At 62.6% G+C, this 56286-nt stretch carries 47 protein-coding genes (1 of these 47 cut by a window edge); 27 read left to right on the forward strand and 20 right to left on the reverse strand.

Annotation, left to right across the window (positions count from 1 at the left end):
• Positions 1 to 1175, reverse strand: partial view of a glucose-6-phosphate dehydrogenase gene (gene zwf / locus DQ397_RS19880; protein WP_043210640.1) — the 5' portion only. Its footprint begins 295 nt before the window's first position; 1175 of the gene's 1470 nt are visible here — the first part of the coding sequence; it begins with the start codon at positions 1173 to 1175; the stop codon falls past the left edge of the window.
• 210 nt (positions 1176 to 1385) lie between these two features.
• Here zwf and hexR point away from each other — a divergent pair, with 210 nt between their 5' ends.
• Complete coding sequence (hexR, locus tag DQ397_RS19885) at positions 1386 to 2249, forward strand: DNA-binding transcriptional regulator HexR (protein WP_178113806.1); 864 nt, start codon at positions 1386 to 1388, stop codon at positions 2247 to 2249.
• On the opposite strand, the gene DQ397_RS19890 is transcribed toward hexR, so the two are convergent.
• The 10 genes from DQ397_RS19890 to edd all read right to left on the reverse strand — a co-directional run bounded on the left by DQ397_RS19890 (position 2242) and on the right by edd (position 13980).
• Entirely contained in the window at positions 2242 to 3096 is an 855-nt protein-coding gene (locus DQ397_RS19890; protein ID WP_043210647.1) for a D-hexose-6-phosphate mutarotase, read from the reverse strand. The two genes, hexR and DQ397_RS19890, sit on opposite strands and share 8 nt — an antisense overlap.
• Positions 3097 to 3214: 118 nt before the next feature.
• Positions 3215 to 4558, reverse strand: a complete 1344-nt coding sequence (locus DQ397_RS19895) for a carbohydrate porin (protein WP_043210649.1) — start codon at positions 4556 to 4558, stop codon at positions 3215 to 3217.
• Positions 4559 to 4600: 42 nt separating this feature from the next.
• A complete protein-coding gene (locus DQ397_RS19900; protein WP_043210650.1) occupies positions 4601 to 5749 on the reverse strand; it encodes an ABC transporter ATP-binding protein in 1149 nt (382 codons plus the stop codon).
• Between the two features lie 3 nt (positions 5750 to 5752).
• Complete coding sequence (locus DQ397_RS19905; protein WP_043210652.1) at positions 5753 to 6589, reverse strand: carbohydrate ABC transporter permease; 837 nt, start codon at positions 6587 to 6589, stop codon at positions 5753 to 5755.
• Positions 6582 to 7490, reverse strand: a complete 909-nt coding sequence (locus tag DQ397_RS19910; protein ID WP_043210655.1) for a carbohydrate ABC transporter permease — start codon at positions 7488 to 7490, stop codon at positions 6582 to 6584. The genes DQ397_RS19905 and DQ397_RS19910 overlap by 8 nt, the downstream gene beginning before the upstream one ends.
• A 98-nt stretch (positions 7491 to 7588) precedes the next feature.
• Entirely contained in the window at positions 7589 to 8854 is a 1266-nt protein-coding gene (locus DQ397_RS19915; protein WP_043210657.1) for an ABC transporter substrate-binding protein, read from the reverse strand.
• Positions 8855 to 8987: 133 nt separating this feature from the next.
• Positions 8988 to 10442, reverse strand: coding sequence for an ATP-binding protein (locus DQ397_RS19920; RefSeq protein ID WP_043210659.1), 1455 nt, complete (start codon positions 10440 to 10442; stop codon positions 8988 to 8990).
• The gene (locus tag DQ397_RS19925; protein ID WP_372240778.1) at positions 10423 to 11121 is read right to left on the reverse strand and encodes a response regulator; all 699 of its coding nucleotides are present in this window, start codon (positions 11119 to 11121) and stop codon (positions 10423 to 10425) included. The genes DQ397_RS19920 and DQ397_RS19925 overlap by 20 nt, the downstream gene beginning before the upstream one ends.
• Positions 11122 to 11197: 76 nt before the next feature.
• Complete coding sequence (locus DQ397_RS19930; RefSeq protein ID WP_043210665.1) at positions 11198 to 12157, reverse strand: glucokinase; 960 nt, start codon at positions 12155 to 12157, stop codon at positions 11198 to 11200.
• A complete protein-coding gene (gene edd / locus DQ397_RS19935; RefSeq protein WP_043210667.1) occupies positions 12154 to 13980 on the reverse strand; it encodes a phosphogluconate dehydratase in 1827 nt (608 codons plus the stop codon). Before edd ends, DQ397_RS19930 begins: the two co-directional genes overlap by 4 nt.
• Positions 13981 to 14245: 265 nt before the next feature.
• Between edd and gap the strand changes: the two genes are divergently transcribed.
• The 6 genes from gap (at position 14246) to DQ397_RS19965 (ending at position 20963) form a co-directional block, all read left to right on the forward strand.
• Entirely contained in the window at positions 14246 to 15247 is a 1002-nt protein-coding gene (gene gap, locus DQ397_RS19940; protein WP_043210670.1) for a type I glyceraldehyde-3-phosphate dehydrogenase, read from the forward strand.
• Positions 15248 to 15422: 175 nt separating this feature from the next.
• Positions 15423 to 15935, forward strand: coding sequence for an RNA polymerase sigma factor (locus tag DQ397_RS19945; protein WP_043210672.1), 513 nt, complete (start codon positions 15423 to 15425; stop codon positions 15933 to 15935).
• A 91-nt stretch (positions 15936 to 16026) separates the two neighbouring features.
• Positions 16027 to 16989: a FecR domain-containing protein gene (locus DQ397_RS19950; RefSeq protein ID WP_043210674.1), complete on the forward strand. Its 963-nt coding sequence runs from the start codon at positions 16027 to 16029 to the stop codon at positions 16987 to 16989.
• 126 nt (positions 16990 to 17115) lie between these two features.
• A complete protein-coding gene (locus tag DQ397_RS19955) occupies positions 17116 to 19713 on the forward strand; it encodes a TonB-dependent receptor (protein WP_043210677.1) in 2598 nt (865 codons plus the stop codon).
• 184 nt (positions 19714 to 19897) lie between these two features.
• Positions 19898 to 20491 (forward strand): biliverdin-producing heme oxygenase, encoded by a 594-nt coding sequence (locus DQ397_RS19960; RefSeq protein ID WP_043210679.1) that lies wholly within the window; start codon positions 19898 to 19900, stop codon positions 20489 to 20491.
• Between the two features lie 55 nt (positions 20492 to 20546).
• Positions 20547 to 20963 (forward strand): YbaN family protein, encoded by a 417-nt coding sequence (locus DQ397_RS19965; protein ID WP_043210682.1) that lies wholly within the window; start codon positions 20547 to 20549, stop codon positions 20961 to 20963.
• Here DQ397_RS19965 and arcD (DQ397_RS19970) read toward each other — a convergent pair.
• Positions 20943 to 22370, reverse strand: coding sequence for an arginine-ornithine antiporter (arcD, locus tag DQ397_RS19970; protein ID WP_043210684.1), 1428 nt, complete (start codon positions 22368 to 22370; stop codon positions 20943 to 20945). The two genes, DQ397_RS19965 and arcD (DQ397_RS19970), sit on opposite strands and share 21 nt — an antisense overlap.
• A 435-nt stretch (positions 22371 to 22805) precedes the next feature.
• Between arcD (DQ397_RS19970) and arcD (DQ397_RS19975) the strand changes: the two genes are divergently transcribed.
• From arcD (DQ397_RS19975) to DQ397_RS20010, 8 genes are all read left to right on the forward strand, one after another.
• Entirely contained in the window at positions 22806 to 24233 is a 1428-nt protein-coding gene (gene arcD, locus DQ397_RS19975; protein WP_043210686.1) for an arginine-ornithine antiporter, read from the forward strand.
• Positions 24234 to 24264: 31 nt separating this feature from the next.
• Positions 24265 to 25518, forward strand: a complete 1254-nt coding sequence (arcA, locus tag DQ397_RS19980) for an arginine deiminase (protein ID WP_043210687.1) — start codon at positions 24265 to 24267, stop codon at positions 25516 to 25518.
• A 66-nt stretch (positions 25519 to 25584) separates the two neighbouring features.
• Complete coding sequence (locus DQ397_RS19985) at positions 25585 to 26595, forward strand: ornithine carbamoyltransferase (protein ID WP_043210689.1); 1011 nt, start codon at positions 25585 to 25587, stop codon at positions 26593 to 26595.
• Positions 26596 to 26714: 119 nt separating this feature from the next.
• Positions 26715 to 27644: a carbamate kinase gene (arcC, locus tag DQ397_RS19990; RefSeq protein WP_043210691.1), complete on the forward strand. Its 930-nt coding sequence runs from the start codon at positions 26715 to 26717 to the stop codon at positions 27642 to 27644.
• A 57-nt stretch (positions 27645 to 27701) separates the two neighbouring features.
• The gene (locus DQ397_RS19995) at positions 27702 to 28070 is read left to right on the forward strand and encodes a DUF5064 family protein (protein ID WP_070574787.1); all 369 of its coding nucleotides are present in this window, start codon (positions 27702 to 27704) and stop codon (positions 28068 to 28070) included.
• Positions 28071 to 28171: 101 nt separating this feature from the next.
• The gene (locus DQ397_RS20000; protein WP_043210693.1) at positions 28172 to 29680 is read left to right on the forward strand and encodes a sigma-54-dependent transcriptional regulator; all 1509 of its coding nucleotides are present in this window, start codon (positions 28172 to 28174) and stop codon (positions 29678 to 29680) included.
• Between the two features lie 182 nt (positions 29681 to 29862).
• Complete coding sequence (gene gltS, locus DQ397_RS20005) at positions 29863 to 31068, forward strand: sodium/glutamate symporter (protein ID WP_043210694.1); 1206 nt, start codon at positions 29863 to 29865, stop codon at positions 31066 to 31068.
• Between the two features lie 244 nt (positions 31069 to 31312).
• The gene (locus tag DQ397_RS20010; RefSeq protein ID WP_043210696.1) at positions 31313 to 33214 is read left to right on the forward strand and encodes a potassium transporter Kup; all 1902 of its coding nucleotides are present in this window, start codon (positions 31313 to 31315) and stop codon (positions 33212 to 33214) included.
• Positions 33215 to 33270: 56 nt separating this feature from the next.
• Here the strand turns inward: DQ397_RS20010 and chrA are convergent, their stop codons facing one another.
• Entirely contained in the window at positions 33271 to 34641 is a 1371-nt protein-coding gene (gene chrA, locus DQ397_RS20015) for a chromate efflux transporter (protein ID WP_043210698.1), read from the reverse strand.
• 434 nt (positions 34642 to 35075) lie between these two features.
• Here chrA and gcvH point away from each other — a divergent pair, with 434 nt between their 5' ends.
• The 6 genes from gcvH (at position 35076) to DQ397_RS20045 (ending at position 42131) form a co-directional block, all read left to right on the forward strand.
• Positions 35076 to 35459: a glycine cleavage system protein GcvH gene (gcvH, locus tag DQ397_RS20020; RefSeq protein ID WP_043210701.1), complete on the forward strand. Its 384-nt coding sequence runs from the start codon at positions 35076 to 35078 to the stop codon at positions 35457 to 35459.
• A 9-nt stretch (positions 35460 to 35468) separates the two neighbouring features.
• A complete protein-coding gene (gene gcvP / locus DQ397_RS20025) occupies positions 35469 to 38324 on the forward strand; it encodes an aminomethyl-transferring glycine dehydrogenase (protein ID WP_043210703.1) in 2856 nt (951 codons plus the stop codon).
• Positions 38325 to 38471: 147 nt separating this feature from the next.
• Positions 38472 to 39848 (forward strand): L-serine ammonia-lyase, encoded by a 1377-nt coding sequence (locus DQ397_RS20030; protein WP_043210706.1) that lies wholly within the window; start codon positions 38472 to 38474, stop codon positions 39846 to 39848.
• Between the two features lie 26 nt (positions 39849 to 39874).
• Complete coding sequence (gene gcvT / locus DQ397_RS20035) at positions 39875 to 40996, forward strand: glycine cleavage system aminomethyltransferase GcvT (RefSeq protein ID WP_043210708.1); 1122 nt, start codon at positions 39875 to 39877, stop codon at positions 40994 to 40996.
• Between the two features lie 344 nt (positions 40997 to 41340).
• Complete coding sequence (locus tag DQ397_RS20040) at positions 41341 to 41553, forward strand: cold-shock protein (RefSeq protein ID WP_043210709.1); 213 nt, start codon at positions 41341 to 41343, stop codon at positions 41551 to 41553.
• An 89-nt stretch (positions 41554 to 41642) separates the two neighbouring features.
• Positions 41643 to 42131, forward strand: coding sequence for an RDD family protein (locus DQ397_RS20045; protein ID WP_043210711.1), 489 nt, complete (start codon positions 41643 to 41645; stop codon positions 42129 to 42131).
• 162 nt (positions 42132 to 42293) lie between these two features.
• Here DQ397_RS20045 and lptG read toward each other — a convergent pair whose 3' ends face one another.
• Positions 42294 to 43355 (reverse strand): LPS export ABC transporter permease LptG, encoded by a 1062-nt coding sequence (gene lptG / locus DQ397_RS20050; RefSeq protein WP_043210713.1) that lies wholly within the window; start codon positions 43353 to 43355, stop codon positions 42294 to 42296.
• On the reverse strand, positions 43348 to 44463 hold the full coding sequence (lptF, locus tag DQ397_RS20055) for an LPS export ABC transporter permease LptF (RefSeq protein WP_043210715.1): 1116 nt from the start codon (positions 44461 to 44463) through the stop codon (positions 43348 to 43350). Before lptF ends, lptG begins: the two co-directional genes overlap by 8 nt.
• A gap of 271 nt (positions 44464 to 44734) precedes the next feature.
• Between lptF and DQ397_RS20065 the strand changes: the two genes are divergently transcribed.
• The 5 genes from DQ397_RS20065 to rlmF all read left to right on the forward strand — a co-directional run bounded on the left by DQ397_RS20065 (position 44735) and on the right by rlmF (position 51169).
• The gene (locus DQ397_RS20065) at positions 44735 to 46225 is read left to right on the forward strand and encodes a leucyl aminopeptidase (RefSeq protein WP_043210717.1); all 1491 of its coding nucleotides are present in this window, start codon (positions 44735 to 44737) and stop codon (positions 46223 to 46225) included.
• Positions 46226 to 46273: 48 nt separating this feature from the next.
• Entirely contained in the window at positions 46274 to 46702 is a 429-nt protein-coding gene (locus DQ397_RS20070; protein ID WP_043210720.1) for a DNA polymerase III subunit chi, read from the forward strand.
• 5 nt (positions 46703 to 46707) lie between these two features.
• Positions 46708 to 47076 (forward strand): hypothetical protein, encoded by a 369-nt coding sequence (locus DQ397_RS20075; protein ID WP_043210722.1) that lies wholly within the window; start codon positions 46708 to 46710, stop codon positions 47074 to 47076.
• 200 nt (positions 47077 to 47276) lie between these two features.
• A complete protein-coding gene (locus DQ397_RS20080; RefSeq protein ID WP_043210725.1) occupies positions 47277 to 50123 on the forward strand; it encodes a valine--tRNA ligase in 2847 nt (948 codons plus the stop codon).
• Positions 50124 to 50230: 107 nt separating this feature from the next.
• Entirely contained in the window at positions 50231 to 51169 is a 939-nt protein-coding gene (gene rlmF / locus DQ397_RS20085) for a 23S rRNA (adenine(1618)-N(6))-methyltransferase RlmF (RefSeq protein WP_043210726.1), read from the forward strand.
• A gap of 70 nt (positions 51170 to 51239) precedes the next feature.
• Here rlmF and DQ397_RS20090 read toward each other — a convergent pair whose 3' ends face one another.
• Positions 51240 to 51521 (reverse strand): HU family DNA-binding protein, encoded by a 282-nt coding sequence (locus DQ397_RS20090; RefSeq protein WP_043210728.1) that lies wholly within the window; start codon positions 51519 to 51521, stop codon positions 51240 to 51242.
• A 395-nt stretch (positions 51522 to 51916) separates the two neighbouring features.
• On the opposite strand from DQ397_RS20090, the gene yejK reads away from it, so the two are divergent.
• Positions 51917 to 52924, forward strand: a complete 1008-nt coding sequence (yejK, locus tag DQ397_RS20095; protein WP_043210730.1) for a nucleoid-associated protein YejK — start codon at positions 51917 to 51919, stop codon at positions 52922 to 52924.
• 31 nt (positions 52925 to 52955) lie between these two features.
• On the opposite strand, the gene DQ397_RS20100 is transcribed toward yejK, so the two are convergent.
• The 4 genes from DQ397_RS20100 to DQ397_RS20115 all read right to left on the reverse strand — a co-directional run bounded on the left by DQ397_RS20100 (position 52956) and on the right by DQ397_RS20115 (position 55823).
• Entirely contained in the window at positions 52956 to 53267 is a 312-nt protein-coding gene (locus tag DQ397_RS20100) for a GIY-YIG nuclease family protein (protein WP_052352455.1), read from the reverse strand.
• Positions 53268 to 53321: 54 nt separating this feature from the next.
• Positions 53322 to 53795 carry a nuclear transport factor 2 family protein gene (locus tag DQ397_RS20105; protein WP_043210733.1) on the reverse strand — a complete coding sequence of 158 codons (474 nt, stop codon included), beginning with the start codon at positions 53793 to 53795 and terminating at the stop codon, positions 53322 to 53324.
• Positions 53796 to 53881: 86 nt separating this feature from the next.
• Positions 53882 to 55162: an MFS transporter gene (locus DQ397_RS20110; RefSeq protein ID WP_043210734.1), complete on the reverse strand. Its 1281-nt coding sequence runs from the start codon at positions 55160 to 55162 to the stop codon at positions 53882 to 53884.
• Between the two features lie 13 nt (positions 55163 to 55175).
• Entirely contained in the window at positions 55176 to 55823 is a 648-nt protein-coding gene (locus DQ397_RS20115; protein WP_043210736.1) for a FadR/GntR family transcriptional regulator, read from the reverse strand.
• Positions 55824 to 56286 lie beyond the last annotated feature (463 nt).

Here is a 56286-nt window from a genome sequence, read left to right on the forward strand (position 1 = left end):
TCCAGGCCTTGCTCCTTGGTCATGACCCGCAAAGAAATGCCTTCGTCCGGCTGCAGGCGGATGATCAGCTTGTTACCGATCTGCAAACGCTGCTCGGGGGCGAAGATGTAGTGCGGCGTTTCCTTGAAGTGGATGACGATCTGCGACAGCTTTTGCGGCATACGCTTGCCGGTACGCAGGTAGAACGGCACGCCGGACCAGCGCCAGTTGCGGATGTCGGCACGCAGGGCGACGAAGGTCTCGGTGTCGCTCTGAGCATTGGCGTTGTCTTCTTCCAGGTAGCCCGGCACCGGTGCACCATCGCTGTAGCCGGCAATGTACTGGCCGCGCACCACCCGGGTGCTCAGGGCTTCGCCGGTGATTGGCGCCAGGGCTTTGAGCACCTTCACCTTTTCGTTGCGGATGCTGTCGGCGGACAAATCGCTGGGCGGGTCCATGGCAATCAGGCACAGCAGCTGCAACAGGTGGTTCTGGATCATGTCGCGCAGCTGGCCGGCCTTGTCGAAATAGCCCCAGCGCCCTTCGATCCCCACCTTTTCAGCCACGGTGATTTCCACGTGGGAGATAGAGTTCTGGTTCCACTGGGTTTCGAACAGGCTGTTGGCAAAACGCAGTGCGATGAGGTTCTGCACCGTCTCCTTGCCCAGGTAGTGATCGATACGATAGACCCGACTTTCCGGGAAGAACCGCGCCACGGCATCGTTGACCCGACGGGACGACTCCAAGTCGTGACCGATGGGCTTTTCCAGCACGACCCGAGTACGGGCGGCCAGGCCGGCTTTGTCCAGGTTCTCGCAGATCGCGCCGTACACCGAGGCGGGCGTGGCGAAATAGGCGATCAAAGGCAGGTCTGCGGCCACCTGTTCGGCCAGCGCCTGGTAGCCATCGGCCTGGAGGAAGTCCAGGCGCACGTAGCTCAGGCGGGCGAGGAAACGCCCCAGCGCACCGGGCTCGATGTCCGCCTCCGGCACGAAGCGGCGCAGGTGCGCCTCGATGGTCGCCAGGTGCTGCTCGCCATCGCCGGCTTCACGGGCCAGGGCCAGCAGGCGCGAATCGGCGTGCAGCAAGCCGGCGCGGTCGAGCTGATAAAGCGCAGGAAACAGCTTGCGCAGTGCCAGGTCGCCAAGGGCGCCAAACAGGGCAAAGGTGCAAGGTTCTACACTGATCGCAGCCATGATGTTGGTTCTTTCCTAAAGTTGGCCTAGGAATATCGTTTTCAACCGCGGTTTTCAAGGGGTAATGTAGTAAAAACCACAACATTAGCCTACAACTGTGACAGACAAGTGGTGCGGCAACCTCGCCGACAGTACGATAGACACCGTGCAAAAAGCCCGCTGTTCCATCAGCCGGCTGTCTTCCCGACCCAAGGACACACCATGGACCGCGTGAGAAACCTCCTGGAGCAGATCCAGGGACGCCTCGACGAGCTGAACAAGGCCGAACGCAAAGTCGCCGAAGTCATCCTGCTCAACCCGCAACAAGCCACCCGCTTCAGCATCGCCGCGCTTGCCCAGGCCGCCAAGGTCAGCGAACCGACGGTCAACCGTTTCTGCCGCTCCTTCGGTGTCAGTGGCTACCCCGAACTCAAGCTCCAGCTGGCCCAGAGCCTGGCCAGCGGCGCCGCTTACGTCAGCCGCGCGGTGGAGGCCGACGATGACCCGGCCGCCTACACCCAGAAGATCTTCGGCAGCGCCATCGCATCGCTCGACAGCGCCTGCCAGGCGCTCGACCCGCAACAGGTCAGCCGCGCCGTGGACATGATGATCCAGGCTCGGCAAATCCACTTCTTCGGCCTGGGCGCCTCGGCCCCCGTGGCCCTCGACGCCCAGCACAAGTTCTTCCGCTTCAACCTGGCGGTGTCGGCCCATGCCGACGTGCTCATGCAACGCATGCTGGCCTCGGTCGCGCATACCGGCGATTTGTTCGTGATCATCTCCTACACCGGTCGCACCCGCGAACTGGTGGAGGTGGCCCGCGTGGCGCGTGAAAACGGCGCCTCCGTCCTTGGCCTGACCGCCGCCGGCTCGCCCCTGGCCAAGGCCTGCAGCCTGAGCCTGCACATCCCATTGCCGGAGGACACCGACATCTACATGCCAATGACCTCGCGGATCATCCAACTCACCGTGCTCGATGTGCTGGCCACCGGCATGACCCTGCGCCGCGGCGTGGACTTCCAACCGCACCTGCGCAAGATCAAGGAAAGCCTCAACGCCAGCCGTTACCCGATCGAGGACGACGAGCTCAACTGAGCCGGTGTGCCTGCAGGCTCAGGTGAGCCTGCTGCCCCGGCGCCAGGCTCAAGCCCTCGCCGCTGCCGCTGGCGATCTCGACGCAGACAAACCGCTGACACTCGCGGCCGCTGACACCCACCAGCGGGCGCTTGCCCGGGTGCCAGACCACTGTGTCGTCGGAATCCCCGCTGTCGATGCACAGTTCACGCTCCCACGCAGGGTCCTGCAGCTGCACCCGGGGCGTACCCGGATAAACCTTCTGGCAACCGCCCTTGACCTTGAGCGCACCGTCCTCGCGGCACGCCTGGCGGTTGAGGCGGTCATAGCCTTCGATGTCCTCAAGCCCAGACAGCGCTATCTCAGACACGTCACTGATACGCCAATAAGCCAGCAGCGCATGACTCAACTGGCAAGGTTCGCTGTCCTGGTGCTCGGTGGTCAGGCTCAGTTCCATGCCGCTGCCCAAGCGCGCGTGCAAGTCCACTTGCCAGTCGCACAGCTGCAGGCGCCAGGTAAGGGTCACGCCCTCCTCGTCCTCCTGGCTCTCGACCAGCTTCCAGTCGAGCAGGCGCGCCCAACCATGGGACGGCCACAAATCTTCGCTGGGATGACGTCCATACCAAGGCCAGCAAACCGGCACGCCACCTCGGATCGCCCCGGCCAGCGGCCACTGCTCGGCACACCATAGCCACGGACGTTCGCCGGCAGGCTGAAAATGCACCAGCTGCGCGCCCTGGCGACTGAATACGGCCTGGCAACGGGGGTGATCGATAATCAACACATCGCGCTGCTGGTAACGCTCCCACTCGAACGTCGGCCTGGGCCTCTGCGCGCCAAAGAAGCGATGTAGCGGATGTTCGGGCATGGTTCCAAGCTCTTGTTGTTTGAGATAGCGCTGTCTCGGCGCGGGCTTCATTTCCACCGAGATCCAGTGGAAATGAAGTGGCCGGGAAATGGATGGCGTAAATTTACAACAATTTTTCTCAGAATGACGACTGAATCTTCAATCCTGCGACCAGCGCATTGTCGACCTCATCCACTCCCCCAGGGCTCTTGATGTACTGCAGGTTCGGCCGCACGGTCAGCCAGTTGGTGACGTGAAAGCCATAGTAGAGCTCGGCGTTGTATTCGGTGCGCTGCAGCGGCACGAAGCCCGGATTGTCGTAGTCGTCGATACCACTGCTGGCATTGAGCTGCTCGGCGCGCTTCTTGACGTCATCATTGACATGGATCCGCGCGATGCCAAAGCCAATGTCGTCCTTGGGCCGGGCATCGAAGGGGCCTTTGTAGACCATGCCTATCTGCTGGTAGTTGTCGATGACGTTGGTAGCCTTGTCGTGCACGGTGAAATTGGCGAACAGGCTCAGGCCCCGGTTGACATCACCCTGGTGCGCCGTCACCTGCTGCTGGGCCACGACCCACCAGCCGTGCTTGCTGGAGTGGGATTTGAAGTCATTGCCGGTGATGCCCTGGGGCTGGCCGTTGACGTCCTCATAGACATCGTCAGCCTTGGCGGTGCTGTAGTAGTAGCCCAGGCGGTATTCACCCGGCAGGCCGTTGACCTTGGGCGACCAGACCATCTCCACCGGCAGGATCGCGCCCTTGGTGCCGCTGCCGCTGAGTTTGAAGCCGTTGCCGGTCTCAAGGTTCGACGGATTTTGCTCGAAGGCCCCCACCTGCACGAAGAACTCCGGGTTGATGTTGTACTTGACCCGCAGCGCCCACTGGCTGACCGGCCAGTTGTACCAGATACCGCCCACCCAGTTGCCCACCTGGGAGCCGCAGAAGGCCAAGTTCTGGAAGTCGCAGGGGAAGCTGTTGAAGTCCTCGCCCTCACCGAAGCGCCCGAATTTCACATCCAGGGCCCCATCGAAGTACTTCTGCTTGATCCACATCTGCGTCAGCCGCCAGGTCTGGCCACGGCCCCAGACTTCCTGGACCGAGCTGAACTGCCCAGCGCGCGGGTCACTGATGCGGTCGTTGGACAGGTTGCGACCACTTCGTTCGGTGATTGCCAGCTTGAATTCGGCGTCGTGCCAGCCAAGGATCTTCTGAAGATCCAGGTGCGCGCCCAGGGCGAACTGGTCGCTGTAACGGGCAGTCTTGTCGTCGTTGTAGCCGCCGTGCAGGTTGCCGGCCACCTCGCCGACATAATCGAGGGTGAAGTCGTAGCCTTTTTCCAATAGCTCGGTTCGGGTGCCGCCCCAGTCCCCGGTCATCCATTTCGAATCCGCCGAGAAGGCCTCGGCCGCGTGTGCCCCACCACTGCCGACAAAGGTCAGCACCGCCAGCGAGCCCAGCGTCCTGATGCGTTTGCGATGGTCCATCCCTTGTTCCTCACTTTTCTTGTTATTGATGGTTTAGACGACTCAGCGCCCTTTGAAACGCGCCACATTGCCCCCAGCGACCGGCGCAGGGGCAACCTGCCCCAGGCGCTCCCCGCTGGCAGCATCGAACAGCAGCACCCGCGAAGGATCGAACTGCAGTTGCAGGCTGTCTCCCACACGGCAGGCGACATCCGGCGCCAGCCGGCAGCAAACCTTGACTTGGTTGAGGGTGACGAACACCAGCAGGTCCGGCCCGGTGGGCTCAGTCACCTGCACCTCGGCGCGAATGCCATGCATGCCCTCGCCCGCGCCCACGCCGATCTGCTCGGGGCGAATGCCTAGCACCACTTCGCACCCTTCGAGTTCGTCCGACAGATGCCCGACGGGCAACTCGCAACGGGCCTGCCCGCTGTCGAGCAACGCCACCAGGCGCCCTTGTTGTTTCGTCAGGCGCGCCGGGATGAAGTTCATTGGCGGTGAGCCGATGAAGCTGGCGACGAACTGGTTGGCCGGGTCGTTATAGATCTGCTGCGGGGTGCCGAACTGCTGGATGACGCCGTCCTTCATTACCGCCACCTTGTCACCCAGGGTCATGGCCTCGATCTGGTCATGGGTGACGTACACGGTGGTGGTTTTCAGACGCTGGTGCATCAGCTTGATTTCGGTGCGCATCTCCACCCGCAGCTTGGCGTCGAGGTTCGACAACGGCTCGTCGAACAGGTAGATCTTCGGCCGCCGCGCCAGGGCCCGGCCCATGGCCACCCGCTGCTGCTGGCCGCCGGAAAGCTGGCCTGGCTTGCGCGTGAGCAGGTGTTCGATCTGCAGCAGCTTGGCCACCCGCGCCACCTCGTCGTCGATCGCCGCCTGAGGCATTTTGCGGATCTTCAGCCCGAAGGCGATGTTGTCGCGCACGTTCATGGTCGGGTACAGCGCATAGGACTGGAACACCATGGCGATGTCCCGATCCTTGGGGCTCATGCCGCTGATGTCGGTGCCGTCGACGAGGATTTCGCCGCCACTGATGTCCTCCAACCCGGCGATGCAGTTCATCAAGGTAGACTTTCCGCACCCTGATGGGCCGACCAGAATCAGGAACTCACCGGACTCGATGCCCAGGTCAATGGCCTTGAGGGTATCGGGCAGGCCGCTGCCGTAGCGCTTGTTGACGTTGCGAAGTTCGAGCCGTGCCATGTGTCACCCCTTGACCGCGCCGGCGGTCAGGCCGCGCAGGAAATATTTGCCGGCCAGCACATAGACCAGCAGGGTCGGAAGCCCCGCGATCATTGCCGCCGCCATGTCGACGTTGTATTCCTTGACCCCGGTGCTGGTGTTGACCAGGTTGTTCAGGGCCACGGTGATGGGCTGGGCGTCGCCGCTGGCGAACACCACACCAAAGAGAAAGTCGTTCCAGATCTGAGTGAACTGCCAGATCAGGCAGACCATGATGATCGGCACCGACATCGGCAGCAGGATCCGCCCGAAGATCGTGAAGAACCCCGCGCCATCCAGCCGCGCCGCACGTACCAGGGCCTCGGGCACGCTGCAGTAGTAATTACGAAAGAACAGCGTGGTGAAGGCCAGCCCGTACACGATATGCACCAGCACCAGTCCTGTGGTGGTGCTGGCAAGGCCAAGCTTGCCGAGGGTGAACGAGGCCGGCAGCAAGACGGTCTGGAACGGCAGGAAGCAACCGAACAACAGCAGGCCGAAGAACAGCTGCGAACCCCGGAAGCGCCACATCGATAGTACATAGCCGTTCAAGGCGCCCATCAAGGTGGATATCAGCACGGCTGGCACGGTGATCTTCACCGAGTTCCAGAAGTAGCCTCCGACCGTGTCCCAGGCCTTGATCCAGCCGATCCCAGTGATCACTTCCGGCCAGCTCAGCAGGTTGCCTGCGCGGATGTCTTCCGGCGATTTGAAGCTGGTCAGCAGCATCACCACCAGCGGTATCAGGTACAGCGCACAGGCAGCCAGCAAAGTGGCATGGATGGCCAGGCGGCTGGGGGAGAACCAACGTGGACTAGTCATGGCGCTTGGTCCTCAGTTCCGAATACAGGTAGGGCACCAGGATCGCCAGAATGGCGCCGAGCATGAGGATCGCACTGGCCGAGCCCATGCCCATCTGCCCACGGCTGAAGGTGAAGTTGTACATGAACATCGCCGGCAGGTCGGAGGCGTAGCCCGGGCCGCCAGCAGTCATTGCGGCCACCAGGTCGAAGCTCTTGATGGCGATGTGCGCCAGGATCATCAAGGCACTGAAGAACACCGGCCGCAGGCTCGGCAGCACGATGCGCAAATAGATCCTCGGCAGGCTCGCGCCATCGACCTGGGCAGCCCGGATGATCGACGGGTCGACCCCACGCAGGCCGGCCAGGAACAGCGCCATGACAAAGCCTGAGGCCTGCCACACCGCAGCGATCACCAGGCAATAGACCACCCGGTCCGGGTCCACCAGCCAGTCGAAGCGAAAGCCCTCCCAGCCCCAGTCCCGCAGTAGTTTGTCCAGGCCAAGACCTGGGTTGAGCAGCCACTTCCAAGCGGTACCGGTGACGATCATCGACAGCGCCATCGGGTACAGGTAGACCGTGCGGATGACGCCTTCGCGGCGGATGCGCTGATCGAGCAACACCGCCAACAGCACCCCAACGACCAGGCTGATGGCGATGAACAAGCCACCGAATACCAGCAGGTTCTTGCTGGCGACCCACCAGCGGTCGTTGGCCAGCAGTTTGGCGTACTGGCTCAGCCCGGCCCATTTGTAGCTGGGCATGAAGCTGGAGTTGGTGAAGGAGAGCACGAAGGTCCAGAGGATGTAGCCGTAAAAGCCCACCAGGACAATCAGCATGCTAGGCGCCAGCACCAGTTTCGGGAGCCAGCGTTGCAGGGCGTCCAGGGGGGAGGCCCGCAGGGTTGCGGTTGCTGTGTTCATGTGAAGTACCGAAGAACATGCATCTAGCGCGAGTCCTGTGGAAGCGGGTTTATCCGCCTCCACAGGGGCCAGTAAGGTCAGAGAGACCGCCAGCGGTGCTACTGCGCGGCCTTGATCGCCGCGCCCAGCTGCTTGGCCGCCTTGGCAGGGTCTGCCTTGGGGTCGTTGAGGAAGTTGGTGACCACATCGAAGATGGCCCCCTGCACCGCCAGCGATGAGGCCATGTTGTGCGCCATGCTAGGTTGCAGCCCCTGGCCTTTCTCGGCCTCCTGGAAGTCCTTCTGCGACTGCTGGGTGCAGGCATCGAACGGCGTCATGTCCATGCCTTGGCGCACTGGCAGCGAGCCCTTGGCTTGGTTGAAGGCGGTCTGGAAGGCCGGCTCCAGCGCGACCTTGGCCAGGTCGTTCTGGGCCTCGATATCGCGCTCGTTCTTGAGTTTGAACATCGCCAGGGAGTCGATGTTGTAGGTGAAGCTGCCCTGGGTGCCGGGGAATGGCACGCACTGGTAGTCCTTGCCGGCCACCTTGTGGGCGGCGGTCCATTCGCTCTTGGCCCAGTCACCCATGATCTGCATGCCGGCCTTGCCGTTGATGACGTCGGCGGCAGCGATGTTCCAGTCTCGGCCGGCGCGGTTGGCGTCCATATAGGTGCCAAGGCGCTGCAAGGTCTTGAAGGCCTGCACCATCTTGTCGCCGGTGAGCGTCTGTTCGTCCAGCTCGACGAACGCCTTGTGGTAGCCCTCAGGCCCCAGGATGCTCAGCACCAGGCTTTCGAACACCGTGCTGTCCTGCCAAGGCTGGCCGCCATGGGCCAGTGGCTGGAAGCCTGCTGCCTTGAGCTTGTCGGCGGCGACGAACAGTTCATCGAGCGTATGCGGCACCTTGGCGCCTGCCTTCTCGAACACCACTGGATTGACCCACAGCCAGTTGACCCGGTGGATGTTCACCGGCACGGCTACATAGTGATCATCGTACTCCCAGATAGGGGTCAGCTTGGCCGGTAGCAGTGCGTCCCATTGGTTGGCCTTGGCCACCTCGTCGAGCTCGGCGAGCAGGCCCAAGGCACCCCACTCCTGGATATCCGGGCCCTTGATCTGTGCGGCGGCGGGTGGGTTGCCGGCCACGGCGCGGCTCTTGAGCACGGTCATGGCCGCAGCACCGCCGCCACCGGCCACGGCGTTGTCCTTCCAGGTGAAACCGTCTTTTTCGACCTGCTGCTTGAGGGTGTTGACGGCGGCGGCCTCACCGCCGGAGGTCCACCAATGCAGGACTTCGACAGAGCCCTTTGCTTCGGCAGCAAGGGCGGTCAGCGGCATGAATGAGGCGAGGGAAACGACAGCGGCTAGGCGAGTGATCGCATTCATCGTGGAGAACCTTTCTTGTTGTTATGCGAGGCAAGTCGTGGTGCTTGCGCTTGCCTTGGAGTCTAAACAGCCGTCGAAGGCCGCCAGGTAACGAAGGGATGCGCGAATGTCACAAAGCGGTGACATTCGCCGCTCAATCGGTGCTACGCGGCAGGCTGAGAGTGACCCGCAGGCCACCCTGACGCAGGTTCAGCAGGCTGACCTCTCCGCCATGGCTATGGGCGATGTTGCGCGCGATGCCCAGCCCCAGGCCGTAGCCCTGCTGCTGACCGGCCAGGCGAAAATGCGGTTCGAAGACCTGCTCAAGGCGCTGTTCGGGAACTCCAGGCCCCTGATCATCCACCTGCAGGACAAACCCCGTGGCGCTGTCGAGAATGCGCAGATGGGCCCGTTCGCCATACTTGATGGCGTTGTCGATCAGGTTACCAATGCACCGACGCAGGGCCAGGGGCTTGCCCGCGTAGGGCGCCAGGGCACGGCCTTCGAGGGTGATGCGGCCGTCGCCCAAGTAGGGCTCGGCGAGTATCTCCAGCACCTGGTTGAGGTCCACCGGCTCGATGTTCTCGTGGATGTCGGTGTCCTTCACACACTGCAATGCCCCTTTGACCAGCAGTTCGAGCTCGTCCAGATCACGACTGAACTTGGCCTGTAGCTGTTCGTCCTCGAGCAGTTCGACCCGCAGGCGCAAACGCGTGATAGGCGTGCGCAGGTCATGGGAAACGGCGCTGAACAGCTGCGCGCGCTCAGTCAGGTAACGACTGATGCGCTCGCGCATGCTGTTGAAGGCCCGCCCCACTTCTACCACTTCGCTGCCCCCACCTTCAGTGACTGGCGCGACATCGGCGCCCAGGGACATCTCCCGCGCCGCCCGTGCCAGACGCTTGAGCGGGCGGCTCTGCCAATGCACGAGCAGACCGATGAACAGCAACAGCAAAGCGGTGGTCAACGCGATGAAGCCGATCTGCTGACGCGGCAAGCGCTCGGTTTCCAGGCTCGTGTAGGGCTCAGGCAACAGCGAGGCGATGTACAGCCACTCGTCTTTGTCCAGGCGGATCTGGGTGACCAGCACCGGCGGGTTGAGCGGCTCCAGGGTCAGTGAATAATGCGCCCAGGAGCGCGGCAGCTCGTCGAGCTTCAGGCCACTATTGAAAATGCGCAGCTCCTGGGGGCTGACGAATTCCACGGAGATTTCCATCTGCGGCCCCAGCCGCTCGTGCAGTACCGACTGGAACACGTCGATCACCGCCTGCTTGCGTGGCGTGATCGGCAGCACCGGCATATCCAGCGGCTTGTCGTTGAGCGAGACGAAGAACCGCGTGCCCCCCATGCTGCGCAACTGGTCCAGCACCATCGGCCGATAGGCGACTGGCAATGAGCGGAAGTAGCTGACACTGGCGCTCATCGAATGGGCCAGGCTACGGGCACTGGCCTGCAGGCCCTGGAGCTGGCTGGCACGCAGTTGGGAGACCCAGATCACGCTCGACAACCCTTGGGCCAGCAGCACCACCAACAACGTCAACGACAACATGCGCCCGAGCAGCGAGCGCGGCAGCAAGCGCCAACGCCGCTCAGCAGGCAGGGCAGACATGGGCCGCCAGCAGGTAGCCACTGCCGCGCACGGTGCGGATCAGCCGTGGCGGTTTATCCGTGTCACGTAGCCGCTGGCGCAGGCGGCTGACCGCCATGTCGACGATGCGGTCCAGCGGCATCGGCTCACGGCCTCGGGTGGCATTGCCGATGGTGTCGCGGTCGAGGATCTGCTGCGGATGGTCGAGAAACAGCTTGAGCAAGGCGAAGTCGGCGCCGGAGAGAATCACTTCTTCGCCATCGCGATGGAACAGGCGATGACTGATGGTATCCAGGCGCCAATCGTCGAAGGCCAGCACCGCCTGACTGGGTGCCGCCTGACCGAACTCGGCGCGGCGCAGCAACGCCTTGATCCGCGCCTGCAACTCGCGCGGGCTGAAGGGTTTGCCCAGGTAATCGTCGGCACCCAGCTCCAGGCCGATCACCCGATCGGTTTCATCGGAGCTGGCAGTCAGCATGATGATCGGCACCCGCCCCAGACGCGGGTGCTGACGCACCCAACGACACAGGCTGAAGCCATCCTCGTCGGGCAGCATCACATCGAGAATCACCAGATCGCAGGGCTCGGCCTCCAGCGCCTGGCGAAAGCCTTTGCCATCGGCCTCGGCATGCACCTGAAAACCTGACCGGCTCAGGTACGCCTGCAACAATTCGCGAATGTCCTGGTCGTCGTCGACCATCAGGATCGATTTGCCAGCAGTGGTCACTGAACCTTCCTCTGGTAGTGATAACGGATGGGCATCAAGGGCCTGGCGATCAATGACCCAATGCCTGCTGCAACGCCACACCGGCCCCCAGCAACCCGGAAAACTCCGCAGTCACCAGCCACACCGGCACCCCTTCGAAATAGCCGCTCATGCAGCCCTTGTCGGCAAAGCTCGCGGCAAAGCCACTGTGTAGAAACAGTTCGGCAAAACGCGGAATCACGCCGCCGACAATATAAACCCCGCCCCGTGCTCCCAAGGTCAGTACATTGTTACCGGCCACGCGCCCGAGGAAACGGCAGAACTGCTCGATCACCGCCAATGCCCGCGGCTCGCCGCCCAGCGCGGCATCGGTGATATGCGCAGGCGTCTTGTGCCTGGGGATGTCGCCATCGAGCGCGCACATGGCTTGGTACAGACGCACCAGCCCGCCGCCACTCAATACCGTCTCGGCGCTGACATGGCCAATCTGCCGATGGATCTGCTGATGGATCGCCGCTTCGCGTTCGTTGCCCACCGGCAGATCGACATGACCTCCCTCACCCGGCAAGGCCAGCCAATGCTGGTTGTCCAGGCGCAACAGGCTGCCCACGCCCAGGCCGGTACCTGGGCCGATGACCAGAGCCGGGCGTGCAGGGTCGGCCGCGCCCGGACACACCTGGCGATACTCGTCCGGCTGAAGGCGCGTCATGCCCAGTGCCATGGCACTGAAGTCGTTGATCAACAGCAGATGCTCGACCTGCAAAGCCTGGCAGAAGGCACGGCGGCTCAGACGCCAGTGGTTGTTGGTAAAGCGAAATGCGTCGCCGCTCACAGGCCCGGCGACTGCCAGGCATACGGCCGCCAGCCCGCCGCGGGCAATGCCTTGCCCGGCCAGATAAGCCTCGATGGCCTGCTCGGGGCTGGTGTAGTCGGCAGTGGCCAGAACCTGCACCGCCTGCAACTGGTTGTCGTGCCACAAGGCAAAGCGGGCATTGGTGCCGCCGATATCGCCAACCAGCAGCGCAGTCATTTGAGCTGCTCCAGGGCCGAGGTGAAGGCGCTGGCGCCTTGCTCGGCCGGGCTGAACGCCACCCGCATGAAGCCGAACAGCTCGCGCCCCATTCCCAAGTCGTTGCCCTGGGGTGGTGCCGGCAGATCACGGGTGGCCAACTCCTCGGCCGATACCATCAGCTGCAGCGTGCCTTCGACGCCATCGACCCGCACGATATCGCCATCGCGCACCCGCGCCAGCGGGCCACCGTCGTAAGCCTCGGGGCACACATGAATGGCCGCCGGGATCTTGCCCGAAGCGCCGGACATCCGCCCGTCGGTGACCAGCGCCACTTTGTAGCCACGGTCCTGCAACACCCCCAGGAAAGGGGTCAGCTTGTGCAACTCAGGCATGCCGTTGCAACGCGGTCCCTGGAAGCGCACCACCGCGACGAAGTCGCGCTCCAGCTCGCCGGCCTTGAACGCATCGGCCAGGGACTGCTGGTCATGGAATACCCGGGCCGGCGCCTCTACGACCTGGTGCTCAGGTGCCACGGCCGACACCTTCATCACACCTCGCCCAAGGTTGCCGTTCATCACCCGCAGGCCACCTTCGGCGGAGAACGGTCGTGCCACCGGGCGCAGGATGCTCTCGTCCAGGCTCTGGCGCGGCCCTTCACGCCAGACCAGCTTGCCTCCCTCGAGGAAGGGCTCCTGGGTATAGCGGCGCAGGCCGTGGCCGGCCACGGTGTTGACGTCCTCATGCAACAGCCCGGCGTCGAGCAGTTCGCGGATGAGAAACGCCATGCCGCCCGCCGCCTGGAAGTGGTTGATGTCGGCCTTGCCGTTGGGATAGACGTGGGACAAGGTCGGTACCACCTCGGAGAGGTCCGCCATGTCCTGCCAGGTCAACTGGATGCCGGCAGCCTGGGCGATGGCCGGGATGTGCAGGGTGTGGTTGGTGGAACCGCCGGTGGCGTGCAGGGCGACGATCGAGTTGACCAGCGCCTTCTCATCGACGATCTCGCCCAAGGGCATGAAGCTGCCGCTGGCCTTGGTCATGCGTGTGACCTGTTGCGCCGCCTCGGCGGTCAGGGCGTCACGCAGCGGTGTATAGGGATTGACGAACGATGCGCCGGGCAAGTGCAGGCCCATGACCTCCATCACCAGCTGGTTGGTATTGGCCGTGCCATAGAAAGTGCAGGTGCCGGGGCTGTGATAGGACTTCATCTCCGATTCCAGCAGCTCTTCGCGGCTGGCCTTGCCTTCGGCGTAGCGCTGGCGTACGTCGGCCTTTTCCTTGTTGGAGATCCCCGAAGGCATTGGCCCGCCTGGGACGAAGATGGTCGGCAGATGACCAAAGCGCAGGGCGCCCATCATCAGGCCGGGCACGATCTTGTCGCAGATGCCGAGCATCAATGCGGCATCGAACATGTTGTGGGACAAGGCGATGGCGGTGGACATGGCGATCACTTCACGGCTGGCAATGGCCAACTCCATGCCCGGTTCGCCTTGGGTGACGCCATCGCACATGGCGGGCACGCCACCGGCGAACTGGCCGACCGAGCCGATCTCGCGCAGAGCCTGTTTGATCTGTTCCGGGAAGTGCTGGTACGGCTGGTGCGCCGACAGCATGTCGTTGTAGGCCGAGACGATGGCCACGTTGGCGGCGTTCATCATCCGCAGGCTGTGTTTGTCCTCGGCGCCGCAGCCGGCCACGCCGTGGGCGAAGTTGGCACATTGCAGGCGGGCGCGCATGGGACCGTCGCTGGCCGCGCCGCGAATCAGCTCCAGGTAGCGTTCACGGGTGGCACGGCTGCGTTCGACCAACCGTGCGGTGACCTCAAGGATGCGCGGATGCATGTACTGGACTCCAGGCTGACTGTAAGGGTGGCGTCGATGGGCATTTCCCCTTCAAACGATTGCGGCCTAGGCTCAAGGTAAGGGGGCCTGACGCGATCTGGGGGTGGTCTGCCCGACCACTCGTTGTAGGTTTAACAAAATACTGCCATCAAAAAGGCTTGTTTTCTATCAAGCAGTGAATAATCTTGTAATTCCAATAACAAAACCGTTTCAGTGAAGTGACCTTTTTGCCACAAGCTTCACTCGGACTGCCAGAGGTAATGCCATGACCCTTCGGATCGCCATCAATGGATTTGGCCGCATCGGACGCAACGTCCTGCGCGCACTCTATACCCAAGGCTACCGCCAGGACCTGCAAGTCGTCGCCATCAACGACCTGGGCGACAGTGCGATGAATGCCCACCTGCTCAAGTACGACAGCGTGCACGGCACGTTCGACGCTCAAGTCGAATCCGACCAGGAGAGCCTGACGGTCAATGGCGACCGTATCTCGGTCAGTGCCATTCGCAACCCGGCGGAGCTGCCCTGGAAGGCCGAAGCGGTGGATGTGGTGTTCGAATGCACGGGCTTGTTCACCGACCGCGCCAAGGCAGCAGCCCACCTGAGCGCCGGCGCAAGCAAGGTGATCATCTCGGCGCCCGCCAAGGGAGCCGACGCCACGGTGGTGTACGGGGTCAACCACGACACCTTGCGCGCCTCGCACCAGATCATCTCCAATGCTTCTTGCACCACCAACTGCCTGGCGCCGATCGCCCAGGTGCTCCACCGTGAGTTCGGCATCGAGCAGGGGCTGATGACCACCATCCACGCCTACACCAATGACCAGGTGCTCACCGACGTCTACCACACCGACCCCTATCGCGCGCGCTCGGCCACCCAGTCGATGATCCCGAGCAAGACCGGCGCCGCCGAGGCCGTGGGCCTGGTGCTGCCGGAGCTGGCCGGAAAGCTCACGGGCATGGCGGTGCGGGTGCCGGTGATCAATGTGTCGCTGGTAGACCTGACCGTCAACCTCAAGCGCGAAGCCAGCGCCGAGGAGGTCAACCAACTGTTCCTCGAAGCCAGCCGGCACTCACGCATCCTGGGCTACAACGCCCTGCCGCTGGTGTCCTGCGATTTCAACCATAACCCGCTGTCGTCGATCTTCGACGCCAACCACACCCGCGCCAATGGCCGGATGCTCAAGGTGATGGCCTGGTACGACAACGAATGGGGCTTCTCCAACCGCATGCTCGACAACTGCCTGGCGCTGTGCAACGCGGGTTGACCTGGCAGACCATCGCACGCTGCGCCAGTGCCTGACGGGTTCTTTTGTAGGACCTGGCGAAGCCTGCGACGGGTCGCAACACCGCGACACTTACCCACTCTTTACATCGATGAGGCTTGACCAAACCACAAGATGATAAGCATTATCATTTGCCTTTCGTCGGTCAGGTTTCCTCGTGAGTCAGTCTCGGTTCAACACAGTGTTCCTCACCCAGCGCCTCCCTTTGCTGCGCACGTTGCAGCGCATGGTGGGTAACCCCAGCACGGCCGAGGATCTGCTCCAGGAGACCTACCTGCGGGTCACCCGCGCCTTGGGCGAACGCCCCATCGAGCACTTGGAGCCTTTCGTGTTCCAGACTGCGCGCAACCTTGCGCTCGATCACCTGCGCGCGCGCCGCGTGCAGGCCCGCACGCTGGTTGACGATGTCCCTGACGAGGTGCTGCACAACGTCGCCGCGCCGACGAGCAGCAGCGAAGAGGCCGCTCACGCCGAGCAACTGCTCAAGCACCTGAGCGTCAGTCTCGATCAGCTCACCCCACGCCAGCAGCGCATTTTCATCCTCAGCCGACTGCATGGCGCCAGTTACCTGGAAATCGCCGAGCAGTTGAAGGTGTCCGCCAGCACCGTACAGAAAGAGCTGAAACTGATCATGGCCATCTGCGTGGGCGTCGCCGAGCGCCTGCGCTGAGCCGACCATTCGCCGGTCGGCAGCGCCCCCCACTTGCCACGCCTGCTCGCAGCCATGATCATTCGCGAAAAACCCACAGCAAGGATTTTCTGTGACAGACAGCCCTGCCCCTCGCCCGTCTCCCGACGCGCCTGATGCCCGAGCGCGTGCCATGGACGAAGCGCTGGACTGGCTGGTACGTCTGCAATGCGCCAGTGAGCAAGACACCCGGGATTTCGAAGCCTGGCTGGGCGCCGCCGCAGAGAACGCCGAAGCCTATGTCGAAGCCGAAGCCCTGTGGAACGGCGCACCGCTGCATCAGGCCGCCGTGCAATTGAACCACCGTCACCGCACCGCCTTGCGCGGTCGCCTGCGTACCCACTGGAAACCTTTGGCCACCGCCGCCGTGCTGCTGGTCGGGCTGCTTACCTTCGGCAACCTGCCCGTGCGCCTGCAGGCCGACCACTTGACCGTGGTCGGCGAACGTCAGCGCCTGCAACTGGACGACGGCGCCCAGGTATTGCTCAACACCAATTCAGCCTTCGCCAACGACCTGCGTGACGGCCGCCAGGTCGCACGTCTGTTGCAAGGCGAGGCTTACTTCCAGGTACCGGGCAACAGCCCTGCCCCGCTGGAGTTGGAAGCAGGCCCACTGCGCGCGCAGGCACAAGACACCGACTTCGCCGTGCGTTACCTCGATGGCGAAGCGCAAGTGCGGGTGCAGCGTGGCGATATCGACTTGCAGGGTGCCCGTGACCAGCGCATCCGCCTGTCGGCCGGCGACAGCATCAGCGTCGGCCCTCAGGGGTTCGGCCAGCGCCAACGCCCGGACATGCACAAAGACCTAGCCTGGATCGAAGGCCGTCTGGTGTTCGAGAACTGCCCGCTCAGCCAAGTGCTTGCCGAAGTGCGCCGCTACTACCCCGGTTGGATCATCAACCGCAACCCGAAGCTCGAACAGGTTGCGGTGACCGGCAACTACCGCCTGGACCAACCTCTGGAAACCCTGCGCGCCCTGGCCCACATCACCTCTGCACAAGTGCATGAGTATCCGGCGCTGGTGATCCTCAATTGACGCCCTGAAGTTTTTTTACGCGATCGCGCCTTCCCGTCCGTCTCGTTATAGCCAATGCAACTGATTCTTGTTTGAAACAAGAACGGTCACCACCTATAACAGTTCGCGCGTCAGGGAGCGCCTTCGATGTCCACAGGTCCAACTCGCCCGTCCACCCCTTCCCGCCGCATGGGGCAATTGTCCCTGCTGACCCTGGCCCTGCTCGCCAGCGGCGCCTGCAGCCTGCCTACCCTGGCCGCAGAACCGGCCAATGCCAGCAGCCCACGCCTGGGCGACTACCGCTTTGCCATCGAGCAGCAGCCACTGGTCTCGGCGATCAACGCGTTCAGCCAGATCACCGGCTGGCAGGTCGGGTTCAGTGCCGAATTGGCCGAGGGCGTGTCGTCACCGGGGGTACGGGGCTCGCTGCCTGCTGAAGCCGCATTGCGCCGTCTGCTGCAAGGCACCGGGCTGAGCCTGCGCAAGATCGGCAACGCCAACGTGGTATTGGAGCGCCAGCAGGCCGGCAACACCATCGCCCTGCAGCAACTGACCGTGAGCGCCACCCGCAGCGCCCAGGACGTCAGCCAGGTGCCAAGCACCGTCAGCGTGCAGACCCGCGAGCAACTGGATCGCAGGAACGTCAACGACATCAAGGAACTGGTCCGTTACGAGCCCGGCGTCTCCGTCGGCGGCGTCGGCCAGCGCAGCGGCCTGAACGGCTACAACATCCGCGGCATCGATGGCGAACGGATCCTCACCCAGGTCGACGGCGTCTCGGTTCCGGATGGTTTCTTCTACGGCCCCTATGCCCAGACCCAACGCAACTATGTCGATCCCGAGATCGTCAAGCGCGTGGAGATCCTTCGCGGCCCAGCCTCGGTGCTCTATGGCAGCAATGCCATTGGCGGCGCGGTCAGCTACTTCACCCTCGATCCGGACGACATCATCAAGCCTGGCAAGGACATGGGCGCCCGCCTCAAGACCGGCTACAGCTCGGCCGATGAAAGCTGGCTGACCTCCGCCACCGCCGCCGGCCGCCAGGGCGACTTCGACGGCCTGTTGCATCTGAGCCAGCGCAACGGTCACGAAACCGAATCCTACGGCGAGCACGGTGGCACCGGCCTTGACCGCACCAAGGCCAACCCCGAGGATGCGCGCACCACCAACGTACTGGCCAAACTTGGCTGGAACTACGCCGAGGACGCGCGACTGGGCGTTACCTACGAGCGTTACAAGGACGATCGCGACCAGAATGTGCTCAGTGCCGTGGGTGGACCGTTCATTCCCGGCATGGGCGCTTCGAACATGTATCGCGCCCGAAGCGCCGATGACACCATCACGCGGGAACGCTTCGGCATCACTCATGAGTTCGGCCTCGACAGCCTGCTGGCCGATCACATGAAATGGAGCCTGAACTACCAGATCGCCAAGACCGATCAACGCACCGAGGAGCTGTACTTCGCCCGTGGCCGCGAAGTGCTTCGTGATCGGCAGACGACCTACAAGGACCGCCAATGGGTGCTCGATGCACAGCTCGACAAAGCGTTCACCGTTGGCGCCACCGACCATCTGCTGACCTACGGCACAACGCTCAAGCAAGAAAAAGTCACCGGTTCTCGTAGCGGTACGGGCGTCTGCCTGAATGTTGGTGGCTCCTGCACAGCCATCGGCCAGATCAGTCCCCCAGACAGCCTGGCCCGGGTCAGCGACTTCCCCGACCCGACCATCAACACCTACAGCCTGTTCGCCCAGGACGAGATCCGCTGGAACAACTGGACCTTCTTGCCGGGCGCACGCTACGACTACACCCGGCTCAAGCCGCACCTGACCGATGAGTTCCTGGCCACCCTGCCGACCTCGGGCAACACCACCGTCAGCGACAAACAGAAGAACTGGCACCGCGTTTCGCCCAAGCTGGGCGTCACCTACGCCTTCAACGACCACTACACCTGGTACGGGCAGTACGCCGAAGGCTTCCGCACGCCGACGGCCAAGGCATTGTATGGCCGCTTCGAGAACCCGGCCGGCGGCTATGTGGTCCAGCCGAATCCGAACCTTGAGCCGGAAAAGAGCAAAAGCTACGAGACCGGCCTGCGCGGCAACTTCGATGCGGGCAACTTCGATGTCGCCGTCTTCTATAACAAGTACCGCGATTTCATCAATGAAGACGCCCTGCTCAACGGCAACGACGCGCTCGACTTCCAGGCGCAGAACATCAAGCACGCCACCATCAAGGGCACCGAGGTCAGAGGTCGTCTGAACCTGGATCGCTTTGGCGCACCGCAAGGCCTGTACACCCAAGGCTCGGTGGCCTACGCCTATGGCCGCAACGATGACACCGGCCAGCCGCTGAACAGCGTCAACCCACTCACTGGCGTGTTTGGCCTGGGGTATGAGCAGGACAGCTATGGCGGCCTGCTGAGCTGGACATTGGTCAAGCGCAAGAACCGCGTCGACGACACCACGTTCTTCTCCCCCGACGGCAGCACTTCGCGCTGGCGTACTCCCGGCTATGGCGTGCTCGACCTGAGCGGCTTCTACAAGATCACGGACGATTTGACCGTCAATGCCGGTCTGTACAACCTGACCGACAAGAAGTACTGGCAGTGGGATGACGTACGCAGCTATGCCACTGTCGGCCAGAACGGCCAGAGCGAAGCCGCCGTCACCCAGCCCGCCAACCTCGATCGCCTGACCGCGCCGGGACGCAACTTCGCCATCAATTTGATCTGGGATATCTGAGCGCCGTCGTGCGACGGCACCGCATCGCCTGCTTCGCGGCTGAAGCCGCTCCCACAGGGACTGCGCCGGTCTCAGGATCGACGCGGTACCAGTGGGGCCTTCACCCCTCTGCAAACACCTTTTTTACGGTCGGACCCGACCCGATTCGTCTCGTCTAGAGCCCTCATCTGCCAAGGACCTTTCCATGACCGCCACCCCCGCCCTGCGCTCGCAGCGCCTGAACCAGGTCACCCACGCACCGCATACCGAGCTGGACGCCCTGGTCAAATCCCACAAGCCATTCGACAGCCGCGAAAGCTTCGCCCGCTTCGTGGTCGCCCAGTACCTGTTCCAGTCCGAACTGCAGGCCCTGTACAACGACCCGCGACTGATCGCCATCGTGCCGGACCTGGCCCAGCGCTGCCGTGCCGAGCAGGCACGTCTGGACCTGGCCGACCTGGACACCGACGTTCCCGCCCCTTTGCCCGGCGCGTTGCAAGGGCCGAGCCTGGGCCAGGCCTTGGGCTGGATCTTCGTCTCCGAAGGCTCCAAACTGGGCGCCGCGTTCCTGATCAAGCGTGCCGTGGCTCTTGGGCTGTCCGACAGCTTCGGCGCCCGTCATCTGGGCGAGCCGGCCGGTGGTCGCGCCGAAGGCTGGAAGCAGTTCACCCGAATCCTCGATAACCTCGAGCTTTCGGCCGAGGAGGATGCCGCCGCCGAACGTGGCGCAGTGGCGGCCTTCGAGCGCTTCACCGAGCTGCTCAAGCATGCCTATGCCGCGGATGCCGCACTGGCCTGAGAGGCTTCACCCGGTCACCGCTCCGTTGGCCGGACCGTTTTTTCGCAGTGAGACCATGACCCGACCAGCCCGCTCGAAACTCGCCCGCCTGCTCTACGCAATCCTGGCCTATGTCAGCTTGGGTATTGGGCTGGTCGCGATCGTCGTACCCGGCCTGCCCACCACCGAATTCATTCTCCTGGCCGCCTGGGCAGCGACTCGCAGCTCCCCGCGTCTGAGCGCCTGGCTGGAAAACCATCGGCTGTTCGGGCCGATCCTCCATAACTGGCGCAATGGCAAGGTGATCCAGCGCCGTGCCAAGGTCAGCGCCACGCTCAGCATGCTGCTGTGCGCGGGGCTGATGCTGACGTTCTTCGAGCATCGCTGGCCAGTGTTTCTGGCCATTGGCGGCATGACCCTGGGCAATCTGTGGATCTGGTCGCGCCCAGAGCGACCTGTCCCGCCCTGCCCCTCACAAACTCAGCACCCCTGAATACAAGCCGTAGGCCGCTAGCCCCGCTCCGGCCAGCACCGCTGCGAAGATCAGCTTTTCCCAGCCAGTGAACAACGCCTTGCCTTGTTCGTGCTTGGCTCGGGCGAACAGGATCACGCCCGGCGCATAGAGCAGGGCCGAGAGCAGCAGGTACTTGAGCCCCCCGGCATACAGCAACCAGACGGCATAGAGCAGCGCCACCAGGGCGACTACCATGTCCTTGCGACGCAACTGCGGCTGCTCGGCATAGCCTTCGCCACGCAGGGTCAGCAGCACCGCGTAGGCCGCCGACCAGAAGTACGGCACCAGAATCATCGACGACGCCAGGTAGATCAGGCTGGTGTAGGTGCCCGCCGAGACCAATGTGATCAGCAGGAAGCCCTGAATCATCACATTGGTCAGCCACAGGGCGTTGGCCGGTACATGGTTGGCGTTCTCCTTGGCCAGGAAACGCGGCATGGTCTGGTCCCGCGCCGTGGCAAAGAGGATCTCGGCGCACAGCAGCGCCCAGGAAAGCAGCGCACCCAGCAGCGATATCGCCAAGCCAATGCTGATCAGCAAGGCGCCCCAGGGCCCGACGATGTGTTCCAGCACCGAAGCCAACGAGGGGTTCTGCAGATTGGCCAGCTCTGGCTGGGTCATCACCCCCAACGACAGCACATTGACCAGCACCAACAATGCCAGCACCCCGAGAAAGCCGATGACCGTGGCCTTGCCCACGTCCGAGCGATGCAGCGCCCGCCCCGAATACACACTGGCGCCCTCGATGCCGATGAACACGAACACGGTCACCAGCATCATGTTGCGCACCTGCTCCAGCACGTTGCCGAACTTGGGGTTGCTCAGCCCCCAGATGTCACGGGTGAAGATATCGGCCCGGAAGGCGAAGGCGGCAATGACGATGAAGATCAGCAGCGGCACCACCTTGGCCACGGTGGTCACCTGGTTGATGAACGCCGCTTCCTTGATGCCGCGCAGCACCAGAAAGTGCACTGCCCACAACAGCAAAGACGCACAGGCGATGGCTACCGGCGTATTGCCCTCGCCGAAGACCGGGTAGTAGAAACCCAGGGTGCTGAACAGCAACACGAAATAGCCCACATTGCCCAGCCATGCGCTGATCCAGTACCCCCAGGCCGAGGAAAAGCCCATGTACTCGCCAAAGCCGGCCTTGGCGTAGGCGTACACCCCTGAGTCCAGCTCCGGCTTGCGGTTGGCCAGGGTCTGGAACACGAACGCCAGTGCCAGCATGCCCACGGCAGTGATGCCCCAACCGATCAGCACCGCGCCCACATCGGCGCGCGCCGCCATGTTCTGCGGCAACGAAAAGATCCCACCGCCGATCATCGAGCCGACCACCAGCGCGATCAACGCACCCAGGCGTAGCTTCTGTCCCGGTTCACTCATAGGGCTCCCCTTTGGGCTGTTGTCATACGCATGAAACACCTTGTTGATTCTTATAACGGAGCGGTCAACTCATATTAGACCAAGCGATCAAGGCTAAAACCCTCATAACGAGTCGGTCTATATAATTGGCATTAATACTGCGCCTTCCATGAGGCAGGTCAGTGACAAACATAGTTAAGACGGGGTTTTCTCGAAAATTTGCTTATTGCCCAAAAGCGGCTAGCTTGAAACCTCGCAGGCCACACGAGCTTTTGCTCTAGAAGGACACGGAGGTGCCAGCGCATAAGGCCTGCAGCATAAGCAGTCGGCACTCTCCAGGAGTCATGTGAAGGAGTTTTCCTACTTCGCATCACCATGAAACTGACCCATGTCAGCACATGGCACAGGCGTCGGATTTACTCTGAGGTCAACTTTCTCCTGGCATGGAGTTGTTAAATGTCTGATTCTCCCGGAAAACTAAAACTGGGTGCACTTGTTGCACTTGTCGTCGGTTCCATGATTGGCGGCGGGATATTTTCGTTGCCGCAAAACATGGCCGCCAGCGCCGGTGTCGGTGCTGTATTGATCGGCTGGGCCATCACGGCGGTCGGCATGTTGACCCTCGCCTTCGTGTTCCAGACGCTGGCCAATCGCAAACCGGATCTGGACGGCGGGGTGTATGCCTACGCCAAGGCAGGGTTCGGCGACTACATGGGCTTTTCCTCAGCCTGGGGCTACTGGATCAGCGCCTGGCTGGGCAACGTCGGCTACTTCGTCCTGTTGTTCAGCACCTTGGGCTATTTCTTCCCGATCTTCGGTGAGGGCAACACGCCGGCGGCCGTGATCGGCGCCTCGATCCTGCTGTGGGCGGTGCACTTTCTGGTACTGCGCGGCATCAAGGAAGCGGCGTTCATCAACCTGGTCACCACCGTGGCCAAGGTCGTGCCACTGGCGCTGTTCGCGCTGATCTGCCTGTTCGCCTTCAAGCTGGACATTTTCACCGCCGACATCTGGGGTAAAGGCTCCCCTGACTTAGGCAGCGTGATGGACCAGGTGCGCAACATGATGCTGGTCACCGTATGGGTGTTCATCGGCATCGAGGGCGCGAGCATCTTCTCCTCCCGGGCGGAAAAACGCTCCGACGTAGGTAAGGCTACCGTCATCGGTTTCATCACCGTGCTGCTGTTCCTGGTGCTGGTCAACGTACTGTCGCTGGGCGTGATGACCCAACCGGAACTGGCCAAGCTGCAGAACCCCTCGATGGCTGCCGTGCTCGAGCACGTGGTCGGGCACTGGGGCGCGGTGCTGATCAGCGTCGGGCTGATCATCTCGCTGCTCGGTGCGCTGCTGTCATGGGTGCTGCTGTGCGCCGAGATCATGTTCGCCGCGGCCAAGGACCACACCATGCCGGAGTTCCTGCGCCGCGAGAACGCCAACCATGTACCGGCCAATGCGCTGTGGCTGACCAACGCCATGGTGCAGATCTTCCTGGTCATCACCCTGTTCTCCAACAGCACCTATCTGTCGCTGATCTACCTCGCCACCTCGATGATCCTGGTGCCTTACCTGTGGTCGGCGGCCTATGCGGTGCTGCTTGCGGTACGGAGCGAAACCTACGAACAGGCCCTGGCCGAACGCCAGAAAGACCTGATCATTGGTGGCATCGCCCTGCTGTACGCCATCTGGCTGCTGTATGCCGGCGGCGTGAAATACCTGCTGCTCTCGGCCCTGCTCTATGCCCCTGGCGCGATCCTGTTCGCCAAGGCCAAGCGCGAGGTCGGCCAACCGATCTTCACCTCGGTTGAAAAACTGATCTTTGCCGCCGTCGTGGTGGGCGCCCTGGTGGCCGCCTACGGACTCTACGACGGCTTCCTGACGCTTTGATCCACGTCTTCGCATTCTTGGAGGAATGAACATGTCCACGGAAAAACAGAAGTACGGTGTCCACTCCGAAGCCGGCAAACTGCGCAAAGTGATGGTGTGCGCTCCAGGTCTTGCTCACAAGCGCCTGACCCCGAGCAACTGTGACGAGCTGCTGTTCGATGACGTGATCTGGGTCGACCAGGCCAAGCGCGACCACTTCGACTTCGTCACCAAGATGCGCGAGCGCGGCGTCGAGGTGCTGGAGATGCACAACCTGCTCACCGACATCGTGCAGAACCCCGAAGCACTGAAATGGATCCTCGACCGCAAGATCACCCCTGACACCGTCGGTGTCGGCCTGACCAACGAAGTGCGCAGCTGGCTGGAAGGCCTGGAACCGCGTCACCTGGCCGAATTCCTGATCGGCGGTGTGGCCGGCCAGGATCTGCCGGAAAGCGAAGGTGCCAGCGTGGTCAAGATGTACAACGACTACCTGGGCCATTCCAGCTTCATCCTGCCACCTCTGCCCAACACCCAATTCACCCGCGACACCACCTGCTGGATCTACGGCGGCGTGACCCTCAACCCGATGTACTGGCCAGCACGACGCCAGGAAACCCTGTTGACCACCGCCATCTACAAGTTCCACCCCGAGTTCACCAAAGCCGACTTCCAGGTCTGGTACGGCGACCCGGACAAAGACCACGGTCAGGCCACCCTCGAAGGCGGCGATGTGATGCCGATCGGCAAGGGCATCGTGTTGATCGGCATGGGCGAGCGCACCTCGCGCCAAGCCATCGGCCAACTGGCACAGAACCTGTTCGCCAAAGGTGCGGTGGAGAAAGTCATCGTCGCCGGGCTGCCTAAATCTCGCGCGGCCATGCACCTGGACACCGTGTTCAGCTTCTGCGACCGCGACCTGGTCACGGTTTTCCCGGAAGTGGTCCGCGAAATCGTGCCGTTCATCATTCGCCCGGACGAAAGCAAGCCTTACGGCATGGACGTGCGCCGCGAGAACAAGTCGTTCATCGAGGTGGTCGGCGAGCAACTGGGCGTCAAGCTGCGCGTGGTCGAGACCGGCGGCAACAGTTTCGCTGCCGAGCGCGAACAGTGGGATGACGGCAACAACGTGGTGGCGGTCGAGCCCGGCGTGGTCATCGGCTACGACCGCAACACCTACACCAATACCCTGCTGCGCAAGGCCGGAATCGAAGTCATCACCATCAGTGCCGGCGAACTGGGCCGGGGCCGTGGCGGCGGCCACTGCATGACCTGCCCGATCGTTCGCGACCCAATCGACTACTAACGACCATTTCCCCGGCCGTCCTCACAAGGCGACGGCCGGGCCGACCCGAACTCAAGGAGAACCGTCATGGCGTTCAACATTCACAACCGCAACCTGCTCAGCCTCGAACACCACACCACCCGCGAGCTGAAATACCTGCTGGACCTGTCCCGCGACCTCAAGCGCGCCAAGTACACCGGCACCGAACAACAGCACCTGAAGGGCAACAACATCGCCCTGATCTTCGAGAAGACCTCGACCCGCACCCGCTGCGCCTTCGAAGTCGCCGCCTATGACCAAGGCGCCAACGTCACCTACATCGACCCGAACTCCTCGCAGATCGGCCACAAAGAGAGCATGAAGGACACCGCTCGCGTGCTGGGCCGCATGTACGACGCCATCGAGTACCGTGGCTTCAAGCAGGAAATCGTCGAGGAGCTGGCCAAGTTCGCCGGTGTGCCGGTGTTCAACGGTCTCACCGACGAGTACCACCCGACCCAGATGATCGCCGACGTGCTGACCATGCGTGAGCACAGCGACAAGCCGCTGCACGACATCAGCTATGCCTACCTGGGCGATGCCCGCAACAACATGGGCAACTCGCTGCTGCTGATCGGCGCCAAGCTTGGCATGGACGTGCGCATCGCCGCGCCCAAGGAACTGTGGCCTCATGACGATCTGGTCCAGCGCTGCAAGCAGTACGCCGAAGAAAGCGGCGCACGCATCACCCTGACCGAGGACGCCAAGGCTGCGGTCAAGGGCGTCGACTTCATCCACACCGATGTCTGGGTGTCGATGGGCGAGCCGGTCGAAGCCTGGGGCGAGCGCATCAAGCTGCTGCTGCCCTACCAGGTGAACAAGGAACTGATGAAGTCCACCGGCAACCCTCGCACCAAGTTCATGCACTGTCTGCCGGCATTCCACAACTCCGAGACCAAGGTCGGCAAGCAGATCGCCGAACAGTACCCGCACCTGGCCAACGGCATCGAAGTCACCGAGGACGTATTCGAGTCGCCAGCGTGCATCGCCTTCGAGCAGGCGGAAAACCGCATGCACACCATCAAGGCGATCCTGGTGTCGACCCTGGCTGATCTCTAACGCTATTGGCTGCAAGCTTCAAGTTCCAAGCCACAAGAAACGCGGCGCCTCACACCGACCCGCCTCTGCTTGCAGCTTGCGACTTGAAGCTTGAAGCTGACCTGAGAAGGACATTCACCATGCGTATCGTTGTTGCATTGGGCGGCAACGCCCTGCTGCGTCGCGGCGAGCCCATGACCGCTGAAAACCAGCGCGCCAATATCCGCACCGCCACCGAGCAGATCGCCAAGATCCATCCTGGCAACGAACTGGTCATCGCCCACGGCAATGGTCCGCAAGTCGGCCTGCTGTCGCTCCAGGGCCTGTCCTACAAACCCGACGAGGCTTACCCGCTGGACGTGCTGGGTGCCGAGACCGAAGGCATGATCGGCTACATGATCGAACAGGAGCTGGGCAACCTGCTGGCCTTCGAAGTGCCGTTCGCCACGCTGCTGACCCAAGTGGAAGTGGATGCCAACGACCCAGCCTTCAAAGACCCGACCAAGTTCATCGGCCCGGTCTACAGCAAGGAAGAGGCCGAGCGCCTGGCCAAGGAGAAAGGCTGGGTGGTCAAGGCCGACGGTGACAAATACCGCCGCGTAGTGGCCAGCCCCAAACCCAAGCGCATCTTCGAAATCCGCCCGATCAAGTGGCTGCTGGAAAAGAGCAGCATCGTGATCTGCGCAGGCGGCGGCGGCATCCCTACCATGTACGATGAAAACCGCAAGCTCAAAGGCATCGAAGCCGTCATCGACAAGGACCTGTGCTCGGCCTTGCTGGCCGAACAACTCGATGCCGACCTGCTGGTGATCGCCACCGACGTCAACGCCGCATACATCGACTTCAACAAGCCGACCCAGAAAGCCATTGCCCAGGCCCACCCCGACGAACTGGAACGCCTGGGCTTTGCCGCCGGCTCCATGGGGCCCAAGGTGCAAGCGGCCTGCGATTTCGCCCGCCACACCGGCAAGGTGGCGGTGATCGGCTCGCTGTCGGACATCGAAGAGATTGTCAAAGGCACCGCCGGTACCCGCGTGTCCACCGCCAAGCCGGGGATCAGCTACCGTTGAATGCAGTAGGCGGGCGTCCGACGCCCGCCGTTTTCGACCTTCCAGAGGAGCGTGTCAATGGCCCAATACCACCCCGGTCATGTCCATATCGAGCGCACCGCGCTGAACAAGAATGACCACAGCTATGACTTGAACATCGAATACGAGGCCGCGTCGGACCCCAAGGAAGGCAGAGGCATCCAGTTCCACATGCACGGCATCATCGAGGGCAAGACGGTCGAGGAAAAATTCTTCCTGGCCAAGGACCAGGTGCTGCCCAGCTTCCTCATGCAACTCTCCCGCCGGGCCCAGTCCTACCTGGCGCCGCCCAAGAAGTTCGAGAACCTGGGTTCGCCGCACAAGATCTACGACTGGATGTTCAAGGACATCCGCGAAAAGCTGGACGTGAAATCGGGCGACCCGATCAAGCCTGAACACCTGGAATGACTTCACGATCAGGGGCCGCACAGCGGCCCCGGCAATATTGGGCTTGATCGACCGACCGAGGCATACTACCGCCCTCCCCTGGCCACAGCCCCCTCAACCCCATGCGCATCCACGTCAGTTTCATCGACCGCGTCGGCATCACCCAGGAAGTCCTGGCCCTGCTCGGTGCCCGCAATCTCAACCTGGACGCCGTGGAGATGGTGCCGCCGAACGTCTACATCGATGCGCCCACCCTTAGCCCTGCCGTGCTCGAAGAGCTCCACGATGCGTTGTTCGAAGTCCAGGGCGTGCAGTCGGTGGAAGTGGTCGACATCCTTCCCGGCCAACGCCGACACCTGCAGCTCGATGCTCTACTGGCCGCCATGAGCGACCCGGTGCTGGCGGTGGACAGCGCAGGCAAGGTGCTGCTGGCCAACCCGGCGTTGATCGCCCTGTGCGGGCGCGAATCGGCCGGGCGCTCCGTGGGCGAGCTGTTCAATGACCCAGGTCTGCTGCAGGCTCTGCTGGACAACAATTTCCACCTGCCGATGCGCGAGATGCAGCTCAATGGCCAGAGCTTGCTGCTCGACGCTACACCGATCACCCATGCTGGCGGTCTGCTCACGCTTTACCCGCCGAACCGCATGGGCGAACGCCTGTCGGCCCTGCATCACGACCATGCCGAAGGGTTCGATGCCTTGCTCGGCGACTCCCCGGCGATCCGCACCCTCAAGGCCCGCGCCCTGCGCGTCGCGGCCCTGGACGCGCCACTGCTGGTGCACGGCGAGACCGGCACCGGCAAGGAGTTGGTGGCCCGTGCCTGCCATGCCATCAGCAGTCGCCATGCCGCGCCATTCCTTGCGTTGAACTGCGCGGCCCTGCCCGAGAGCTTGGCCGAAAGCGAGCTGTTCGGCTATGCCCCAGGGGCATTCACCGGGGCACAACGCGGCGGCAAGCCGGGGCTGATGGAGCTGGCCAACCAGGGCACCGTGTTCCTGGATGAGATCGGCGAAATGTCGCCTTACCTTCAGGCCAAGCTGCTGCGTTTTCTGAGTGACGGGAGCTTTCGCAGGGTCGGCGGCGACCGGGAAATCAAAGTGGACGTGCGCATCATCAGCGCCACCCACCGCGACCTGGAGCGCATGGTGGCCGAGGGAAGCTTTCGCGAGGACCTGTTCTATCGCCTCAACGTGCTGAATCTGCAGGTTCCCCCCCTGCGCGAACGTGGCCAGGACATCCTGCTGTTGGCGCATTTCTTCATGCAACAGGCCTGCACACAGATCCAGCGCCCACCCTGCCGCCTGGCCCCGGCCACACACTCGGCGCTCTTGGCCAACCCGTGGCCGGGTAACGTGCGCCAATTGCAGAACGTGATCTTCCGCGCCGCAGCCATCAGCGAACATAGCCTGGTGGACATCGACGATCTGGACATTGCCGGCACCGCCGTGGCCCGTGGCCAGGACGGCGAAGTGGCCAGCCTCGAGCAGGCCGTGCAGGCCTTCGAGCGCGATCTGCTGCAGCGCCTCTACCTGAGCTATCCGTCCACCCGCCAATTGGCCAGCCGCCTGCAAACCTCCCACACCGCGATTGCCCAGCGGCTACGCAAGTACGGGATTCCAAACAAAGCATGAAGCGGGGCTCGCGCCTCGGTTCGACAGCGCCCCGCCAGCGTCGGGGTGACGCATAAAACCACAAAAATAACCGTCATAAGCCGATAACTTTCAGAATAAACCTACGTACTCGCGTAATGGCCGTCCCTAGAATGGCGCGCCCAAGTAAATATTCTTCTGAATTTACAAAGAGTACGCATCACATGCTTGAGCTCGATTTCTATGGGACACTCGTCGCCGCCTCCCTGGTGCTGCTATTAGGACGAGGCCTCGTTGCACGCATCGCTTTTCTGCGCACTTACAATATTCCCGAACCGGTCGCCGGTGGCTTGCTGGTCGCCGTGGTGTTATTGGGACTGCGCAGTTTCGATATCCAGGTCCAATTCGATACTTCACTGCAAACACCTTTGATGTTGGCATTCTTCGCCACCATCGGCTTGAGTGCGGATTTCGCCAGCCTGAAGAAAGGCGGCCGTGTCGTCGGCATCTTCCTGCTGGTGGTCACCGGATTGCTGGTGGTCCAGAACGCCATGGGCATCGGACTTGCCACGGCGCTTGGATTGGACCCGCTGATGGGCTTGCTGGCAGGTTCGATCACCTTGTCGGGCGGGCACGGCACAGGCGCTGCGTGGGGAGCCACCTTCAGCGAGAAGTTCGGTCTGGCCTCAGCGTCCGAACTGGCACTGGCCTCCGCCACGTTCGGCCTGGTGTTGGGCGGTTTGATTGGTGGTCCGGTCGCACGCTTGCTCATCGCCCGCGTCCAGACGCCGGGTGTCGAGCAAGAGACGCCCCGCTTGCCACAGGGGTTTGAACAACCCAACAAAGAGCGCCTGATCACACCCTTTTCTCTGATCGAAACCATCGCGCTGATTTCGGTCAGCTTACTGGCAGGTTCCCTATTGAATAAGTTTCTGCACGGGACCGCATTCGAACTACCGACCTTCGTGTGCGTCTTGTTCGTAGGCGTACTGCTACGAAACGGGCTTTCGATGTTTGGTTTGTATCAAGTATTCGAGCGCGAAGTTTCGGTCATGGGCAATGTCAGTTTGTCGTTGTTTCTGGCCATTGCATTGATGTCGCTGAAGTTATGGGATCTTGCGGCGCTGGCATTGCCGTTCTTCATTCTTTTGGCAGTCCAGGCATTGGTGATGGCGCTCTTTGCGATCTTCGTGACTTTCAGGGTCATGGGCCGCAACTATGATGCTGCCGTACTTGCAGCCGGCCATTGCGGTTTTGGCCTGGGCGCCACGCCAACGGCGATTGCCAATATGCAGGCTGTGACGCAACGCTATGGCCCATCGCAGATAGCGTTTCTGGTGGTGCCGATGGTGGGGGCATTCTTCATCGACATCATCAACGCCATTGTCATCAAGCTGTACTTGGCGTTGCCATTTTTTGCCGCCGTGTAACGACCAACTGAATCATCGGGACACGCGGCAGCAGCAGGACGGCCCTGGTCGCAGCGGCAATTTTTACGCTCTTTTTACACTCACCAAAAGCAGTTGAAACGATACTGGCTGCGCTTGCTGCTTGAACGGTCCATGCCGGCGTTGCGCCTCTGCGTAGCGCCAGCATGGACCGTTCAGGCGCCAGGGAAGCGCGCAGCACAGGGAAGGCACGCGCTCTCGACCCGCCCGTCCAGAGAAGTCATCCGTGAGCCAGACTGCGACCACTGCACATCAAACCCTTCCCAGCAAAACCTCAGGCGTCGGCATGCTCGTTGCCGCAGTCGGCGTGGTGTATGGCGACATCGGTACCAGCCCGTTGTACACCCTCAAAGAAGTCTTCTCAGGCCACTACGGCGTCCAGGTCAACGCAGCCGGCGTATTGGGCGTGCTGTCGTTAGTGTTCTGGTCGTTGATCTGGGTCGTCTCGATCAAATACGTGTTGTTCATCCTGCGGGCCGACAACCAGGGCGAAGGCGGCATCATGGCCCTGACGGCGCTGGCGCACCGGGCCGCGGCGCCTTATGCGCGACTGAGCCGAGTGCTGGTGTTGCTCGGCCTGTTCGGCGCTGCCTTGTTCTATGGCGACAGCATGATCACTCCAGCGATTTCCGTGCTGTCGGCGGTCGAAGGGCTGCAACTGGCCTTCGATGGCATCGAGCATTGGGTCGTGCCCGTCTCGGTGGTGGTACTGGTCGCGCTGTTCATGATTCAGCGACACGGCACAGCGCGCATCGGCATCCTCTTCGGGCCGATCATGGTGCTGTGGTTCGTGGTGCTCGGGGCGCTTGGCGTTCATGGCATCGCGCAGCGCCCAGAGGTATTGCAAGCGCTCAATCCCACTTGGGCGGTGCAGTTCTTCGTTGTCCACCCGGGCATGGGTGTCGCCATTCTGGGGGCGGTGGTACTGGCATTGACCGGCGCGGAGGCGCTCTATGCCGACATGGGGCATTTTGGCCGCAAGCCCATCGCGCGGGCCTGGTTTGTGTTGGTGTTGCCCGGGTTGGTGCTGAACTACTTCGGGCAGGGCGCGTTGATCCTGGGCAACCCAGACGCCGTGCGCAACCCGTTCTATCTGCTGGCGCCCGGCTGGGCCTTGTTGCCGATGGTCGGGCTGGCCACCCTTGCCACCATCATTGCCTCACAAGCGGTGATTTCCGGCGCCTTTTCCCTCACCCGCCAGGCGATTCAGTTGGGCTATGTACCGCGCATGTTCATCCAACACACGTCCAGCGAGGAACAGGGCCAGATCTACATTGGTATGGTGAACTGGGCACTGATGGTCGGCGTCGTACTACTGGTGATCGGCTTCGAATCCTCCAGCGCCCTGGCTGCCGCCTATGGCGTGGCCGTCACCGGCACCATGCTGATCACCACGCTGCTGTCATCGGCGGTGGTGCTGTTGCTGTGGAAGGCGCCGCGTTGGTTGGCCGTTCCCTTGTTGCTGGGCTTCTTGCTGGTCGACAGCCTGTACTTTTCCGCCAACGCGCCGAAAATCCTGCAAGGCGGAGCCTTCCCGGTCATCGCCGGGGTTGCCCTGTTCGTGCTGATGACCACCTGGAAGCGCGGCCGCCGGATCATCGTCGAGCGACTCGACGAAAGCGCACTGCCGCTCGACCTGTTCATCGCCAGCCTGCAGTTCCAGCCTCCGCATCGGGTACAAGGTACGGCGGTGTTCCTCACTGCCAGGGCCGAGGCGGTGCCCCATGCGCTGCTGCACAACCTGCTGCACAACCAGGTGCTGCATGAACAGGTTGTCCTGTTGACCGTCATGTCCGAAGACGAGCCGCGTGTCAGCGCCAACAAACGCTTCGAGGTCGAGGCTTTCGGCGAAGGCTTCTTCCGCGTGACCCTGCACTTTGGCTTCATGGAGGAGCCGGACGTACCGAAGGCGCTAGGCGGATGCCAACGCGACGGCCTCGATTTCGGCCCCATGCGTACCACCTACTTCCTCAGCCGCGAAACCGTCATCGCGACCAAGCGAATCGGCATGGCCCGGTGGCGTGAGTACCTGTTCGCCTTCTTGCTCAAGAATGCCAACAGCAACCTGAGGTACTTCAAGTTGCCGTTGAACCGGGTGATCGAACTCGGTACGCAGGTCGAGATGTGAGGCAAGGGGCCAAAGCCTGCCAAGCCGGCCGACGACACATCGGCCGGCAACCGCTATCACGTGCGCAGCAAGTGCACCGCTAACCCTACCAATGCGCACGCCAGCAGCACTTGAATGACACCACGCTTGAAGCGAAACAGCGCGATGGCCGCAGCGATGGCGATCAGCGCAGACGGCCAATCGAATGCACCACTGAAGCCCTGCGGCCAAAGCACGTGGTAACCGAAGAACAGCGCCAGGTTGAGAATGACGCCCACCACAGCAGCCGTGATGCCGGTCAGCGGCGCTGTGAACTTGATCTCGTTGTGCGTCGATTCCACCACCGGGCCGCCGGCGAGAATGAACAAAAATGACGGCAAAAAGGTGAACCAGGTGACCAGGCTCGCCGCCACTGCTCCGGCGAGAAACGGGTGCTCAGCGCCAAACATCGGATACACATACCCGCCGATGAAGCCAACGAAAGCAACCACCATGATCAGTGGGCCTGGCGTGGTTTCCCCCAGGGCAAGCCCATCGATCATCTGGGTGGGCGTGAGCCAACCGTAATGCCCGACAGCGCCCTGGTAGACGTACGGCAGCACCGCGTAGGCGCCGCCAAACGTCATCAGCGCGGCCTTGGTGAAGAACCAGCCCATCTGCGTGAGGGTTCCACTCCAGCCAAACGAGAGCGTCAGAAGCGCCATGGGCAGAGTCCAGAGCACCGCTCCGATCACAACCAGGCGCAACAGATGCTTCCACTGAAAACGTGCATGTGCGGGCGTGGGGGTATCGTCATCGATCACCGCCGGCCCATGGTTGCTCTTGGCCGCGCCATGTCCACCACCGATCACGAACGTGCTCGGCGCGAATCGCCCGCCCAGGTAGCCGATGATCCCCGCCACCAGCACGATCAGCGGGAACGGCACGTTGAGCGCGAAGATGGCCACGAATGACGCCGCAGCCATGGCCCATAGCCAGCCGTTCTTGAGCGCACGCGAGCCGATCCGGTGAGCCGCGTGCACGACGATCGCCGTCACCGCGGGCTTGATGCCGTAGAAAATCCCCGCCACCACAGGCACTTCACCGAAAGCAATGTAGACCCAAGACAAGCCGATCAGGATGAACAACGAAGGCAGCACGAACAGGGCGCCAGCGATCAACCCACCCCAAGAGCGATGCATCAGCCAACCGATGTAAGTGGCCAGTTGCTGCGCCTCGGGGCCTGGCAACAACATGCAGTAGTTCAACGCATGCAAAAAGCGCTTTTCGCTGATCCAGCGCCGCCGCTCCACCAGCTCCTGATGCATGATCGAGATCTGTCCAGCCGGCCCGCCAAAGCTGATGAACCCTAGCTTGAGCCAGAACAGGAAGGCTTCGAACCAACCGACCGGCTGCCGGGCAGCATGCGACGCCGACTGTTCGCTTACCGCGCTGGGTCTCTTGACCATAGGGTTTCCTCGTATGAGAGCGCCGTCAGACCCTCCGGCGACGTGCGGCGGGATCCGCGCGCAGCCGCGCTCGAGGCGATCATCGAGGCTTCTGAATTGTCGCGTTACATTAATCCGGACCGGACAAAAATCAACAGGATAGCCGCGATCGGAAACAGGACACCGCCGCAACCGTATCGATTTCGATACAACGTATTGAAATCGATACACGGCGCGTTGACACCGTCTACGCAACGGTTTGATCCGACAAGGCTTTTCAATCGTCGCTGCTGCGTAGCGATTTCATTACAGGCAGATGACCTAAGCGCACGCACATTCGGACTCACCCCCTGATTTACAAGGCCTGGAGTGACTTGGCCGCATTATTGCTACGGGAATTACAACCAAGAGCGCGGAACCACCGTGCCCACTTCCCTGCTTCGCGAGGATCCCCCATGAGCGAGTTGCGTTTCACCGAAGATCACGAATGGCTGCGCGTCGAAGCTGACGGCAGCGTCACCGTGGGCATCACCGCCTACGCCCAGAATGCCCTCGGCGATGTGGTTTTCGTGCAACTGCCGGAACTGCAGCACTACGACAAAGGCGCAGAAGCCTCCACCGTGGAATCGGTGAAAGCCGCCAGCGGCGTCTACATGCCATTGGCCGGCGAAGTGGTCGCAGTCAACGACCAGCTCGACGCAAGCCCTGAACTGGTCAACGAAGACCCGATGGGCGAAGGCTGGTTCTTCCGTTTCATCCCCGCCGATGCCAGCGCCATCAGTGGCCTGCTCGACCAAGGCGCCTATGATCGCCTGCTCAACGCCAACGACGACGCCTGAGGACCTGCCATGACCATCAACCTCGGCACCGCCAATGAATTCATCGCTCGCCACATCGGCCCACGCAGCGCCGATGAGCAGGCCATGCTCGCCGCCCTGGGCTTCGAGTCGCTGCAAGCCATGACCGCTGCGGTCATCCCTGACAGCATCAAAGGCACCAGCGTGCTCGGCGGCCACGACGGCCAGAGCGAGGCCGATGCCCTCGCCGACCTCAAAGCCATCGCCGGCAAGAACCAACTGTTCAAGAACTACATCGGTCAGGGCTACTACAACACCCATACCCCCGCACCGATCCTGCGCAACCTGCTGGAAAACCCGGCCTGGTACACCGCCTACACCCCCTACCAGCCAGAGATCTCCCAAGGCCGCCTGGAAGCGCTGCTCAATTTCCAGACCTTGATCAGTGACCTGACCGGTCTGCCGATCGCCAACGCCTCGCTGCTCGATGAAGCCACCGCCGCCGCCGAAGCCATGACCTTCTGCAAGCGCCTGTCGAAGAACAAGGCCGGCCATGCCTTCTTCGCTTCCAGCCATTGCCATCCGCAGACCCTTGACGTGCTGCGCACCCGTGCTGAACCGCTGGGTATCGAAGTGGTGGTTGGCGACGAGCGTGAACTGACCGATGTCAGCAGCTTCTTCGGCGCTCTGCTGCAATACCCGGCCAGCAATGGCGACGTATTCGACTACCGCGAGCTGGTACAGCGCTTCCATGGCGCCAACGCCCTGGTGGCCGTGGCCGCCGACCTGCTGGCCCTGACCCTGCTCACGCCGCCCGGTGAATTCGACGCCGACGTCGCCATCGGCAGCGCCCAGCGCTTCGGTGTGCCGCTGGGCTTCGGTGGCCCGCACGCGGCGTACTTCGCTACCCGCGACGCCTTCAAGCGCGACATGCCAGGCCGTCTGGTGGGCGTATCGATCGACCGTTTCGGCAAGACAGCCCTGCGTCTGGCCATGCAGACCCGCGAACAGCACATCCGCCGCGAAAAGGCCACCAGCAACATCTGCACCGCCCAGGTGCTGCTGGCCAACATCGCCAGCATGTTCGCTGTGTACCACGGCCCGGCTGGCCTCAAGCGCATTGCCGAACGCACCCACGCCCTGACCGCGATCCTGGCCGCCGGGTTCGAGCAGTTGGGCGTCAAGGTCGTCACCCGCGCCTACTTCGACACCCTGACCCTGGCCACCGGTGATGCCACCGCCCGCCTGCATGAACTGGCCCGCGCCCAGCGCATCAACCTGCGCCAGATCGATGCCGCCCATCTGGGCTTGTCTCTGGACGAAACCAGCACCCAGGCCGACGTCGAGACCCTGTGGCGCCTGTTCGCCGAAGGCAAGGCAGTACCGGCGTTCGACAGCTTGGCCGCCACCACTGCCTCGCGCCTGCCGGCCGCACTGCTGCGCCAGTCGGCGATCCTCGAGCATCCGGTGTTCAACCGCTACCACAGCGAAACCGAACTGATGCGCTACCTGCGCCGCCTGGCCGACAAGGACCTGGCGCTGGACCGCAGCATGATCCCGCTGGGCTCGTGCACCATGAAGCTCAACGCCGCCAGCGAAATGATCCCGGTGACCTGGGCCGAATTCGGCAACCTGCACCCGTTCGCGCCTGCCGAGCAGAGCCAGGGCTACCTGCAGATGACCACCGAGCTGGAAGCCATGCTATGCGCCGCCACCGGCTATGACGCCGTGTCGCTGCAGCCGAACGCCGGTTCCCAAGGCGAGTACGCAGGCCTGCTGGCGATCCGCGCCTATCACCGCAGCCGCGGCGAAGGCCATCGCGACATCTGCCTGATCCCCTCCTCGGCCCACGGCACCAACCCTGCCACCGCCCACATGGCTGGCATGCGCGTGGTGGTCACCGCCTGTGACGCCCGCGGCAACGTCGATGTCGAGGACCTGCGCGCCAAGGCCATCGAACACCGTGACCGCCTCGCCGCGATCATGATCACCTACCCGTCGACCCACGGCGTGTTCGAGGAAGCGATCGGCGAGATCTGCGCGATCATCCACGACAACGGCGGCCAGGTGTACATCGACGGCGCCAACATGAACGCCATGGTCGGCCTGTGCGCCCCCGGCAAGTTCGGCGGCGACGTCTCGCACCTGAACCTGCACAAGACCTTCTGCATCCCTCACGGTGGTGGCGGCCCGGGCGTCGGCCCGATCGGTGTCAAGTCGCACCTGGCGCCGTTCCTGCCGGGCCATGCGACGCTGGAGAACACCGAAGGCGCGGTCTGCGCCGCACCGTTCGGCAGCGCCAGCATCCTGCCGATCACCTGGATGTATATCCGCATGATGGGCGGCGCGGGCCTCAAACGCGCCTCGCAGATGGCGATCCTCAATGCCAACTACATCGCCCGCCGCCTGGAAGAGCACTATCCTGTCCTCTATACCGGCGGCAATGGCCTGGTCGCCCATGAATGCATCCTGGACCTTCGCCCGCTCAAGGACACCAGCGGCATCAGTGTCGACGACGTGGCCAAGCGCCTGATCGACTTCGGCTTCCACGCCCCGACCATGTCCTTCCCGGTGGCCGGCACCCTGATGATCGAACCGACCGAAAGTGAGTCCAAGGAAGAACTGGACCGTTTCTGTGACGCAATGATCCAGATCCGTGAGGAAATCCGCGCGGTCGAGAACGGCACTCTGGACAAGGACGACAACCCGCTGAAGAACGCCCCGCACACCGCGGCGGAGCTGGTCGGCGAGTGGGCCCACGGTTACAGCCGTGAGCAGGCGGTGTACCCGCTGCCGAGCCTGGTGGAGGCCAAGTACTGGCCGCCGGTGGGTCGGGTCGACAACGTGTTCGGCGACCGTAATCTGGTCTGCGCGTGCCCGTCGATCGAGAGCTACCAGGACGCCTGATAGCCCTTGCCCGCCACCTGACTTGGGTGGCGACCTGTGGGCGCGGGGTTACCCGCACATGCGAGGGTGGCTTAACCGCCGCGTTCGCGGGTAAACCTGCTCCCACAGAGCTCACCGTCCGCCCAATCAATCTGGCAGGAGGTCACCATGTCTTTGAGCGTTTTCGACCTGTTCAAGATCGGCATCGGCCCCTCCAGCTCCCACACGGTCGGCCCCATGCGGGCGGCCGCACGCTTTGCCGAAGGGCTACGCCGTGATGGCCTGTTGGCACAGACCGACAGCATCAAGGCCGAGCTGTATGGCTCGCTGGGAGCTACCGGCAAGGGCCATGGCAGCGACAAGGCTGTCCTGTTGGGCCTTGAAGGCGAGCATCCAGACACCATCGACACCGAATCGATTCCCGCGCGACTGCAGGCGATCCGCGACAGCGGCCGGCTGCGCCTGCTGGGTGAGCACGAGATCGGCTTCGTCGAAAAACAGCACCTGGCGATGATCCGCAAACCCCTGCCCTACCACCCCAACGGCATGATCTTCCGCGCCTTCGATGAAGCCGGATTGCAAATCCGTAGCCGGGAGTACTACTCGGTGGGTGGTGGTTTCGTGGTCGACGAGGACGCTGCCGGTCACGACCGGATCGTCGAGGACAGCACCGTGCTGCCCTACCCGTTCCGCACGGCCAAGGAACTGCTCGCCCACTGCAGCGAGCAGCACCTGTCGATCAGCCAGGTGATGCTGGCCAACGAAGCGGCCTGGCGCCCGGAGGGCCAGACGCGCGCACGCCTGTTGCATATCTGGCAGGTCATGCAGGACTGCGTCGAGGCGGGTTGCCGTCATGAGGGCATCCTACCCGGTGGGCTGAAGGTCAAGCGACGGGCTCCGGCGTTGTACCGCCAGCTCAGCCGGCATCCCGAGGCGAACCTGCGCGACGCCTTGTCGGTGCTCGACTGGGTCAACCTCTATGCGCTGGCGGTCAATGAAGAAAACGCCTACGGCGGACGGGTGGTCACGGCGCCCACCAACGGTGCGGCGGGCATCGTCCCGGCGGTCCTTCACTACTACATGCGCTTCGTGCCCGGCGCCAGCGAGGACGGGGTGGTGCGGTTTCTGCTCACCGCCGCCGCCATCGGCATCCTTTACAAGGAAAACGCCTCGATCTCCGGCGCCGAAGTCGGCTGCCAAGGGGAAGTCGGCGTGGCTTGCTCCATGGCCGCCGGTGCACTGTGCGAGGTCATGGGGGGCACCCCGCAGCAAGTCGAGAACGCTGCCGAAATCGGCATGGAACACAACCTGGGCCTGACCTGCGATCCGATCGGCGGACTGGTCCAGGTGCCCTGCATCGAGCGCAACGCCATGGGCTCGGTCAAGGCGATCAATGCGGTACGCATGGCCTTGCGTGGCGATGGGCAACATTACGTGTCGCTCGACAAGGTCATCCGCACCATGCGCCAGACCGGCGCAGACATGAAAAGCAAATACAAGGAGACCGCCCGCGGTGGTCTGGCCGTCAACATCATCGAATGTTGACCCGAACAAAAAACGAGGAGTCACCGATGTCCGAAACACTGCAAAAGACCCCCTTGCACGCCCTGCACCTGGAACTGGGCGCACGCATGGTGCCGTTCGCCGGCTACGACATGCCGGTGCAGTACCCGCTGGGCGTGCTCAAGGAACACTTGCACACCCGCGAGCAGGCAGGTCTGTTCGACGTCTCGCACATGGGGCAGATCCGTCTGCGCGGCAGCGATGCGGCCAAGGCCTTGGAATCGCTGGTGCCAGTGGACATCATCGACCTGCCGGTAGGCATGCAGCGCTACGCGATGTTCACCAACGAGCAAGGTGGCATCCTCGACGACCTGATGGTCGCCAACCTGGGTGACGACGAGCTGTTCCTGGTGGTCAACGCTGCCTGCAAGGACCAGGACCTGGCCCACCTGCAAAAGCACATCGGCTCCCGCTGCGAGATCGAGCCGCTGTTCGAGGAGCGCGCCCTGCTCGCCCTGCAAGGCCCGGCGGCGGTCAAGGTGCTCGAGCGCCTGGCGCCGGAAGTCGCCAGCATGACGTTCATGCAGTTCCGCCCTGTCACCTTGCTCGGCGCCGACTGCTATGTCAGCCGCTCGGGCTACACCGGTGAAGACGGTTACGAGATCTCGGTCCCGGCAGCCAATGCCGAAGCCTTGGCCCGCCGACTGCTGGCCGAGCCCGAGGTACAGCCGATCGGCTTGGGCGCCCGTGACTCGCTGCGCCTGGAAGCAGGTCTGTGCCTGTATGGCCACGACATGAACACCAGCACCACGCCGGTGGAGGCCAGCTTGCTGTGGGCCATCTCCAAAGTACGCCGCGCCGATGGCGAACGTGCCGGTGGTTTCCCTGGCGCCCACGCCATCTTCGAGCAGCAACGGCAAAGTGTTGCTCGCAAGCGTGTTGGCCTGCTGCCGCAGGAGCGCACCCCGGTTCGCGAAGGCGCACAGATCGTCGACGCAGACGGACGCACCGTCGGTGAAGTGTGCAGTGGTGGTTTCGGCCCGACCCTCGGTGCACCGGTCGCCATGGGATATGTCGAGAGCGAACATGCCGCGCTCGATACCGCATTGTTTGCTGTAGTGCGCGGCAAGCAGGTTGCCTTGAAGGTCAGCAAAATGCCTTTCGTTGCGCAACGTTACTATCGCGGTTGATTGACTGTGGGCAGGTTCGTCATATTCGTTTTCGAACCTGCCCAATAACTTTTGAACATAGCGCCAGCCCAGGCGCCATGCCGTTTCCGACAATTTTGTCGGTTATCGGAAAAACCCTGAATTCCGGCGGTCTGGAGGGCTTGTTTTTGTCGGCGGAGTTAGCGTAGAGTCACTGCACTGTGTTTGCATGGGTCGCAACAGTTCGTGACCTGGGCCAGTAGCTGAATCTGCTACAACCCGTTCGACGTCTCTTACTTTCCTGCAACCCAGCCCGGTAATCTTTTATATCGGATAGATATGAAAGTAACTGTCATCAAAAATTAAGCTTCATAGGAAACAAGACAATGGCTGAGCGTCAGAACGGTACCGTCAAGTGGTTCAATGACGAGAAAGGTTACGGCTTCATCACCCCAGAAAGCGGTCCGGATCTGTTCGTGCACTTCCGTGCCATCGAAGGCAACGGCTTCAAGAGCCTGAAAGAAGGCCAGAAAGTCTCCTTCGAAGCCGTGCAAGGCCAAAAAGGCATGCAAGCTGACAAGGTTCAGGTCATCGCCTAAGCGAGATCCAGACTCCCAAAAGCCCCTGCCAAGTGCAGGGGCTTTTTTTTGCCCGTAGAATAGCGGCTTCGTCATACGGAGCGTCATGCATGTCAAAGCCCCTGCTCACCCCTCAGGGTGACTTCCCCCCGGCTGGCCTGGGCCGTCGACTGGCCGCCATGTTCTATGACTTCCTGCTGTGTACCGCCCTGCTGATCGTGACAGCAGGCGTCTACAAGATGGTGCAGATGTCGATCATCGGCGAAGCCCGCATGCGCGAGCTGACCGAGGCCGGCGCCTTGGACGGCGACCCCCTGTTGTCGACCTTGCTGCTGTTCGCCCTCTTCGGTTTCTTCGCCAAGTTCTGGACCCACGGCGGTCAGACCCTGGGCATGCAGGTGTGGGGCGTGCGCGTGCAGAACGCCGATGGAAGCGCGATCAGCCTATGGCAGGCGCTGCTGCGCTTTGTCGTTTCCATCGCTTCCTGGCTATGCCTGGGGCTCGGGTTCTTCTGGGCGTTGATCGACAAGCGCAAGCGTGGCTGGCACGACATCTATTCGGACACACAGCTGGTGCGTGTGCCCAAGCGCAAGCCGTAATGTCGTAGCTACTACGCCCCCTCGCAGGCTTCGCCAGCTCCCGCAGGATCACCTCCGGCCGGCAGACTGCAAAAGCTGTGGGAGCGGATTTACCCGCCAAAGCAGAACGCCACCCACAAAAAAGCCGACCCTAGGGTCGGCTTTTTCATGTCGCTCGGGCCATTACCCTGCCCGACGCAACAACCACACACCCGCCAGCGCACAGATACCGGCCGGGATCACTACCGCCAGCAGCGGCGGGAAGCCGAATACCTGACTGGAAGGGCCGAGCAGGTCCTGGCCAATGCGGAACACGAAGCCCACCAGTACACCGGTGAACACACGCTGGCCCAGGGTCACGGAACGCAGCGGGCCGAAGATGAAGGAGATCGCCATCAGCACCAGGGCCGCGGTCACCATCGGTTGCAGCACTTTGGTCCAGAAGGCCAACCAGTAACGGGCGTTGTTCAGGCCCTGGTCGGACAGGTAGTGAATGTAGTCCCACAAACCGGTGATCGACAGGGATTCCGGCGCCAGGATCACTGTGTTGAGCAGTTGCGGCGTTACCGACACGTCCCAGCGCTCCTGCGGCGCCTTAACCACTTCGGTGTGGTCGCCACGGAAGTAGGTGGTGGCCACGTCGCTCAGCACCCAGTGGTCCTCGTTGTACTGCGCACGGCGCGCAAAGCTGGACGTCACGATGTGTCGCTCGGCGTCGAAGCGGTAGCGGGTCACCCCCAGCAGCAAGCCGTTGGGCTGCACCGAGTTGATATGCACGAACTCTTCGCCCTGGCGGTGCCACATGCCGCGCTTGGAGCTCTGCGCATCACCGCCACCCTGGGCCAGGGAGCGCTCGGCCTGGGCCTTGTTCTCGGTGACTGGCGCCACGTACTCGCCGATCAGCAGGCCGACCAACATCAGCACCAGCATGGGCTTCATCACCGCCCAGACGATACGGCCGATGGACACGCCAGCGGCGCGCATGATGGTCAACTCACTGCTGCTGGCCAGGCTGCCCAGGCCGATCAGGCACCCAATCAGCGCAGCCATCGGCAACATCTCGTACAACCGGCGCGGCGCGGTGAGCAGGACGAAACTGCCGGCATCCATCACGGTGTAGGTATCGCTCAGGTCGCTCATCTCGTCGATGAAGGCGAACAGCGAAGCCAGGCCAAGGATGATGCCCAGCACCGCCAGGATGGCCAGGAGCACGCTCTGGCCGATATAGCGATCCAGTTTAGCCATGGGCCACCTCCGTACGACGGGCGGCACGCTTGAGCTGCAGCGGCTCCCAGTACATCAGGCCCAGGCCGATCAGCAGGAACAGCCCGTGGACCCACCACATGCCCAGGGCGATCGGGATCTTGCCCTTCTCCAAGGCGCCGCGTACGGAAATGAGCATCGTCAGATAAGCCATGTACAGAAGAATGGCCGGCAGCAACTTGAGGAAGCGGCCTTGGCGTGGATTGACCCGGGACAGCGGCACCGCCAGCAGCGTCACGATGAACACCAGCAGCGGCAGGGAAAGGCGCCATTGCAGCTCGGCCTGTTCACGCAGACCGTCCTTGCCGAACAGCTCGGACGTCGGGATGGCTTCACGCTCGGTCACTTCTTCGCTGACTTCGGGCTTGGGCAGCAACACGCCATAGGTGTCGTACTTGATCGCGCGGTAATCGGCCTGGCCGGGGTTACCGTCGTAGCGATAGCCGTTTTCGAGGATCAGGTAGCGATTGCCGTCGGCCTGCACTTCCTGGTGCCCCTTCTCGGCGACCAGCACCGAAGGCGCACGGTCCTTGGTCTTGTCCTGGTTGAAGCGCTTCTCGGAAATGAACACACCACTCAGATTGACGCGATCGTCCGACAGCTGCTCGGTGTAGGTCACCCGCGAGCCATCGCGCAGGGTCTGGAAGCGCCCGGGCACCAGGGTATCGAACTCGGTGAGGGCGTCCTGCTGGTTGATGATCTGCTGCACCTGGGCAACGCCCTGGGGCGCCAGGCTCAGGCTCAGCCAGGCCACCAGCAGGGCGACCAGCGCGGCCGGCGCCATGGTCAGCGCCAGCAGGCGCTGCTGGCTCATGCCAGTGGCAGAAAGCACGGTCATCTCGCTTTCGAGATAGAGCCGGCCATAAGCCAGCAGGATGCCGAGGAACAGGCCCAAGGGCAGGATCAGTTGCAGGAAGCCCGGCAAACGGAAGCCCATGATCAGGAACAGCACGCTCGGATCGAGCACGCCCTGGGCGGCCTGAGCCAGGTACTTGATGAAGCGCCCGCTCATGATGATCACCAGCAGCACGGCGCTGACGGCGCTCAAGGTCACCAGGACCTCGCGGGACAGATAACGAAAGACGATCAAACCAGACACTCCTGGGTTGTCAGGGGCGCAGAGCCAAACAATGACTTGCCGGTTCGCCGACGGCGAACCTCCATATAAAGTGCGCGCATTATCCTGTGATTGACCGCGCCTGTCACTTGGCCGCGCATGACGGCGCATGTCGGGGTTGTCATCCAGGTTCCCCCAGGCTCAAACTGGCAGCTTTTCAAGTGGCACGCGACCTTGCGGCCACACCTGTTTCGGGCGCTTGCACGAGACTGCGCCAACTGACAGATCATTCGGGGACCCTGACATGGAACTGGTTGTAAAAAGTGTAGCCGCCGCCTCCTTGAAAACCGCCACCTTGGTGCTGGCCGTCGGTGAAGGGCGCAAGCTCGGCGACATCGCCAAAGCCGTCGACCAGGCCAGCAATGGCGCAATCAGCGCGGTGCTCAAGCGCGGCGACCTGGCAGGCAAGCCGGGCCAGACCCTGCTGCTGCACAGCCTGCCGGGCCTGAAGGCCGAGCGCGTGCTGCTGGTCGGCAGCGGCAAGGAAGCGCTGGGGGATCGCAGCTGGCGCAAGCTGGTCGCCAGTGTCGCCGGTGTGCTCAAGGGCCTGAACGGCAGCGACGCGGTGCTGGCTCTGGATGACGTCAGCGTCACCGCCCGCGACGCCCATTACGCCAAATACCGCCTGCTGGCCGAGACCCTGCTCGATGGCGAGTACGTGTTCGACCGTTTCAAGAGCCAGAAGGCCGAGCCCCGCGCCCTCAAGAAAGTCACCCTGCTGACCGACAAGCCCGGCCAGGCTGAAGTCGAGCGCGCCGTGAAGCACGCCAGCGCCATCGCCTCGGGCATGTCCTTCACCCGCGACCTGGGCAACCTGCCGCCGAACCTGTGCCACCCGACGTTCCTCGCCGAACAGGCCAAGGAGCTGGGCAAGGCGCACAAGAACCTCAAGGTCGAGGTGCTGGACGAGAAAAAGATCAAGGACCTGGGCATGGGCGCGTTCTACGCCGTTGGCCAGGGCAGCGACCAGCCGCCACGGCTGATCGTGCTCAACTACCAGGGCGGCAAGAAGAGCGAAAAACCGTTCGTGCTGGTCGGCAAGGGCATCACCTTCGACACCGGCGGCATCAGCCTCAAGCCTGGCGCCGGCATGGATGAAATGAAGTACGACATGTGTGGTGCGGCCAGTGTCTTCGGCACCCTGCGCGCCGTGCTGCAGCTGCAGCTGCCGATCAACCTGGTGTGCCTGCTGGCTTGCGCCGAGAACATGCCCAGCGGCGGCGCCACGCGCCCAGGCGACATCGTCACCACCATGAGCGGCCAGACCGTCGAGATCCTCAACACCGACGCCGAAGGCCGTCTGGTGCTGTGCGACACCCTGACCTACGCCGAACGCTTCAAACCTCAGGCAGTGATCGACATCGCTACCCTGACCGGCGCCTGCATCGTCGCCCTGGGCAGCCATACCTCGGGGCTGATGGGCAACAACGACGAACTGGTCGGCCAACTGCTCGACGCCGGCAAGCGCGCCGACGACCGTGCCTGGCAACTGCCGCTGTTCGATGAGTACCAAGAGCAGTTGGACAGCCCGTTCGCCGACATCGCCAACATCGGTGGCCCCAAGGCTGGCACCATCACCGCAGGCTGCTTCCTGTCGCGCTTCGCCAAAGCTTATAACTGGGCGCATCTGGACGTTGCCGGCACCGCCTGGATCAGCGGCGGCAAGGACAAAGGCGCCTCGGGCCGCCCGGTCCCGCTGCTGACCCAATACCTGCTCGATCGCGCCAACGCCTGATGCCACAAGGCCGGTGGCGCCCGCGCGCTGCCGGCCGGTTGACCGAACATGAGCAAAGTCGATTTCTATATCCTGCCCACCGATGCGTTGTCGGCGCGCCTGGATTTCGCCTGCAAGCTGTGCGAAAAGGCCTGGCGCCTGGGCCATCGGGTCTATCTGCACTGTCAGGACGCCGAGCAGCGCAACGCGCTGGACGAGCGCCTGTGGCACTTCAAGGGCGAGGCCTTCGTCCCGCACGACCCTGCCGAGGCCAACGCCGAGGCGGCAGTAGCCCTGGGGCTGGGTGATGACGCCGGCACCCACCGCGACCTGTTGATCAACCTCGGCGCCGAGGTACCGGGGTTCGTCGGCCAGTTCGAACGGGTAGCCGAGATCGTCGTCGAGGAGCCGGGCATTCGCCAGGCTGCGCGAGAACGATTCCGTTTCTACCGCGAACAGGGCTATGCTCTGCAAGACCACCGCTTACAGCGACTTTGACGACGATGGACAAGCACTCTCCCCTGCCCGATTCCGCTCATCTGCTCGACGACCTAGAGTCGATCCGCCAGTTGCTGGGCGATGCCGATCTGCAACCGCCCCTGCTGACCGAAACGGTCGAGCAGATTCCCCTGCTACTCGACGAGCCAGCAGGCAACACCTCGTCAGTGGCCGAGCCTCTCTCGGTCGCAACCACCGAAGACGATCCGCAGACCCGCCGCCAGGACACCCTCCTGCACCTTGAAGCCGACCTTCGCGCCGCTGCCCAACAGATCATGCAAGACGTGATCAACGACTTCACCCCGCACATCGAGAACGAGATCAAACGACGCCTCGATGCACGCATGGAACGTCTGCTCAAGCGCTCCGAATAAACGCCGCTTTTCTTTGCGGGCAAACCCGTCACTACCGGTACACCGCCGCGCTCAAGGCGCGCACGAGGTCCGTGGGGGCAGGTTTGTCCACAAAGAAGACACCGTTGCGCCTACAGATATCAGCAGCTTGTCGCCTGCGGCCCCTGGCTTGGTTATACTTCCCGGCTTTCCCGAATTAATGCCATAGGGTCCCGCCGCGCATGGATAAGACCTACCAGCCGCACGCCATCGAAACTTCCTGGTACAACACTTGGGAGTCCGAGAACTATTTCGCCCCGCAAGGTGCAGGCGAGTCCTACACCATCATGATCCCGCCGCCGAACGTGACCGGCAGCCTGCACATGGGCCACGGCTTCAACAACGCGATCATGGACGCCCTGATCCGCTTCCGCCGCATGCAGGGCCGCAACACCCTGTGGCAGCCAGGCACCGACCACGCCGGTATCGCCACCCAGATGCTGGTGGAGCGCCAGCTCGAGGCCAAGGGCCAGAACCGTCATGACCTGGGCCGCGAGAAGTTCCTGGAGAAGGTCTGGGAGTGGAAGGATCAGTCCGGCGGCAACATCAGCCGCCAGATTCGCCGCCTGGGCTCGTCCGTCGACTGGACCCGCGAACGGTTCACCATGGACGACGGTCTGTCCGAAGCGGTCAAGGAAGCCTTCGTGCGCCTGCATGAAGACGGCCTGATCTACCGTGGCAAGCGCCTGGTCAACTGGGACACCAAGCTGCATACCGCCATTTCCGACCTCGAAGTGGAAAACCACGACGAGAAAGGCCACCTGTGGAACCTGCGCTACCCACTGGCCGATGGCGCCAAGACCGCCGAAGGCAAGGACCACTTGGTCGTTGCCACCACCCGTCCGGAAACCTTACTGGGTGACGCGGCCGTTGCCGTGAACCCGAACGACGAGCGCTACCAGGCCCTGATCGGCAAGTTCGTCGAGCTGCCGCTGGTCGGCCGCCGCATCCCGATCATCGCCGACGATTACTGCGATCCGGAGTTCGGCACCGGCTGCGTGAAAATCACCCCGGCCCACGACTTCAACGACTATGAAGTCGGCAAGCGCCACAACCTGCCACTGCTGAACATCTTCGACAAGAACGCCCTGGTGCTGGCAAGCGCCCAGGCCTTCAACCTCGACGGCAGCGTCAACGAGCAGATCGACACCAGCCTGCCGGCCCAGTACGCAGGCCTGGACCGCTTCGTCGCGCGCAAGCAGATCGTCGCCGACCTGGACGCCCAGGGCCTGCTGGTCAGCATCGACGACCACGCCCTGAAGGTACCCAAGGGCGACCGTTCCGGCACGGTCATCGAGCCCTGGCTGACCGACCAGTGGTACGTCTCTACCAAGCCGCTGGCAGAACCTGCCATCGCCGCCGTGGAAGACGGCCGCATTCAGTTCGTGCCCAAGCAGTACGAAAACATGTACTTCTCCTGGATGCGTGATATCCAGGACTGGTGTATCAGCCGCCAGCTGTGGTGGGGGCACCGCATCCCGGCCTGGTACGACGAAGCCGGCCAGGTCTATGTCGGTCGCAGCGAAGAAGAAGTCCGTGCCAAGCACAACCTGGGCGCCGACGTGGCGCTGCGCCAGGACGAGGACGTCCTCGACACCTGGTTCAGTTCGGGCCTGTGGACCTTCTCCACCTTGGGCTGGCCGGAGCAGACCGAGTTCCTCAAGAAGTTCCACTCCACCGATGTGCTGGTCACCGGCTTCGACATCATCTTCTTCTGGGTTGCGCGCATGATCATGCTGACCATGCACCTGATCAAGAACGAAGATGGCACCCCGCAGGTACCGTTCAAGACCGTGTACGTCCACGGCCTTGTACGTGACGGCCAGGGCCAGAAGATGTCCAAGTCCAAGGGCAACGTCCTCGATCCACTGGACATCGTCGACGGCATCACCCTTGAAGCCCTGCTGGAAAAACGCACCAGCGGCATGATGCAGCCCAAGCTCGCCGAAAAGATCGCCAAGCAGACCAAGGCCGAGTTCCCCGAAGGCATCGCCAGCTACGGCACCGACGCCCTGCGCTTCACCTTCTGCTCGCTGGCTTCCACCGGCCGCGACATCAAGTTCGACATGGGCCGCGTCGAGGGTTATCGCAACTTCTGCAACAAGATCTGGAACGCCGCCCGCTACGTGCTGGACAAAGGCGAGGATTGCGGCCAGAACGGCGAGGCCTACGAACTGTCGCTGGCCGATCGCTGGATCATCTCGCAGCTGCAGCGCACCGAAGCCGAGGTGACCCGCCAGCTCGAGCAGTTCCGCTTCGACCTGGCCAGCCAGGCCTTGTACGAGTTCATATGGAACCAGTACTGCGACTGGTATCTGGAGCTGTCCAAGCCGGTACTGTGGGACGAGAATGCCCCGGTCGAGCGCGCCCGCGGCACTCGCCGGACCTTGGTTCGCGTGCTGGAAGTCGCCTTGCGCCTGGCACACCCGTTCATGCCGTTCATCACCGAAGAAATCTGGCAGCGCATCGCGCCGCTGGCCGGTATCGAAGGCAAGACCATCATGCTGCAACCTTGGCCTGTGGCCAATGAAAGCCGCATCGACACCGCCGCCGAAGGCGATATCGAGTGGCTGCAGCAACTGATGGTAGGTCTGCGCAACATTCGCGCCGAGATGAACATCGGCCCTGGCAAGCCGCTGCCGCTGTTCCTCAAGAACGCCAATGCGCACGACCAGCGTCGCCTGCAGGAGAACGAGGCGCTGCTCAAGAAGCTGGCCAAGGTCGAGTCGTTCACCGTGCTCGGCGAGCAGGACGAAGCACCGCTGTCGGCCACCGCACTGGTGGGTGACTTGCAGGTACTGGTGCCGATGGCCGGCCTGATCGACAAGGACGCGGAACTGGCACGCCTGAGCAAGGAAATCCAGCGTCTGCAAGGCGAAGTCCAGCGCGTAGGCGGCAAGCTGTCCAATGCAGCGTTCGTCGACAAGGCCCCGCCTGCCGTGATCGAAAAAGAACGCGCCAAGCTGGCCGAGTCCGAACAGGCCCTGGCCAACTTGACAGAGCAACATGCGCGGATCGCGGCACTGTAACAGCCGCAGACCTCAGTGATGCCCTCGCGGGACAAGCCCGCTCCCACAGATCAACGACGATCATGTGGGAGTGGGCTTGTCCCGCGATGCTTTTGAGATTTCACCCCATGAATCAAAAACCCACCCTGCACCCGCGCAATCGCCATCAGGGCCGCTACGATTTCCCCAGCCTGATCAAAGCCCATCCTGAGCTGGGCAAATTCACCATTACCAACCCCTATGGCAAGCCGAGCATCGACTTCGCCAATCCCGAAGCGGTACGGGTCTTCAACCGCGCCTTGCTCAAGGCCCAATACGGCATCCAACACTGGGACATCCCGGCCGACTACCTGTGCCCGCCCATCCCTGGACGGGCCGACTACATCCATGTGCTGGCCGACTTGCTGGCCGAGGATTGCGGCGGCGAGATCCCCCGAGGCGTACAGGTGCGCGCGCTGGACATCGGCGTCGGTGCCAACTGCATCTACCCGCTGCTTGGCCACAGCGACTACCGCTGGCGTTTCGTGGGTTCGGACATCGACGCGGTGGCCCTGGCATCGGCCCGGACCATCGTCCAGGCCAACGGCCTGGGCAAGGTCATCTCCTTGCGCCAGCAAGCCAACCGCAAGCACATCCTCACCGGCCTGCTGCAGGATGACGAGCGTTTCGACGTCACCCTGTGCAACCCGCCGTTCCATGCCTCCCGCGACGAAGCCACCCGCGGTAGCCAGCGCAAATGGAAGAACCTTGGCAAACAGGATCCCAAGCGCAAGCTGCCAGTGCTCAATTTCGGCGGGCAGAACAACGAGCTGTGGTGCGAGGGCGGAGAGATCCGCTTCGTCACCCAGTTGGTGGAAGAGAGCGTGCAGTACGCCGGCCAGGTGCTGTGGTTCACCAGCCTGGTATCCAAGGCCAGCAACTTGCCCGGTATCGAGGCGGCGCTAAGGAAGGCAGGCGTGAAGGCACAACAGGTAGTGGCCATGGGGCAAGGCCAGAAACAGAGCCGCATGGTAGCCTGGAGCTTCCAAGACGCCGCCGCGCGCCAAGCCTGGCATCGCTCACGCTGATACCCCTTTCGCGGGCATGAAAAAACCGCGCCCGGACAAGCCGGGCGCGGTTTTTTCAAAGCTTCAACAATTACTTGTTGACGGCGTCGTTCAGGACCTTGGCTGGTACGAACTTGACGACTTTCTTGGCAGCGATTTCGATGGCAGCGCCAGTCGAAGGGTTGCGGCCGGTACGGGCAGGACGCTCGGAGACTTTCAGCTTGCCGATGCCTGGCAGGGTGATTTCAGCGCCGTTTTCCAGTTGGTCGGCGACGATCTGGCCCAGTTGCTCCAGGGCGTTACGCGCGGTGGTTTTCGGCGCGTCGATGGCTTCGGCGATATCGGCAATCAGTTGGTCTTTGGTCAATGCCATGGTGGTGTTCCTTCCCTATCAAATTCAGTGGTTATGCAGCGTGCCAGGTCGGTAATCGGGCCAGCCCCTGAAAAATCCGGCGGGCCGCGCCAATCGCGTATGTAGATACGAAAATCGGCGTTTGGTTCGACACGAGCCCAGCGATCTGCCAGCAATGCGCCACCCAAGGGGCGCAAGACCGCGCAAAGCTACCACAGGAATAGATAAATATCCGCTGCCGACTTCGATTTTATGCAGGTTTTTCGGGGCTTTTATCGTAAAACGCAAAAAATTGAACAAAAAACGAACAACAGACATTTACGCCACTATCTGACCACTGCATCGCCCTCTGCCTGGGTTAAACTGCACGACTTTGCAGCGCGGCCTAGCACCGCCCAACCCCGCTCGAGATTTCCATGCCAATCCGTCATTGCATCGTTCACCTGATCGACAAGAAACCCGATGGCAGCCCGGCAGTCCTGCATGCCCGAGACTCCGAACTCGGCGCTTCCGACGCCATCGAAAACCTGCTGGCCGACCTCAACGACAGCTACAACGCCAAGCAAGGCAAGGCCTGGGGGTTCTTCCACAGCGAATCGGGGGCCTACCCCTTCAGCGGCTGGCTCAAGCAGTACCTGGATGAAGAAAAAGACTTCACCGCCTTCAGCCGCATCGCTGTAGAGCACCTGCAAAAGCTGATGGAAGAATCCAACCTGTCCACCGGCGGCCATATCCTGTTCGCCCATTACCAGCAAGGCATGACCGAGTACCTGGCCATCGCCCTGCTGCACCACAGCGAAGGCGTGGCTGTGAACGCCGAGCTCGATGTCACCCCGTCGCGTCACCTCGACCTCGGCCAGTTGCACCTGGCGGCGCGGGTCAACTTGTCGGAGTGGAAGAACAACCAGAACTCCAAGCAGTACATCTCGTTCATCAAGGGCAAGAATGGCAAGAAGGTGTCGGACTACTTCCGCGACTTCATCGGTTGCCAGGAAGGTGTCGACGGCCCAGGTGAGACCCGTACCCTGCTCAAGGCCTTCAGCGACTTCGTCGAAAGCGAGGACCTGCCCGAGGAGGCCGCCCGCGAAAAGACCCAGACCTTGGTCGACTACGCCACCACTCAGACCAAACTCGGTGAGCCGGTGACACTGGAAGAACTGTCCAGCCTGATCGATGAAGATCGACCCAAGGCCTTCTATGACCACATTCGCAACAAGGATTACGGCCTGTCGCCGGAGATTCCTGCGGATAAACGCACCCTCAACCAGTTCCGCCGTTTCACCGGCCGCGCCGAAGGCCTGTCGATCAGCTTCGAGGCCCACTTGCTGGGATCGAAGGTGGAATATGACGAAGAAGCCGGCACCTTGATCATCAAGGGCCTGCCGACCCAACTGGTCGATCAGCTCAAGCGGCGCAAGGATTGAGCATAGCCGGGGCTGCAGCGCAGCCCCTCATCTAGCCTTCGGTACCTGCATAGGCTGCCACCAGCGCTTCCTTGGCCGATTTGCGCAGCTTTTTCACCAACCGCTCCTGACGCAGTGCCTCGCCTTTGTCCGGCCACTGCTCCATATATACCAGCGCCTGGGCCGGGCTGGTCTTGAAGTAACGCGCCCCCTGCCCCCTCTGATGCTTCAGGAACCGCCGCTGTGGGTCATCACTGATACCGCAATACAGCGAACCGTTGGCAGCCCGCACCAGATAGACATACCAGGGTTTCACATCCCCGCCCGGAGGTTTTTCACTCGGAGCATCCACTCTTTGCGTCATTAATTTGAAACCCAAAGCCCCACTACACCTAACACGAAAATGAACAGGCCGTGGCTATACCGCGCTTTGCTGGTATGTCCGCAACCCCTTGAACGCTTGCTGGCGAACTTTGTTCTGCAGCAACGGCGACCAGCCCAGCAGCAAACCCGGCAGGCCCAAGGCCTGACGCGACCAGCGCCACAGGTCGAAACTGTCGTCATGCTGGCAAATCAGCCCATCGCGGATCACGAAGCGGGCCTGTATGTCGTTGACCACGGTGCGCCCGGTCTGGGTGAACAGATAGCGCGCCACCCAGTGCGCATTCCCCCCGTCCTGATTGGCGCTGACGCTGTCGAAGGTCAGGGAGAAATTTTTGGCACGGCTGGTCAGCATCCGCCACATGTCACCCACCTCACGGCGTCGCAAGGTACCGAAGACAGGGTCACTGAAGGTGATGTCATCGCTGTAGCAAGCCACCATCGCCTCGGCGTCCAGGCGCTGGAAGGCTTGGTAGAAACGTGTGATCAGCTCACGATTGGCGTCGCTCATGGGGCGGATCCCTCCGGGGGCAAACCTCAACGATAATGTGCCCCGCATGGGAGCGCCATGCTCATTCGCGCCATGAATAGGCTTTGTCACACCTTCTCGCTGACCACCTGCACATGCAATGCCCGCCCAGCCCCAAGGCCGAACAGAATCGCCCCAATGCCCAGCGCCGCGAATATCCAGCCCACAGCCGTCCAGCCCCCCGTCAGGTCATGCACCAGGCCTACGGCAAACGGCCCTGCGGACGCCAACGTATAGCCGACCCCTTGCGCCATGCTCGAAAGATTCGCAGCTACGTGGGAATCCTTCGAGCGCAGCACGATCAACGTCAACGCCAGGGCGAACGTACCACCCTGCCCCAGTCCGAGCACGACGGCCCAGCCCCACAGCCCTGAAACCGGTGCATACAAGCAACCGAACAACCCTGCCAGGGTGACCAGCATGACGATGACGATAGCCAGGCGCTGGTCCTTGCCTCGGGTGGCCAGCCAAGGCGCGCTGAGCGAGCTCACCAGTTGCACGATCACCGACCCGGACAACACCAAGCCAGCCTCCGTAGGGCTCAGGCCTCGGCCGATGAGCATCGAGGGGAGCCAGCCAAACACGATGTAGGCCAGCGAAGACTGCAAGCCCATGTACAGCGTGACCTGCCAGGCCAGCGGATCGCGCCATAGACCGCGCACCCGATAGGCCACCTTGTGCAGGCCGTGCCCCTGGCGCGCCTGGGGCAGCCATACCACCATCGCGATCAACGCAGGCACCAGCCAGAAGCCCAAGCCCAAGGCCCAACTGTCATCGAAGTGGCGCGCCAATGGCACCGTGGCACCGGCGGCCAGAGCCGCCCCCAGGCACAAGGCCATGGTATAGACACCGGTCAGGGTACCGGCATGCTGTGGGAAGTCCCGTTTGACGATGCCCGGAAGCAACACGCCGATGATGCCGATGCTCGCGCCGGCCATGACACTGCCCAGAAACACGCCGGTCACCCCCAGGACACTGCGTACCAAAATACCCAGCGCCAAGGTCAGCAGAATGCCCAGCACCACCCGCTCACTGCCAAAGCGTCGAGCCAGGACCGGTGCCAATGGAGCGAACAGGCCAAGACACAGCACCGGCAAAGTCGTCAGCAGGCCCGCCTGGGACGCGTTCAGCCCTAGTCCCTCCGATACTTGGCCCAGTACCGGCGCCATGCTCGACAGCGCAGGACGCAGGTTCAGTGCCACCAGTACCAAGCCAAGCAACAGCAACCATGGCCGCTGCAGCACTACAGGCTGCTGCTGGACCTGCTCGTCGTCGGCTTCGGCGTCGATCAGCAGTTCTTCGAATTCCTGCTGGCGATGAGCAGTTTCGTGAATGGTGGGTTCGGCCATGGGCGTCTCATTGTCAGGATTCAATTAGGGTACGGCTCAAGTGCTTGGCACGTTCCGGATCACATTGTTCGATGGCATCGACGATCTGACCGTGCAGGTCGAATACCGTCTGGCACCGGGGGGTGGTCGCCATGTTGTGCTCCAACGCCGCTGCCACAACGCCGGAAAAGTAACGGTAGAGCTCGCTCAACGCAGGGTTGTGGGCGGCGTCCACTAACTGCTGGTGAAAGACCAAGTCGCACTCAACGTAAGTCTTTATATCGCCATGAAAATGCGCAGCAGTGTTCTGCAAAGCCTGGCGCAGGCGGTGTATATCCGCTTCGGTGCGGCGCTGGGCGGCCAGGCCGATCGCTTCGGTTTCCAGAATACGGCGAGTTTCCCGGGCCTGTTCCGACGTGCAGCGGGCCATGGCCTGGACCGCCTGGAGCGGGTCTTGGGCGGTGCGCAGGTAACTACCATCGCCTTGGCGGATCTCGACCAGGCCGCTGAAGGCGAGCACGCGCATGGCTTCACGAACGGTGTTGCGGCTGATGCCTAGTTCGTGGGCGAGTTCGGGTTCAGTGGGCAGGCGTTGGCCGATGGACCAGATACCGCTGGTGATGCGGGTGCGGAGTTGGTCGACGGCTTGTTCAACTAGGGAGCGTTTGATGAGTAGGGTCATGGGTAGATCCGGTCATCGGATGAATTTTGGGTAAGATAGCTGGGTGGTGGGAGTGGGGCAAGGTTTCGGGCTTGGGCTTGGGCTTGGGCTTGGGCTTGGGCTTGGGCTTTCAGGCTGTGTGAATATCCGGTGTTGGTGGGGGCGCCACCGGCGCTTTTCGCCTTTACGGCGACCTACTTTTGCTCTTGGGCAAAAGTAGGCAAAAACCGCTGGCTCCCACATGCGGCCCCTGCGCTGCGCTCCGGGGTTCCCTCCGCTCCGGTGCCTTTCGGGGCTTCGCGGCCTCCGGTTTGCTGCGCAAACCTCCATCTCGCGACTTCGGCTCAAGCCGAAGGGCGCTGCGCGCCTGCCCCTACAGACACCTCCACTCGGCCTCCTGAGGTCGCGATGGGTGGTGTCTGGACTATCGCGCATCAAAAGCAACGGCAACGGCAACGGCAAACAAGTTAATTGTTTGGGTGTT

Source organism: Pseudomonas sp. CK-NBRI-02 (assembly GCF_008124495.1).
In the GTDB taxonomy this organism is placed as follows: domain Bacteria; phylum Pseudomonadota; class Gammaproteobacteria; order Pseudomonadales; family Pseudomonadaceae; genus Aquipseudomonas; species Aquipseudomonas guariconensis.

Coding starts and splice junctions, on each gene's coding strand:
- DQ397_RS19890 (WP_043210647.1), bottom strand. CDS start 3,096: ATGCCCGAACATCCGCTACATCGCTTCTTTGGCGCGCAGAGGCCCAGG.
- DQ397_RS19895 (WP_043210649.1), bottom strand. CDS start 4,558: ATGGACCATCGCAAACGCATCAGGACGCTGGGCTCGCTGGCGGTGCTG.
- DQ397_RS19900 (WP_043210650.1), bottom strand. CDS start 5,749: ATGGCACGGCTCGAACTTCGCAACGTCAACAAGCGCTACGGCAGCGGC.
- DQ397_RS19905 (WP_043210652.1), bottom strand. CDS start 6,589: ATGACTAGTCCACGTTGGTTCTCCCCCAGCCGCCTGGCCATCCATGCC.
- DQ397_RS19910 (WP_043210655.1), bottom strand. CDS start 7,490: ATGAACACAGCAACCGCAACCCTGCGGGCCTCCCCCCTGGACGCCCTG.
- DQ397_RS19915 (WP_043210657.1), bottom strand. CDS start 8,854: ATGAATGCGATCACTCGCCTAGCCGCTGTCGTTTCCCTCGCCTCATTC.
- DQ397_RS19920 (WP_043210659.1), bottom strand. CDS start 10,442: ATGTCTGCCCTGCCTGCTGAGCGGCGTTGGCGCTTGCTGCCGCGCTCG.
- DQ397_RS19925 (WP_372240778.1), bottom strand. CDS start 11,121: ATGGTCGACGACGACCAGGACATTCGCGAATTGTTGCAGGCGTACCTG.
- DQ397_RS19930 (WP_043210665.1), bottom strand. CDS start 12,157: ATGACTGCGCTGCTGGTTGGCGATATCGGCGGCACCAATGCCCGCTTT.
- edd (WP_043210667.1), bottom strand. CDS start 13,980: ATGCATCCGCGCATCCTTGAGGTCACCGCACGGTTGGTCGAACGCAGC.
- gap (WP_043210670.1), top strand. CDS start 14,246: ATGACCCTTCGGATCGCCATCAATGGATTTGGCCGCATCGGACGCAAC.
- DQ397_RS19955 (WP_043210677.1), top strand. CDS start 17,116: ATGTCCACAGGTCCAACTCGCCCGTCCACCCCTTCCCGCCGCATGGGG.
- DQ397_RS19960 (WP_043210679.1), top strand. CDS start 19,898: ATGACCGCCACCCCCGCCCTGCGCTCGCAGCGCCTGAACCAGGTCACC.
- DQ397_RS19965 (WP_043210682.1), top strand. CDS start 20,547: ATGACCCGACCAGCCCGCTCGAAACTCGCCCGCCTGCTCTACGCAATC.
- arcD (WP_043210684.1), bottom strand. CDS start 22,370: ATGAGTGAACCGGGACAGAAGCTACGCCTGGGTGCGTTGATCGCGCTG.
- arcD (WP_043210686.1), top strand. CDS start 22,806: ATGTCTGATTCTCCCGGAAAACTAAAACTGGGTGCACTTGTTGCACTT.
- arcA (WP_043210687.1), top strand. CDS start 24,265: ATGTCCACGGAAAAACAGAAGTACGGTGTCCACTCCGAAGCCGGCAAA.
- DQ397_RS19985 (WP_043210689.1), top strand. CDS start 25,585: ATGGCGTTCAACATTCACAACCGCAACCTGCTCAGCCTCGAACACCAC.
- arcC (WP_043210691.1), top strand. CDS start 26,715: ATGCGTATCGTTGTTGCATTGGGCGGCAACGCCCTGCTGCGTCGCGGC.
- DQ397_RS19995 (WP_070574787.1), top strand. CDS start 27,702: ATGGCCCAATACCACCCCGGTCATGTCCATATCGAGCGCACCGCGCTG.
- DQ397_RS20000 (WP_043210693.1), top strand. CDS start 28,172: ATGCGCATCCACGTCAGTTTCATCGACCGCGTCGGCATCACCCAGGAA.
- gltS (WP_043210694.1), top strand. CDS start 29,863: ATGCTTGAGCTCGATTTCTATGGGACACTCGTCGCCGCCTCCCTGGTG.
- chrA (WP_043210698.1), bottom strand. CDS start 34,641: ATGGTCAAGAGACCCAGCGCGGTAAGCGAACAGTCGGCGTCGCATGCT.
- gcvH (WP_043210701.1), top strand. CDS start 35,076: ATGAGCGAGTTGCGTTTCACCGAAGATCACGAATGGCTGCGCGTCGAA.
- gcvP (WP_043210703.1), top strand. CDS start 35,469: ATGACCATCAACCTCGGCACCGCCAATGAATTCATCGCTCGCCACATC.
- DQ397_RS20030 (WP_043210706.1), top strand. CDS start 38,472: ATGTCTTTGAGCGTTTTCGACCTGTTCAAGATCGGCATCGGCCCCTCC.
- gcvT (WP_043210708.1), top strand. CDS start 39,875: ATGTCCGAAACACTGCAAAAGACCCCCTTGCACGCCCTGCACCTGGAA.
- DQ397_RS20040 (WP_043210709.1), top strand. CDS start 41,341: ATGGCTGAGCGTCAGAACGGTACCGTCAAGTGGTTCAATGACGAGAAA.
- DQ397_RS20045 (WP_043210711.1), top strand. CDS start 41,643: ATGTCAAAGCCCCTGCTCACCCCTCAGGGTGACTTCCCCCCGGCTGGC.
- lptG (WP_043210713.1), bottom strand. CDS start 43,355: ATGGCTAAACTGGATCGCTATATCGGCCAGAGCGTGCTCCTGGCCATC.
- DQ397_RS20065 (WP_043210717.1), top strand. CDS start 44,735: ATGGAACTGGTTGTAAAAAGTGTAGCCGCCGCCTCCTTGAAAACCGCC.
- DQ397_RS20070 (WP_043210720.1), top strand. CDS start 46,274: ATGAGCAAAGTCGATTTCTATATCCTGCCCACCGATGCGTTGTCGGCG.
- DQ397_RS20075 (WP_043210722.1), top strand. CDS start 46,708: ATGGACAAGCACTCTCCCCTGCCCGATTCCGCTCATCTGCTCGACGAC.
- DQ397_RS20080 (WP_043210725.1), top strand. CDS start 47,277: ATGGATAAGACCTACCAGCCGCACGCCATCGAAACTTCCTGGTACAAC.
- rlmF (WP_043210726.1), top strand. CDS start 50,231: ATGAATCAAAAACCCACCCTGCACCCGCGCAATCGCCATCAGGGCCGC.
- DQ397_RS20090 (WP_043210728.1), bottom strand. CDS start 51,521: ATGGCATTGACCAAAGACCAACTGATTGCCGATATCGCCGAAGCCATC.
- yejK (WP_043210730.1), top strand. CDS start 51,917: ATGCCAATCCGTCATTGCATCGTTCACCTGATCGACAAGAAACCCGAT.
- DQ397_RS20100 (WP_052352455.1), bottom strand. CDS start 53,267: ATGACGCAAAGAGTGGATGCTCCGAGTGAAAAACCTCCGGGCGGGGAT.
- DQ397_RS20105 (WP_043210733.1), bottom strand. CDS start 53,795: ATGAGCGACGCCAATCGTGAGCTGATCACACGTTTCTACCAAGCCTTC.
- DQ397_RS20110 (WP_043210734.1), bottom strand. CDS start 55,162: ATGGCCGAACCCACCATTCACGAAACTGCTCATCGCCAGCAGGAATTC.
- DQ397_RS20115 (WP_043210736.1), bottom strand. CDS start 55,823: ATGACCCTACTCATCAAACGCTCCCTAGTTGAACAAGCCGTCGACCAA.